This is a genomic window from Stakelama portus (assembly GCF_003171655.1).
Classification (GTDB): domain Bacteria; phylum Pseudomonadota; class Alphaproteobacteria; order Sphingomonadales; family Sphingomonadaceae; genus Sphingomonas; species Sphingomonas portus.
Window position 1 is genome coordinate 57,051 of sequence record NZ_QFZL01000008.1, and the last position, 55,244, is coordinate 112,294.

The 55,244-nt window shown below is 63.7% G+C and carries 55 protein-coding genes and 3 tRNA genes (2 of these 58 cut by a window edge); 31 read left to right on the plus strand and 27 right to left on the minus strand.

The genetic code is table 11. From position 1 onward, the window contains the following. Positions 1-1,291 carry the 5' portion of an energy-dependent translational throttle protein EttA gene (ettA, locus tag DKB74_RS17195; RefSeq protein WP_109809428.1) on the minus strand. It extends 389 nt beyond the left edge of the window, so the window shows 1,291 of its 1,680 coding nt (coding positions 1-1,291); it begins with the start codon at positions 1,289-1,291; its stop codon lies off the left edge, out of view. Positions 1,292-1,430: 139 nt separating this feature from the next. On the opposite strand from ettA, the gene DKB74_RS17200 reads away from it, so the two are divergent. Both DKB74_RS17200 and DKB74_RS17205 read left to right on the plus strand, forming a co-directional pair. After that, entirely contained in the window at positions 1,431-2,822 is a 1,392-nt protein-coding gene (locus tag DKB74_RS17200) for a M20/M25/M40 family metallo-hydrolase (protein WP_109809429.1), read from the plus strand. A gap of 120 nt (positions 2,823-2,942) precedes the next feature. Further along, a complete protein-coding gene (locus tag DKB74_RS17205; RefSeq protein ID WP_239987580.1) occupies positions 2,943-3,266 on the plus strand; it encodes a hypothetical protein in 324 nt (107 codons plus the stop codon). 275 nt (positions 3,267-3,541) lie between these two features. Here the strand turns inward: DKB74_RS17205 and DKB74_RS17210 are convergent, their stop codons facing one another. Then, positions 3,542-6,340: a TonB-dependent receptor gene (locus DKB74_RS17210; protein ID WP_239987581.1), complete on the minus strand. Its 2,799-nt coding sequence runs from the start codon at positions 6,338-6,340 to the stop codon at positions 3,542-3,544. 64 nt (positions 6,341-6,404) lie between these two features. Here DKB74_RS17210 and DKB74_RS17215 point away from each other — a divergent pair, with 64 nt between their 5' ends. Then, entirely contained in the window at positions 6,405-7,460 is a 1,056-nt protein-coding gene (locus DKB74_RS17215; RefSeq protein WP_109809431.1) for a phytase, read from the plus strand. 52 nt (positions 7,461-7,512) lie between these two features. Further along, a complete protein-coding gene (locus tag DKB74_RS17220) occupies positions 7,513-7,749 on the plus strand; it encodes a hypothetical protein (protein WP_109809432.1) in 237 nt (78 codons plus the stop codon). A gap of 98 nt (positions 7,750-7,847) precedes the next feature. Here DKB74_RS17220 and DKB74_RS17225 read toward each other — a convergent pair. The 4 genes from DKB74_RS17225 to DKB74_RS17240 form a co-directional block, all read right to left on the minus strand. Then, positions 7,848-7,924, minus strand: a tRNA-Pro gene (locus tag DKB74_RS17225). 49 nt (positions 7,925-7,973) lie between these two features. After that, positions 7,974-8,050: transfer RNA gene (locus tag DKB74_RS17230), tRNA-Ile, on the minus strand. Positions 8,051-8,076: 26 nt separating this feature from the next. After that, positions 8,077-9,129, minus strand: a complete 1,053-nt coding sequence (locus DKB74_RS17235; protein ID WP_239987582.1) for a polysaccharide deacetylase family protein — start codon at positions 9,127-9,129, stop codon at positions 8,077-8,079. A gap of 17 nt (positions 9,130-9,146) precedes the next feature. Next, the gene (locus DKB74_RS17240) at positions 9,147-11,579 is read right to left on the minus strand and encodes a sensor histidine kinase (protein ID WP_109809433.1); all 2,433 of its coding nucleotides are present in this window, start codon (positions 11,577-11,579) and stop codon (positions 9,147-9,149) included. 182 nt (positions 11,580-11,761) lie between these two features. On the opposite strand from DKB74_RS17240, the gene DKB74_RS17245 reads away from it, so the two are divergent. Further along, positions 11,762-12,229 (plus strand): Lrp/AsnC family transcriptional regulator, encoded by a 468-nt coding sequence (locus DKB74_RS17245; RefSeq protein ID WP_109809434.1) that lies wholly within the window; start codon positions 11,762-11,764, stop codon positions 12,227-12,229. A 96-nt stretch (positions 12,230-12,325) separates the two neighbouring features. On the opposite strand, the gene DKB74_RS17250 is transcribed toward DKB74_RS17245, so the two are convergent. Beyond that, positions 12,326-13,621: a tetratricopeptide repeat protein gene (locus DKB74_RS17250; protein ID WP_109809435.1), complete on the minus strand. Its 1,296-nt coding sequence runs from the start codon at positions 13,619-13,621 to the stop codon at positions 12,326-12,328. Between the two features lie 195 nt (positions 13,622-13,816). On the opposite strand from DKB74_RS17250, the gene yaaA reads away from it, so the two are divergent. From yaaA to gyrA, 3 genes are all read left to right on the plus strand, one after another. Beyond that, positions 13,817-14,575, plus strand: coding sequence for a peroxide stress protein YaaA (yaaA, locus tag DKB74_RS17255; RefSeq protein ID WP_109809436.1), 759 nt, complete (start codon positions 13,817-13,819; stop codon positions 14,573-14,575). Next, positions 14,572-15,273, plus strand: a complete 702-nt coding sequence (locus tag DKB74_RS17260; RefSeq protein WP_109809437.1) for an SDR family NAD(P)-dependent oxidoreductase — start codon at positions 14,572-14,574, stop codon at positions 15,271-15,273. The genes yaaA and DKB74_RS17260 overlap by 4 nt, the downstream gene beginning before the upstream one ends. A gap of 214 nt (positions 15,274-15,487) precedes the next feature. Further along, entirely contained in the window at positions 15,488-18,286 is a 2,799-nt protein-coding gene (gene gyrA / locus DKB74_RS17265) for a DNA gyrase subunit A (protein ID WP_109809438.1), read from the plus strand. A gap of 62 nt (positions 18,287-18,348) precedes the next feature. On the opposite strand, the gene DKB74_RS17270 is transcribed toward gyrA, so the two are convergent. Then, entirely contained in the window at positions 18,349-18,888 is a 540-nt protein-coding gene (locus tag DKB74_RS17270; protein ID WP_109809439.1) for a hypothetical protein, read from the minus strand. A 14-nt stretch (positions 18,889-18,902) separates the two neighbouring features. Then, positions 18,903-20,663 (minus strand): tetratricopeptide repeat protein, encoded by a 1,761-nt coding sequence (locus DKB74_RS17275; RefSeq protein WP_109809440.1) that lies wholly within the window; start codon positions 20,661-20,663, stop codon positions 18,903-18,905. Between the two features lie 99 nt (positions 20,664-20,762). Between DKB74_RS17275 and DKB74_RS17280 the strand changes: the two genes are divergently transcribed. Continuing rightward, positions 20,763-21,107, plus strand: coding sequence for a DUF952 domain-containing protein (locus tag DKB74_RS17280; RefSeq protein WP_109809441.1), 345 nt, complete (start codon positions 20,763-20,765; stop codon positions 21,105-21,107). On the opposite strand, the gene DKB74_RS17285 is transcribed toward DKB74_RS17280, so the two are convergent. Continuing rightward, a complete protein-coding gene (locus DKB74_RS17285; protein WP_161956904.1) occupies positions 21,086-22,048 on the minus strand; it encodes an alpha/beta hydrolase in 963 nt (320 codons plus the stop codon). The two genes, DKB74_RS17280 and DKB74_RS17285, sit on opposite strands and share 22 nt — an antisense overlap. 160 nt (positions 22,049-22,208) lie before the next feature. Here DKB74_RS17285 and DKB74_RS17290 point away from each other — a divergent pair, with 160 nt between their 5' ends. The 5 genes from DKB74_RS17290 (at position 22,209) to trmFO (ending at position 25,931) form a co-directional block, all read left to right on the plus strand. Then, positions 22,209-22,757, plus strand: coding sequence for a GbsR/MarR family transcriptional regulator (locus tag DKB74_RS17290; protein ID WP_109809443.1), 549 nt, complete (start codon positions 22,209-22,211; stop codon positions 22,755-22,757). Between the two features lie 87 nt (positions 22,758-22,844). Further along, a complete protein-coding gene (locus DKB74_RS17295; RefSeq protein WP_205007900.1) occupies positions 22,845-23,708 on the plus strand; it encodes a fatty acid desaturase in 864 nt (287 codons plus the stop codon). A 23-nt stretch (positions 23,709-23,731) separates the two neighbouring features. Beyond that, positions 23,732-24,109, plus strand: coding sequence for a hypothetical protein (locus DKB74_RS17300; RefSeq protein WP_109809444.1), 378 nt, complete (start codon positions 23,732-23,734; stop codon positions 24,107-24,109). Between the two features lie 3 nt (positions 24,110-24,112). Then, complete coding sequence (locus DKB74_RS17305) at positions 24,113-24,568, plus strand: hypothetical protein (protein ID WP_145961040.1); 456 nt, start codon at positions 24,113-24,115, stop codon at positions 24,566-24,568. Between the two features lie 10 nt (positions 24,569-24,578). Then, positions 24,579-25,931 (plus strand): methylenetetrahydrofolate--tRNA-(uracil(54)-C(5))-methyltransferase (FADH(2)-oxidizing) TrmFO, encoded by a 1,353-nt coding sequence (gene trmFO / locus DKB74_RS17310; RefSeq protein ID WP_109809446.1) that lies wholly within the window; start codon positions 24,579-24,581, stop codon positions 25,929-25,931. Positions 25,932-25,936: 5 nt separating this feature from the next. Here trmFO and DKB74_RS17315 read toward each other — a convergent pair whose 3' ends face one another. After that, on the minus strand, positions 25,937-26,401 hold the full coding sequence (locus DKB74_RS17315) for an EF-hand domain-containing protein (protein ID WP_109809447.1): 465 nt from the start codon (positions 26,399-26,401) through the stop codon (positions 25,937-25,939). 59 nt (positions 26,402-26,460) lie between these two features. Next, positions 26,461-27,129 carry a squalene/phytoene synthase family protein gene (locus tag DKB74_RS17320; RefSeq protein ID WP_109809448.1) on the minus strand — a complete coding sequence of 223 codons (669 nt, stop codon included), beginning with the start codon at positions 27,127-27,129 and terminating at the stop codon, positions 26,461-26,463. A gap of 114 nt (positions 27,130-27,243) precedes the next feature. Between DKB74_RS17320 and DKB74_RS17325 the strand changes: the two genes are divergently transcribed. The 4 genes from DKB74_RS17325 to dcd all read left to right on the plus strand — a co-directional run bounded on the left by DKB74_RS17325 (position 27,244) and on the right by dcd (position 31,238). Next, complete coding sequence (locus tag DKB74_RS17325; protein ID WP_109809449.1) at positions 27,244-29,271, plus strand: Tad domain-containing protein; 2,028 nt, start codon at positions 27,244-27,246, stop codon at positions 29,269-29,271. Between the two features lie 40 nt (positions 29,272-29,311). Further along, positions 29,312-29,941: a TadE/TadG family type IV pilus assembly protein gene (locus DKB74_RS17330; RefSeq protein ID WP_109809450.1), complete on the plus strand. Its 630-nt coding sequence runs from the start codon at positions 29,312-29,314 to the stop codon at positions 29,939-29,941. After that, positions 29,938-30,588, plus strand: coding sequence for a TadE/TadG family type IV pilus assembly protein (locus DKB74_RS17335; protein WP_109809451.1), 651 nt, complete (start codon positions 29,938-29,940; stop codon positions 30,586-30,588). The genes DKB74_RS17330 and DKB74_RS17335 overlap by 4 nt, the downstream gene beginning before the upstream one ends. Positions 30,589-30,683: 95 nt before the next feature. Then, complete coding sequence (gene dcd / locus DKB74_RS17340; RefSeq protein ID WP_109809452.1) at positions 30,684-31,238, plus strand: dCTP deaminase; 555 nt, start codon at positions 30,684-30,686, stop codon at positions 31,236-31,238. Positions 31,239-31,551: 313 nt separating this feature from the next. On the opposite strand, the gene DKB74_RS17345 is transcribed toward dcd, so the two are convergent. The 4 genes from DKB74_RS17345 to DKB74_RS17360 all read right to left on the minus strand — a co-directional run bounded on the left by DKB74_RS17345 (position 31,552) and on the right by DKB74_RS17360 (position 34,077). Then, positions 31,552-31,980 carry an ExbD/TolR family protein gene (locus DKB74_RS17345; protein ID WP_109809453.1) on the minus strand — a complete coding sequence of 143 codons (429 nt, stop codon included), beginning with the start codon at positions 31,978-31,980 and terminating at the stop codon, positions 31,552-31,554. Positions 31,981-32,008: 28 nt separating this feature from the next. Beyond that, positions 32,009-32,485, minus strand: a complete 477-nt coding sequence (locus tag DKB74_RS17350) for an ExbD/TolR family protein (RefSeq protein WP_109809454.1) — start codon at positions 32,483-32,485, stop codon at positions 32,009-32,011. A gap of 101 nt (positions 32,486-32,586) precedes the next feature. Further along, positions 32,587-33,348, minus strand: coding sequence for a MotA/TolQ/ExbB proton channel family protein (locus DKB74_RS17355; protein ID WP_109809455.1), 762 nt, complete (start codon positions 33,346-33,348; stop codon positions 32,587-32,589). An 87-nt stretch (positions 33,349-33,435) separates the two neighbouring features. Continuing rightward, a complete protein-coding gene (locus DKB74_RS17360; RefSeq protein WP_239987583.1) occupies positions 33,436-34,077 on the minus strand; it encodes an energy transducer TonB in 642 nt (213 codons plus the stop codon). A 262-nt stretch (positions 34,078-34,339) separates the two neighbouring features. Here DKB74_RS17360 and DKB74_RS17365 point away from each other — a divergent pair, with 262 nt between their 5' ends. Next, complete coding sequence (locus DKB74_RS17365; RefSeq protein WP_193504497.1) at positions 34,340-35,176, plus strand: hypothetical protein; 837 nt, start codon at positions 34,340-34,342, stop codon at positions 35,174-35,176. 8 nt (positions 35,177-35,184) lie between these two features. Here the strand turns inward: DKB74_RS17365 and DKB74_RS17370 are convergent, their stop codons facing one another. Together DKB74_RS17370 and DKB74_RS17375 are read right to left on the minus strand one after the other, a co-directional pair. Next, entirely contained in the window at positions 35,185-35,556 is a 372-nt protein-coding gene (locus DKB74_RS17370; protein WP_109809457.1) for a dihydroneopterin aldolase, read from the minus strand. A gap of 178 nt (positions 35,557-35,734) precedes the next feature. Further along, on the minus strand, positions 35,735-36,367 hold the full coding sequence (locus DKB74_RS17375) for a glutathione S-transferase family protein (protein ID WP_109809458.1): 633 nt from the start codon (positions 36,365-36,367) through the stop codon (positions 35,735-35,737). Positions 36,368-36,461: 94 nt separating this feature from the next. On the opposite strand from DKB74_RS17375, the gene DKB74_RS17380 reads away from it, so the two are divergent. The 4 genes from DKB74_RS17380 to DKB74_RS17395 are packed head-to-tail and all read left to right on the plus strand — an operon-like array spanning position 36,462 to position 39,394. Next, a complete protein-coding gene (locus tag DKB74_RS17380; RefSeq protein ID WP_109809459.1) occupies positions 36,462-36,974 on the plus strand; it encodes a GNAT family N-acetyltransferase in 513 nt (170 codons plus the stop codon). A 55-nt stretch (positions 36,975-37,029) separates the two neighbouring features. Further along, a complete protein-coding gene (locus DKB74_RS17385) occupies positions 37,030-37,593 on the plus strand; it encodes a DUF1285 domain-containing protein (RefSeq protein ID WP_109809460.1) in 564 nt (187 codons plus the stop codon). Further along, on the plus strand, positions 37,590-38,183 hold the full coding sequence (locus tag DKB74_RS17390; RefSeq protein WP_109809461.1) for a CoA pyrophosphatase: 594 nt from the start codon (positions 37,590-37,592) through the stop codon (positions 38,181-38,183). The genes DKB74_RS17385 and DKB74_RS17390 overlap by 4 nt, the downstream gene beginning before the upstream one ends. Continuing rightward, positions 38,171-39,394, plus strand: coding sequence for a CCA tRNA nucleotidyltransferase (locus tag DKB74_RS17395; RefSeq protein ID WP_109809462.1), 1,224 nt, complete (start codon positions 38,171-38,173; stop codon positions 39,392-39,394). The genes DKB74_RS17390 and DKB74_RS17395 overlap by 13 nt, the downstream gene beginning before the upstream one ends. On the opposite strand, the gene DKB74_RS17400 is transcribed toward DKB74_RS17395, so the two are convergent. Both DKB74_RS17400 and parC read right to left on the minus strand, forming a co-directional pair. Further along, positions 39,364-41,004 carry a putative bifunctional diguanylate cyclase/phosphodiesterase gene (locus DKB74_RS17400; protein WP_109809514.1) on the minus strand — a complete coding sequence of 547 codons (1,641 nt, stop codon included), beginning with the start codon at positions 41,002-41,004 and terminating at the stop codon, positions 39,364-39,366. The two genes, DKB74_RS17395 and DKB74_RS17400, sit on opposite strands and share 31 nt — an antisense overlap. A 142-nt stretch (positions 41,005-41,146) precedes the next feature. Further along, positions 41,147-43,387, minus strand: coding sequence for a DNA topoisomerase IV subunit A (parC, locus tag DKB74_RS17405; protein ID WP_109809463.1), 2,241 nt, complete (start codon positions 43,385-43,387; stop codon positions 41,147-41,149). Between the two features lie 94 nt (positions 43,388-43,481). On the opposite strand from parC, the gene DKB74_RS17410 reads away from it, so the two are divergent. From DKB74_RS17410 to purC, 3 genes are all read left to right on the plus strand, one after another. Then, complete coding sequence (locus DKB74_RS17410; RefSeq protein WP_145961041.1) at positions 43,482-44,300, plus strand: hypothetical protein; 819 nt, start codon at positions 43,482-43,484, stop codon at positions 44,298-44,300. A gap of 112 nt (positions 44,301-44,412) precedes the next feature. Further along, entirely contained in the window at positions 44,413-45,318 is a 906-nt protein-coding gene (locus tag DKB74_RS17415; RefSeq protein ID WP_109809465.1) for a hypothetical protein, read from the plus strand. 145 nt (positions 45,319-45,463) lie between these two features. Further along, entirely contained in the window at positions 45,464-46,243 is a 780-nt protein-coding gene (purC, locus tag DKB74_RS17420) for a phosphoribosylaminoimidazolesuccinocarboxamide synthase (RefSeq protein WP_109809466.1), read from the plus strand. A gap of 18 nt (positions 46,244-46,261) precedes the next feature. Here purC and DKB74_RS17425 read toward each other — a convergent pair whose 3' ends face one another. Then, positions 46,262-46,933: a hypothetical protein gene (locus DKB74_RS17425; protein ID WP_109809467.1), complete on the minus strand. Its 672-nt coding sequence runs from the start codon at positions 46,931-46,933 to the stop codon at positions 46,262-46,264. 124 nt (positions 46,934-47,057) lie between these two features. On the opposite strand from DKB74_RS17425, the gene purS reads away from it, so the two are divergent. Both purS and purQ read left to right on the plus strand, forming a co-directional pair. Beyond that, complete coding sequence (purS, locus tag DKB74_RS17430; RefSeq protein WP_109809468.1) at positions 47,058-47,288, plus strand: phosphoribosylformylglycinamidine synthase subunit PurS; 231 nt, start codon at positions 47,058-47,060, stop codon at positions 47,286-47,288. Continuing rightward, positions 47,285-47,950 carry a phosphoribosylformylglycinamidine synthase subunit PurQ gene (gene purQ, locus DKB74_RS17435; protein ID WP_109809469.1) on the plus strand — a complete coding sequence of 222 codons (666 nt, stop codon included), beginning with the start codon at positions 47,285-47,287 and terminating at the stop codon, positions 47,948-47,950. Before purS ends, purQ begins: the two co-directional genes overlap by 4 nt. A gap of 103 nt (positions 47,951-48,053) precedes the next feature. Here purQ and DKB74_RS17440 read toward each other — a convergent pair whose 3' ends face one another. After that, positions 48,054-48,797, minus strand: coding sequence for a queuosine precursor transporter (locus tag DKB74_RS17440; protein ID WP_109809470.1), 744 nt, complete (start codon positions 48,795-48,797; stop codon positions 48,054-48,056). Between the two features lie 58 nt (positions 48,798-48,855). Here DKB74_RS17440 and DKB74_RS17445 point away from each other — a divergent pair. Both DKB74_RS17445 and DKB74_RS17450 read left to right on the plus strand, forming a co-directional pair. After that, positions 48,856-48,932: transfer RNA gene (locus DKB74_RS17445), tRNA-Arg, on the plus strand. Between the two features lie 341 nt (positions 48,933-49,273). After that, positions 49,274-50,317 (plus strand): serine hydrolase domain-containing protein, encoded by a 1,044-nt coding sequence (locus DKB74_RS17450; RefSeq protein WP_161956902.1) that lies wholly within the window; start codon positions 49,274-49,276, stop codon positions 50,315-50,317. A 162-nt stretch (positions 50,318-50,479) separates the two neighbouring features. Here the strand turns inward: DKB74_RS17450 and DKB74_RS17455 are convergent, their stop codons facing one another. Continuing rightward, positions 50,480-50,695 carry a hypothetical protein gene (locus tag DKB74_RS17455; protein ID WP_109809472.1) on the minus strand — a complete coding sequence of 72 codons (216 nt, stop codon included), beginning with the start codon at positions 50,693-50,695 and terminating at the stop codon, positions 50,480-50,482. A gap of 128 nt (positions 50,696-50,823) precedes the next feature. On the opposite strand from DKB74_RS17455, the gene DKB74_RS17460 reads away from it, so the two are divergent. Beyond that, positions 50,824-51,978: an aminotransferase gene (locus DKB74_RS17460; RefSeq protein WP_109809473.1), complete on the plus strand. Its 1,155-nt coding sequence runs from the start codon at positions 50,824-50,826 to the stop codon at positions 51,976-51,978. Between the two features lie 326 nt (positions 51,979-52,304). On the opposite strand, the gene DKB74_RS17465 is transcribed toward DKB74_RS17460, so the two are convergent. From DKB74_RS17465 to DKB74_RS17480, 4 genes are all read right to left on the minus strand, one after another. Continuing rightward, entirely contained in the window at positions 52,305-53,132 is an 828-nt protein-coding gene (locus DKB74_RS17465) for a hypothetical protein (protein ID WP_109809474.1), read from the minus strand. Between the two features lie 115 nt (positions 53,133-53,247). Continuing rightward, complete coding sequence (gene mtnA / locus DKB74_RS17470; protein ID WP_109809475.1) at positions 53,248-54,300, minus strand: S-methyl-5-thioribose-1-phosphate isomerase; 1,053 nt, start codon at positions 54,298-54,300, stop codon at positions 53,248-53,250. Continuing rightward, positions 54,297-54,932 carry an acireductone synthase gene (mtnC, locus tag DKB74_RS17475; RefSeq protein ID WP_109809476.1) on the minus strand — a complete coding sequence of 212 codons (636 nt, stop codon included), beginning with the start codon at positions 54,930-54,932 and terminating at the stop codon, positions 54,297-54,299. Before mtnC ends, mtnA begins: the two co-directional genes overlap by 4 nt. A gap of 164 nt (positions 54,933-55,096) precedes the next feature. Then, positions 55,097-55,244 carry the final stretch of a 1,2-dihydroxy-3-keto-5-methylthiopentene dioxygenase gene (locus DKB74_RS17480; protein ID WP_109809477.1) on the minus strand. It continues 404 nt past the right edge of the window, so only the last 148 of its 552 coding nucleotides appear in the window; its start codon lies off the right edge, out of view — the gene reads right to left on this strand; the stop codon is at positions 55,097-55,099.

A 55,244-nucleotide genomic window follows, 5' to 3' on the forward strand; every position in this document is an offset into this window, starting at 1 on the left:
AGGCGCGCGTCGACATGTCGTGGCCGTTGACCTTCACATAATCGAGGCCGTCCGAAATCTCTTCCCAGACATTATGCTTGGGATTCAGATCGTCGCGGCTCTGATCGACATAGCCGAGATGGACCGTGGGGCCGATGTCGATTTCACCGCTGTCGGGGGTTTCCTGACCGGTGATGATCTTGAACAGCGTCGATTTACCCGCGCCGTTGGGGCCGATCACGCCGACGATGCCACCCGGAGGCAGCATGAAGGACAGATCCTCGAACAACAGCTTGTCGCCATAGGCTTTGCTGATGTTCTTCGCCTCGATCACCTTGCCGCCCAGACGCTCGGGCACCTGAATGACGATCGCGGCCTTGCCCGGCGCGCGATCCTTTTGCGCGTCCTGCAGCTGTTCGAACTTGGCGATACGCGCCTTGGACTTGGTCTGGCGGCCCTTGGCGCCCTGACGAATCCATTCGAGTTCGTCCTTGATCGCCTTTTGACGACCCGATTCCTCGCGCGATTCCTGTTCGAGGCGTTTGGCCTTCTTTTCCAGATAGGTCGAATAATTGCCTTCGTACGGGAAGTATTTTCCGCGATCGAGCTCGAGGATCCAGTCGACCACGTGATCGAGGAAATAGCGATCGTGGGTGATCATCAGCACCGCACCGGCATATTCCTTGAGGTGGTTTTCGAGCCATTCGACGCTTTCGGCATCGAGATGGTTGGTCGGTTCGTCGAGCAGCAGGATCGACGGCTTCTGGATCAGCAGCCGGGTGAGCGCGATGCGGCGCTTTTCACCGCCCGACAGGCTTTCGACCGGCCAGTCGCCCGGCGGGCAGCGCAGCGCTTCCATCGCGATTTCGAGCTGGTTGTCGAGCGTCCAGCCATCGACGGCGTCGATCTTTTCCTGAAGGACGCCCATTTCCTCCATCAGCGCATCGAAATCGGTATCGTCCTTGGGATCACCCATTTCGGCCGAGATGGCGTTGAAGCGATCGACCATGTCGGCGATGTCGCGGGCGCCGTCCTTAACGTTTTCCAGCACCGTCTTGCTGGCGTCGAGATGCGGTTCCTGCGGCAGATAGCCGACAGTGATGTTCTCACCCGGCCATGCCTCGCCCGAAAATTCGGTGTCGATGCCCGCCATGATCTTCATCAGCGTGGATTTACCGGCGCCGTTCGGGCCGACGATGCCGATCTTGGCGCCCTGATAGAATTGCAGGTTGATGTTGGCGAGCACGGGCTTTGGCGCGCCGGGGAAGGTCTTGGTCATGTCCTTCATGACGAAGGCGTATTGGGCGGACACGGGCGTGTTCTCCGATCGAAAATGCAAGTGCAGGAAAGTCAGGCGCGCATGTAGCGCCCCGCCCCAACTTGTGCAACGCGGTGAAGAAGCCCGGGCAAGGCGATTGGCAAAGCCGGCAGCGGCGGTTAGCAATCGCATTATGAACAGGCACCTCCTCCTCGCGGCCGCGGCCGCCCTCGCCCTTCCCGCCACCCTGCATGCGCAGACAATGCCGATCGTGCCCGATGCGGATGTTTCCGCACTGCGCGACGCGGCGTTGCAGGACGAATATGCATGGGATCTGGTCGAGGGGCTGACCACCGAAGTCGGCCCGCGGCTTGCCGGAACCGAGGCCGAGGCGCGCGCACGCAGCTGGGCGGAGGCGCATCTGAAGGGCATGGGCTTTGCCAATGTCCATATCGAAACCTATCAGATGCCGGTATGGGAACGCGGCGTCGAAACCGCGCATATCGTCTCCCCCTTCCCCCAGGCGCTGACGCTGACCGCGCTGGGCCGCTCGGCCGCGACGCCGCCCGAGGGAATCGAAGCCGAAGTCGTCTATTTCCCGACCTTTGCCGAAATGATGGCGGCACCGGCCGAGGCGATCCGCGGCAAGATCGTCTTTGTCAGCAACGACATGGTGCCGACTCAGGACGGCTCGGGCTATGGCGCCAATGGCGCGGCGCGCTTTGTCGGCCCCAGCTTCGCCTCGCAAAAGGGCGCGGTGGCGATGATCATCAAGTCGATCGGTACCGACAGCCATCGCACGCCGCACACCGGCGGCACCAATTTCGCCGAGGGCGTGGCGCCGATCCCCGCCGCGGCGCTTTCGGTGCCCGATGCCGAGCAGCTGGAACGCGTGTTCGAACGCGGCCAGCCGGTGCGGCTGCATCTGACGCTGACGCCGCGCGACAGCGGGATGCAGGAATCGGGCAATGTCATCGCCGAAGTGCCCGGCAGCGATCCCGATGCGGGCATCGTGCTGATCGCATGCCATCTCGACAGCTGGGATCTTGGCACCGGCGCGATCGATGATGCCGCCGGTTGCGGCATCGTGGCCGCGGCGGCCAGGCACATCATGGAGGCCGGGCAGCCGCGCCGTACGATCCGCATCCTGTTTGCCGGGGCCGAGGAAGTCGGCGTGTTCGGCGGCGATGCCTATTATGAGGCGCACAAGAGCGATCCGGTGGTGCTGGTCAGCGAATCGGATTTCGGCGCCGACCGGGTGTGGCGCGTGACGACGAACCTTCCCGGCGACGCCGATGCGGTCGGCAAGCGCGTCGCGGCGGCGCTCGCCCCGCTGGGCATCGTCGCCGGGTCGGGCAAGGCAGGCGGCGGCGCCGATGTCGGCGAATTCGCGCGCAACGGCACGGCGGTGATCGATCTGGATCAGGACGGCACCCGCTATTTCGACCTGCACCACACGCCCGACGACACGCTCGACAAGATCGATCCCGAACAGCTTCGCCAGAATGTCGCGGCATGGACGGCAATGCTGGCGGTCGTCGCCAACGCGCCCGAAGCGATCGGCCCCGTCGCGGACGCCGAGTGATTCGCAAGCGCAACGATCCGCCACCTGTCCCAGAGCGGAGCGATATTTTCTGGTGCAACGCGAAATGATCAGAATCGGCGGAAATCTGCGGTCGAAGCTTACTGTAAGATGAATTTACGATTGACGCGACCGCAGTGCACGCTATTGGGCGAGTTTCGCGACGGCATTCGGGCCGGGTGCGAAATAGAAGTTCAAATGGGAGCAAACCAGATGAAGAAGGTCCTCACTGTCGCTGCTGCCGCCGGCCTGATGATGCTTGGCGCATGCCAGCCGGCTGCGGAAAACACGACTGCCGAAAACATGATCGACAGCCAGGAAGCCAACGCTGCGATGTATGAAAACATGGCGGACGAAGCGACCAACGAATCGACCGAAGCCATGTTCGAGAACGCTGCGGACGCTTCGGAAGCAGCTGCTGACGCGGTTGCAGACAACGCCATGTAATTGGCGCCCCGACCCCGCAAGGGATCGGGACCGAGATAGCGAAGGGCGCTTCCCATATCGGGGGGCGCCCTTTTGCTTTGCCGGGCATCCGGCTTTTCCGGGGACGCGTGCCCCTGCCCCGCTTTTTTCGACGCATGGCGGCGCCGTACCGCGCGCAGGGACGCGCCCCGCCCGCAGAGCATCGCTTGCAAACGCAAGGAGGCGCCCCTTGCGGAGCGCCTCCCCAATAACCGGCAGCCCTTGCCCCGCCGCGCATGGCGGCGGAGCAGTCGCGATCAGAATTTGATCCGCGTACCGAACTTCACGGTCGAGCCATATTCCTCATACTGAAGGAGGCGCTGGCGGCCATTATAGTTCTGATAGGCGAAATAGTTCGCATTGTTGATGTTGATCCAGTCAGCATAGATCTGGATGTTGCGCGTCACCTTGAACTTGGCGGTCAGATCCAGCTGGAAATGATCGTCGACATAGCGGTCTTCCGCCGCTTCGGCGCCGACTTCGTCCAGATATTTGTCGCGATAGGTGCCGGCGAGACGCAGGCTCAGCGGACCGTTTTCATAGCCGACAACCGCGTTGAACGTGTTGCGCGATGAAGAGGGCAGCATGATTTCGCGCGGATCGGTGGGCTCGCCATCGGTCAGCACATCGCCCTTGGCGTCGGTGAAGGTATAGTTGAACTGGAAGAGCAGGCCGTCGAGCGGGCCCGGCAGGAAATCCATCACCTGGCTGAAGCTGAATTCGACACCGGTGACGTTCGCGGTTTCGCCGTTGATCGGGAATTTGTCGATCGAGTCATAGGCCATGCCGTTATAGATGCCGCCCTGTGACGAGGTGGAATCGACGATGAAGTCCTTGATCGACTTGTAAAAGAAATTGACCGAGATCGCGCCGTTGGCGGCATAATAATATTCGACCGCAGCGTCGAAATTCCACGCATGATAGGGCTTGAGATCGGGATTGCCCAGCTCGGCTTCATTATCGTCATTGATCAGGAAGCGCGGCGCCATGTCCGACAGGTTCGGACGCATCAGGCTGCGATAGCCCGCTGCGCGCAGCACCAGCCCCGAACGCGGTTCGAAACGCAGCGTCAGGCTGGGCAGCCAGTCGGTATAGCTGCGCGTGAACTGGACCGGATCGACGCAGACTTCCTGCGCGCAATTGTCGTTTTCGAGCTGGACGAAATTGCCGTTGAGGCGGTTGAAGGTCCGTTCCATGCGAACGCCGCCGATCGCGCGCAGCGTGCTGCTGTCCCAGCGGCCGAGCAAATAGCCGGCGAGCACGTCTTCCTTGGCGCGATAGTCGCTTTCGGCCGAGCCAAAGCCCGATTCCTCGGTATCCAGTTCGAAATCGCCCGGATTGTCGTAATAGAAATCGTGCGTCTTGCCCCAGTCGAACGCGGGATAGATGTCCGCCAGGCCATAAGAGGGATTGCCGACCAGATCGGCGAAGCCGAGCGGGCCGTTATAATCGCCATAATATTCGAGGTTGAAGTCATAGCGCTTCACCCGCCAGCGCGACTTGACGCCGCCCTGCACCGTGAATTCGCCGCCATCCATCGCAAAGCTGCGCGCCAGATCGCCGCGGAGCGACCATTCCTGATCGACCGAATCCGACAGCGCCGTGCGTTCGATGCGATTGAAGCTGTAATTGTCGGGATCGGTGAACCGGTCGGCACCGTTGACGAGCGCAAACGCCGGAACATGCGGGTTCGAATAGTCGAAATTGATGTCGACGCCGCTGTTGAACCGGGCGCGGAAGCGCGTGGGATCGAGCGAGCCATGCTCGCTTTCGCTCGAGCGCGCCCAGCCGGCCTGATAGGTGGCGTGCCAGCCATTGGTCTGGGTTTCGCCGCCAAAGGTGATCGTGCGCACCTTCTGGCTTTCGAACCGGTCCTTGAGGTCGCGGCGCACTTCGATCCGCGAGCTCGAACCGCTCGGCTGGAACAGCGCGCTGTCATCGGTTCCCGAAACCGGGTCGCCGTTCGAAATGATCGTCAGCCGGTTGCGATATTCGTGATCGTCAAACTGGGTGTAGATGCCGCGCAGATACAGCGTCGTCGTGCTGCTGGGGCGCCAGTCGAGCGACAGCGTGCCGCCGATGCGCTTCCGTTCGACATCATAATCGCGATACTGGACCTCTTCGTTGAAATCGACGCCGTTCGCCGTGTCCCACGTGCCGCCGGTTTCGACATTGTCGGTCGAGAATTTGCGCTGATAATAGGAAAAGCCGCCGGCGATGCCGAAATTGTCGGTGAGGCGCGTGGCGAAATCGATGCTGCCCTTGGGCGTCAGCGTGTCGCGCAGCTCGTTATAGCTGCCTTCGACCTTTACCGTATACAGGTCGCTTTCGCGATCGAACGCACTGGTGGTGTGGATTTCCACCGAAGCGCCGATCGTGTCGCCGTCCATGTCGGGGGTCAGCGACTTCTTCACTTCGATCGATTCGATCAGATCGCTCGAAACCGTGTCGAGCGCGACTTCGCGCACGTCGGATTCGGGCGACGGCAGGCGCAGGCCGTTGACCGACGAGCTGTTGAGATTGGGATCGAGACCCCGCACCGACACGAAACGCCCCTCGCCCTGATCGTCGAGGATGTTGACGCCGGGCAGACGGCGCAGCGATTCGGCGACATTCTGATCGGGGAACTGGCCGATCGCGTCGCGCGTCACCACGCTGGAAACACCATCGGCGGCGCGTTCGCGCTGCAGCGCGCTGAACAGATTGGCGCGCTGGCCGACGACGAGAATCTCGCTGTCGGTGCCGAGCACGATGTCCGCGGTCAGTTCGCCGGTTTCGGGAACCACGATCCGCGTTTCGAACAGCGGCGCGCCCTGATAGCGCGCGCGCAGCGTATAGGTGCCGGGCGCGACATCGGAAAAGCTGTAATAGCCGTGCGAATCGGCCTGGGTGGTGCGTCCCAGTTCGACGATCGTGACTTCGGCGCCCTGAAGCGACGCGGTCCCCGACGCGTCGGTGACGATGCCGGTAACGTCGCTTGCCCAGGCCGTCGCAGGTAGCGCCAGCAGCATCGCCCCGGCCATGAGCCGCGAGCGCATTCCGAATCTAGTGATCATTGGATTCCCCCTGTATGTGTGGCGCGCGCTTCGCAGCCGTGCGTTTCGGGGGGATGAAACTAATATGACACTAGCGTTACGAAGCGGCCTGGTTGCCGCATTGGGTACGATCATGCTCGGCGGATGCGCCGCCGGCGAGCGACCGGCGGCGATGCTTCCGGCAGTCGCGGTTTCCGCCGCCGCCGAAACCACGCCGGTGGGGTCTTCGGTGGGTCAGGATGCCGCCGACGATCCGGCGATCTGGGCCGCGCCCGTCGGAACCACGGCCAGCTTTCAGGGCAAACCGGTCGAGGCACTGATCCTGGGCACCGACAAGAAAGCCGGCCTCTATGTCTATGGCATGGATGGCGCCGCGCTGCAGTTTCTGCCCGACGGGCGACTCAACAATGTCGATCTGCTGCCCGACGGCAACGGCTTCCTTGCCGCCGCGTCGGATCGCGGGCGGATGGGCGTTGCGCTCTATCGTTATGCCGGTTCGGGCGAGCTGGTTCCGGCAGGCTTTATCCGGTCCGACGTCGCCGAGCCCTATGGCTTTTGCATGGGACGCTGGAACGGGCGGATGCTGGCGGTGCTCGTCGCCAAGGATGGCGGCGTGCGCATCTATGCCGTCAGCGGGAGCGGCACGGCGATGACCGGTGCGGAAGTCGACCGGTTCGCAGTCGGATCGCAGTCCGAAGGCTGTGCGATCGATGAAGCGTCGGGCGACCTCTATATCGGCGAAGAGAATGTCGGCCTGTGGCGCTATCGGCTGGGCGATACCGGCGCGCGCACGCTGGTCGAGCCGGTCGGCGCGGACAAGCTGGTCGCCGATGTCGAGGGAGTCACGGTGCTTGTCGACGGCGATGCGCGCTATCTGCTGGTATCGAGCCAGGGGGACAGTGGCTTTGCGGTGTGGCGGCTGGACGGCGGCACGCCGGCCTATCTCAACCGGTTCCGGGTGGTTGCGGCGAACGGCGTCGACGGGGTCAGCGGCACCGACGGCATCGACGCGCTGGGGGGACGTGTCGGCCCCTATCCGCGCGGACTGGTGGTGACGCAGGACGACGATAATGACGGCGAGCCGCAGAATTTCAAACTGATCGACTGGCGCACGATCCTGGCCGCGGTGGAACCGCGATAGAGCCAAGGCGTTGGCCCCGAAACAATTTCACGACGAAACGGAGGGAAAAGCCATGAAACGCACGATGATGATTCCGCTTGCCGCGGCGCTTTCGCTGACCGGCCTCGCGGCCTGCAGCGAAAATGCCCAGGACAAGACCGGCCAGGCAGCCGACGCGATCGGCGAGGATATCGAAGCCACCGCCGACAACGCCGCCGACGCAGTGGGCGAAGCGTTCGACGAAACCGGCCAGGCGATCGACAATGGCGTCGACGCGACCGAAAACGAAATCGACGAAGAAACCCGCTGATCGCGGTTCGATCGTAATCCGAAAGGGCCGTGGAGCACGCTCCGCGGCCCTTTTGCATGGCCTCGCGGCAGCGATGGAGACGAAGACACGCGGCGGAATGGTCGGGGAGACAGGATTCGAACCTGCGACATCCTGCTCCCAAAGCAGGCGCGCTACCAGACTGCGCTACTCCCCGACATTCGCCCGCTTAGGCGCTGATGTGCGCTGCGGCAATCCGCTGCGGCTGGTGGGCCCGGCAGGACTCGAACCCGCAACCTAGCCGTTATGAGCGGCCAGCTCTAACCAATTGAGCTACAGGCCCCCAGCGCCGCTCCGATAGCGGAGGAATTATGCCGTGGGCAAGCCGGATTGCGGTGCCGGTTCGGCGGCGGTGACGAGATCGTCGATCGAGGCCGGGCGTACCGACAGCCGGTCGAGCAGGTCGAGCACGCAATCCCACCAGCGATGGAATTCGGCGAGATCGCTCTCGTCGCGCACATAGGGCGTGTGGCCGGGCACCAGCGAGGGCGAATGATAGGAGAAGTTGAGGACGCGAACCCCCTCGCCCAGCGCGACGCGAATCGCTTCCATCACTTCGTCGAGCGGCATGTCTTCGGGCGTCAGCGCGATGCGCGACAACATGCCCAGCCGCGCAAGCGCGCCGCCGAACGGCATACGCTGTGCCAGCGGATGGAGCCATCGCCCGGCACCGCGCGCGTGCCCGGTAAAGACAGTCGTGAGCGGCAATTCGATCAGCGAGCCAGACGGTCCTGTGCGGAATGCGTCATTGCCCACCGCGCTGTAATCAGGCCCCTGAATATGGCGGAAATCATAGGCGGCGCGCATCGAGCTGTCGATGCGATAGCCCAACGCCTCGAGCATGCCGAGCGTATGCGGGCCAAGCCCGTAGCGACCGGCGCGATAGATGATCGGCCGGATGCCGAATGTCTGCTCGATCGTCTCGGTCAGATTGGTCAGCTTGGCCGCTTCGAGCGATTGGGGCAGATTGCCGGCGAAGCTGTTGCGTTCGCTTACCGGCTCCTCGAACGGCGGATTGACCCAGGGATGCAGCTGGGTTCCGACAGTCGAGCGCGGATCGCTTTCCAGCAGCGCGCGCATCGCGTCGATCGCGGCGGGGTCGGTCGCGATCGGGTGATCGATCAGATAGGCGACCGGGATTTCCCGTTCGAAGAATCGCTGGTGAAATTCCGGCAGCGCCGCCGCCGCCGTCGTGTCGCGCGCGCTGCGGCGAAACGGTCCTGACCAGTCGAATTCCTCTTCGGTATCGACGAACAGAGTAAATCGTGTTCCGAAGCTTTCCGGCCAGTCAATCGTTGCGGACGCACAAGGCGCTGCAAACCGATACTGACTTGCTTCTTCTTCGAAAGACGACACCGTCATTTGCTGTGCCGTCGCCATTAGCTGAGATGTGCCTGCCCCATGGCTTCATTATCTGCAGCAGGAAGTCTTAAGGTCAGGTTATCCGCCTCAATGACAAGCGATCCGCCCAGCTCGCGGGCAAGATTGCGGGCAAGGCGCAGCGCGAATCCGGTGCCCAGCAACGCCGCGTCGCTGCCTTCATCATCGATGCCCAGCACCGATTCGCCCTGATAGTCGGCCAGTGCGGCGGGGCGTTCGAACGTCACCAGCACATCGTCGCCGTCGACGCTGCTGCGAACGCCGACGCGCTCGCCTTCGCCGCTTGCCGAAACCAGCGTCGCCATCAGCCGCGCGAACAGCCGTTCGACTGCGCGGCGATCCCCGGTCACCGCCAGATCGTCGATCGGAAGCGCGATGCACGCGCCGCGCAGTTCGGCAAGTTGCGACAGATCGTCGGCGATACCCGCCAGCAGGGGGCGCAGCGCCACCTTGCCCGGCGCGAGCGACAGCGCCTGGCTTTCGATTCGTGCCGCCAGGTCGAGATCGTCGATCGCGCCCAGCAATTCCTTTGCCTGGGTCCGCACCACGCCCGCGCGATCGCGATAGGGTTCGGCGACCGGACCGAGAATCTGGGTCTCGATCATTTCGGCAAAGCCGGCGATCGCGTTGGTCGGCGTGCGCAATTCATGCACCAGCTGGCGCAGCGAATCGGCGGGGCTCGATGGCGGGACCGCAGGCTCGGCGCGCTCGTCCGGGCGCGGCCGACGCGCCGTGCCGCGATAGCCCGAAAAGCGCCCGCTCGACGAATCGAACACCGGAATCGCCGAAATCAGCCAGTCGCCGGCGGCGTCGCTGTCACCGTCGATGACAAGGCGCGAATTGGCAAAGCCCGCGCGGCGGCGGAACGCCCCCGCGGCAATGGCGTCGATCCGCGCCGCGCCGGGAATCCCCTGTTGATCGAGCGAGAGTCCGACCAGCGGCGCGCGCGAAACGCCGTCGACCCAACGGATCACGCCCTTGGCATCGGTTTCGAACCGGAAGCCGGTCGGACGCGGCACCGGACGCGGTTCGCGCACTTCGTCCTGCTGCCGGCGCCAGAAGGCATCGATCCGCGCAACGACTTCGGAAATCTGGAACGGCCCCTCGCCCGCTTCGGCATCCGGCGCGGAATCGGCAGGGGCTGCTTCGACGACCCGCTCTTCGACCAGAAGATCTTCGCTCATGGCGACGTCCTCCGCTTCCGCCGCTTGCTCCGCAACCGGCTCGCTGAGGACGGGCGTCGCCATTGTCCCGCTTTGATGCGCCGGGCCATCCTCGCGATCGGGCGATTGGGGCTTGTCAAAGGCCGCGGCCTCACGCTCCGGCACCGCGAGCGAGGTCGCGAAACCGGCCAGCGCCACGAAGGAAAGATCCTCTTCCGCCGCCGCAGGCGAAAGATCGGCTGCGACTGCCGCTTCGACAAGCGTCGCCGGGGCCGGGAGCCCCGCATCTTCGGGATAGACCGGCGGCGCGATCGCCGACGGCGCAGGCAGCGGATCGAAATGCATGTCCGACGTCGGATAGGCGTCGCGTACCGGCGGCACATGCTCGATGAATTCGCTCTCGGCAGGTTCGGCAGCTGCTTCGGCAGCCACCGCTTCGGTGTCCGGCGCTACCGTCGCGACGGTGCTGTCGGCGATCGGCGCGGGTTCAGGCGCTTCCGCTTCCGCTTCCGCCTGCTGCTCGGCAGGCGGCGAATCGGTCACGCCTTCCGCTGCGTCCTCCGCCTCGGGCGAAGCAAGGGGCTTTGCGCTCTCGGTCAGCGGGGTGAGCGAGCGCAACGCGATCACATCTTCCTCCGGCCACGGATCCGCAACGCCCGCTTCGGGCTGAGCCTGAAGAATATCGGGATAGGGCGCCGGATCCATTACCGGTTGCGATACGGAAGGTTCGGGCGCGTTGGCAACCGCATCCTCGTCCAACAGTGTATCATTCTCGCCCGTCTCGAACATCGGTTCGGCAAGATCGGGTTCCGGCTGTGCCGGTGCGGCGGCAGCCGGTGTCCCGTCGGCGAGCACGAAATCGGCCGGACCGAAGGCTTCGAGCGCGCGCTTTACCGGCGGTCCCAGGTCGCGGCGGTTGCGCAGCACCGATCGCGCGGCCGACGACATTTCGGGCAACAGACTGATCCATTCCGAAGAGGAAAGCCGTGCCGCGCGCAGCACCGGGGCCGCCACCGAGATTTCGTCGACGCAAAAAATGCTGACCAGCGCAAAGGGCGGTTCGGCATATTCGAGTCCCCGCGCCGATGCCGCACGGATATTGGCGGGGACTTCGTTGCGAATCGCATTGAGGACGGTCAGTGCGCGCGAATCCGGCGGCACCCGCCGACGTCCAATAAGATCAACCAGTTGGCGCCATGCGGAATGCCTGCCATAGGGCGTCGTCAAGTCTCCGGCGAGTACCGTCTCCAGAGTATCGTCGAAGCGCACGCATTCATCCCCTTTGGCCGCCAGGAACGCGCGACCGGTAAGTTTTTCTTAACCCCGTGGTGGAGAGGGCGGAACAGCCCATTTCGGCACGTAGCAATGTGGGACAATTGCGTTCGCGGGTAATATTATTAGGATCGCCCCCGCGCTGCGGAACGATCCGTGCGTATCAGGGAGTTTTATGAATGCGATTCGACGAAATTGACATGCGCATTCTCGCTTTGTTGCAGGAAAACGGCCGCATGACGAATGTCGAATTGGCGGAACGCGTGGGGCTTACCGCCCCGCCCTGCCTGCGACGCGTGCGCGCGCTGGAACAGGAAGGTGTGATTCGCGGCTATCACGCAGCGCTCGAATCGGAAGCATTGGGCTATGGCCTGACCGTCTTCGCGATGGTCAGCCTGCGCAGCCAGGCGGAAAGCGATCTGCGGGCGTTCGAACAGCTCGTCGCCGATATCCCCGAAGTGCGCGAATGCCATATGCTGAACGGCGAGATCGACTTCATCCTGAAGATCGTCGCCCCCGATCTGCAGAGTTTTCAGCGCATCCTGACGACGCGGCTTACCACCGCGCCCAATGTCGAAAGCGTGAAGACGTCGCTGACGATCCGCACGTCGAAGGAAATGCCGGGCGTTCCCGTCCAGATCGACTGATCCGCCGATCGCCGGATCGCTCCACGGTCCGGCAAAGCAAAGGGGCGGAGCGGCCAATGCCGCCCCGCCCCGATATCGTTCGGATATGCCGCCCGCTTATTGCGCGGGAGCGGGCTCCGCCGGAGCGGCAGCCGCCGGCGCGGCATTGCCCTGGGTATCGAGCCAGACGGTCCAGAACTTCGCCAGATCGCCGATCGGACCGCCGCCGGTGACGGCGTCGAAGCTCGTCCGCGCGCTGGCGAGATCGCCCGCCTTGGCATGCGCGACGCCGAGATGCAGGTTGACTTCGTTGGCGTCGACGCCGCCCTTTTGCAGCGCCATCTGATACAGCGCCACGGCCTTGGCATAATCGCCCGAGGCGAGATAGGCGTCACCCGTCTGTGCGGCTGCCTGGCCATCGGCGGCACTTGCCGCTTCGCTTTCATAGGCCGAAAGCGCGCGTTCGTTGCGGATCGCGGTATTGGCGCGCGTATAAAGCTCGTTGAATTCGGCGGTGCTGGCCTGAATGGTGCCCGCCGCGCGGCCCGCATCGATCGCAGCCTTGGTTTCCCAGGGCAGGCCCGAATTGAACGCCGCGTCGCCATAGCTCAGATATTCGCTCTCGTCGGCGAGCGCGCCCGCAGCGCCGAGCAGGCGATACAGGTCGAGCTTCTGGCGATTGGTCAGCTGATTCTTCTCGCGGAAGATCAACAGCGTGCGGCGCCAGTTCTCAACCGTCGGATAGGATTGGAGCTCCATCATCAGCCACTTGGATGTGCCGGCCGTATCGCCGGAATTATAGAGCTTGGAAATTGCGAGCCGATACCAGTCGGCCGGGGGCACGTTACCTGCGGCCTTTTCCGCGACAACCGCGCGCTCGAGCGCAGCCGCGCCTTCGTCCACCTTGTCCAGCTGGAAATAGCAGCTGGCGATCAGCAGCGGCAAAGAGGCCTGATTATAGCCCAGTTCCTGCGCCTTCAGCAGATAGGGCAGCGCCGTGGCATAATCCTTGGCCAGCACGGCGCGGCGCCCGCGCTCATAATTCAGCACGGGGGCATTTGCCGCCGGAAGCTTCGGGCTGGCGAGCAGGCGATCGAGCGCGGGCACTACGCCGGCATCGTTGCCGCGACCCAGTTCGAGCTGGAAACGCATCCAGTTGGCATAATATTTTTCGTCATCGCTCTGCGCGACTGCTTCGGCCTGCGACAGCGGCGCTTCCGCTTCGTCGAACTTCTTGGCGGCGATCAGCTCCTGCGCCTTGGCGGCAGGTTCGCGGAATTCGCGGCTGAGTTCGAGCTGCGGTTGTTCCTGTTCGCCGCCGCGATTGCGCTGCGCATTGGCTGGCGAAACGCTGATGGCAGCGACGCTCACGCCGAGTGCTGCGGCGACCGCGAACCTGGAAACAAAATTCATACTGAAACTCTCCTCATCCGGCTTTGGGGGCCATAGCGGGGCACGCTGTATCCACCAGCGCGGCGCCGTTCAAGCGCAACCGCCCAGACACGTGTATCGCATCGCCGGGCTGAACCTCATTTGAACCGCCTCATTTGAACCACAAGCCATCAAGGCTTTTGACTCCTCCCCGCGCGCGACGCTAGGCGGCAGGCGATGCTTGCCCTCCTGTCGCCCGCTAAGACGCTCGATTATGAAACCGGGTTCCCTCAGGTCACCCCGTCGCAGCCGCATTTCGCCGAAGAAGCGCTGACGCTGGCGCGCGGCGCAGCGCGGCTGTCGCGCCGGAAGCTGAGTGAGCTGATGCATATTTCGGACAAGCTGGCCGATCTGAACGCCCGCAGATACGCCGATTTTGCCGATCAGGACGAACGGCCCGCGCTCTATGCCTTTGCCGGAGACGTCTATACCGGTTTCGAAGCGCGCACGCTGGACGAACCCGCCATCGCCTTTGCGCAGGATCATGTCCGCATCCTTTCCGGGCTGTACGGGCTGCTGCGCCCGCTCGACGCGATGCGCCCCTATCGTCTCGAAATGGGTACGCGCTGGGCGCCGGGCCGGGCGAAGACACTCTATGACTGGTGGCAGGACCGGATCGCCGACCGCATTGCCGAGGAATTGCGCGAGGAAGGATCGGATATCGTCCTCAATCTCGCCAGCCAGGAATATTGGAAGGCAGCGCAGGGCAGGCTGCCCGAATCGATTCGCGTCATCGATGTCGATTTCCGCGAGCCCGGCCCCAACGGGCCGCGCTTTGTCAGCTTCCACGCCAAAAAGGCTCGCGGGCTGATGGCGCGATGGATGTGCGAGCATATGATCACCGATATCGAAGCGATGAAGGGCTTCGATACCGACGGCTATCGGTTCGATCCCGAGGAAAGCAGCGACACCAGCTGGCGGTTCAGTCGCGCATGAGCCAGGGCGCGGCAGTCGTCATCGGCGCATCGGGCGGCATCGGCGCGGCACTGGCCGATGCGATCGAGCAGGAAGACACTTTCGCCGCCGTGCACCGTTTCGCGCGCAGCCTTTCGGGCGAGCGCCATATCGACCTGACCGACGAAGCCAGCATCGCCGCCGCGGCGGAACGGGTGGGACGTGGCCCCGCGCCGACGCTGATACTGGTCGCCACCGGGCTGCTCCATGATGCGGACCAAGGCCCCGAAAAGGCGATGCAGGATCTGGACGCCGAATGGATGCTGCGCAATTTCGCCGTGAACAGCGTCGGCCCGGCTTTGGTCGCCAAGCATTTCGTGCCGTTGATGCCGCGAACCGGGACGCCGGTGCTGGCGGCGCTGTCTGCGCGCGTGGGCAGCATCACCGACAATCGGCTGGGCGGATGGTACAGCTATCGCGCGTCGAAAGCCGCGCTCAACATGCTCCTGCGCAATATCGCGATCGAGGCGAAGCGCCACAGCGACCGCGCGATCGTCGTCGGCCTGCATCCCGGCACGGTCGATACTGCGCTGTCGAAGCCGTTTCAGGCCAATGTTCCGGCGGGGCAGCTGTTCGACACCGAACGCGCGGCGCTGCAACTGCTCGATGTCATCGAAGCGCTGAAGCCAAAGGACAGCGGGCGCATCTTTGCCTGGGACGGCGCCGAAATCGATCCGTGACCCCCGGCGCGATCACGGAACCCGTATATCAGGCAGGTATCGCGGACATCGCCCGCGCCAGTTCCGATCGCTGCACGCCGACCAATCGGCCGATCGCGCGGGTGACTGTGTTTCCTCGCGCGCACGCGTGCGCGTACGCGCGGGGCTTGGCATCCCCTGCCCCAGTCGCTAGTGCGTTTCACACGAACGAAACACTTCCAGAAAGTCCTGTCTTTTGACCGACGAGACCGTCCTCGCGGACCCCTCCGACATTACTCCGATCTCCATCGTTGATGAGATGAAGACCAGCTATCTCGATTACGCGATGAGCGTGATCGTGAGCCGCGCGCTTCCCGATGTGCGCGACGGGCTGAAGCCGGTGCATCGCCGTATCCTCTATGCGGCGCAGGAAGGTGGCTATGTCGCCGGGCGGCCCTATCGCAAATCGGCGAAGATCGTCGGCGACGTGATGGGTAATTACCATCCGCACGGCGACAGCGCGATTTACGACGCGTTGGCGCGCATGGTGCAGGACTGGTCGATGCGCGTCCCGCTGATCGACGGCCAGGGCAATTTCGGTTCGATGGACCCCGATCCGCCCGCCGCGATGCGCTATACCGAATCGCGGCTGGCCAGGGTGGCGAATTCGCTGCTCGACGATCTCGACAAGGACACGGTCGATTTTCAGGCGAACTATGACGGTTCGCGCGAGGAGCCGTCGGTGCTGCCGGCGCGATTCCCCAATCTGCTGGTCAATGGCGCGGGCGGCATCGCCGTCGGCATGGCGACGAATATTCCGCCGCACAATCTGGGCGAAGTGATCGACGCGTGCCTTGCCTATATGGAAAATGGCGCGATCACTGCCGAAGAATTGATGGAAATCGTTCCCGGCCCGGATTTCCCCACCGGCGCGATGATCCTGGGGCGTTCGGGCTGCCGCTCGGCCTATGCCTCGGGCCGCGGCTCGATCATGGTGCGCAGCCGCTATGACATCGAACAGCGCGGCGACCGTCGGTCGATCGTGCTGACCGAAATCCCCTACCAGCAGGGCAAGAACGCGCTGGTCGAGAAGATCGCCGAAGCGTCGAAGGAAAAGCGGATCGAGGGCATCAGCGATATTCGCGATGAATCGAACCGTGAAGGCGTGCGCATCGTCATCGACCTGCGCCGCGACGCGACACCCGAAGTGGTGCTCAACCAGCTGTGGCGCCACACGCCCGCGCAGTCGAGTTTCGCCGCCAATATGCTGGCGGTGCGCGGCGGCCGTCCCGAGCTGTTGAACCTGCGCGAAATCATCGAAGCTTTTGTGAAGTTTCGCGAGCAAGTCATTACAAGGCGGTCGAAATATGAGCTGATGAAGGCGCGCGAACGCGCCCATTTGTTGCTCGGCCTGGTGATCGCCGTCACCAATCTGGACGAAGTCGTCCGCATCATTCGCGGCTCCTCCAGCCCCGCCGCCGCGCGTGAGGCATTGCTGGCACGCGAATGGCCGATCGCCGAAATCGCAGGCTATATCCGGCTGGTCGAAGCGGTCGAGACCGAGATCGAAGGCGACACCTATCGCCTGAGCGACCTGCAGGTCCGCGCGATCCTGGATCTGCGCCTCCACCGCCTGACCGCGCTGGGCCGCGACGAGATCGGCGACGAGCTGGCGAAGCTCGCCGAAAGCATCGCCGAGCTGCTGGCGATCCTGGCCGACCGCGTGAAGCTGTATCAAGTGATGCGCGAGGAACTGGTCGCGGTGCGCGATCAGTTCGCGACGCCGCGCCGCACCGAAATCGCCGCCGCCGCCGACGGAATCGACGATGAGGATTTGATCGAGCGCGAAGACATGGTCGTCACCGTGACCATGCAGGGCTATATCAAGCGCACCCCGCTCGACACGTTCCGCGCGCAGAAGCGCGGCGGCAAGGGCCGCGCGGGCATGACGACGAAGGACGAGGACGCGATCTCGAACCTGTTCGTCACGTCCACTCACACGCCGGTGCTGTTCTTCTCCACTGCGGGCAAGGTCTATCGCCTGAAAGTGTGGCGGCTGCCCGAAGGCGGACCCGCCACGCGCGGGCGGCCGATGGTCAACCTGCTGCCGCTGGCGGCGGGCGAGACCATCTCCACCGTGCTGCCGCTGCCCGAGGACGAAGCCGAATGGGGCAAGCTGCACGTGATGTTCGCGACGCAGCGCGGCACCGTGCGCCGCAATTCGATGGATGCGTTCACCAACGTGCCGTCGAACGGCAAGATCGCGATGAAGTTCGACGAGGATAGCGACGACCGCCTGATCGGCGTCGCGCTGCTCGACGAATCGGACGATGTGCTGCTCGCCACGCGCAACGGCAAGGCGATCCGCTTTTCCGCCACCGACGTGCGCGAATTCCAGAGCCGCAGCTCGACCGGCGTTCGCGGCATTTCGCTGGGCGAAGGCGACGAAGTCATCTCGCTGTCGGTGCTTGCCGGCTTCACCGCCAGCACCGAAGAGCGCGACGCGTATCTGAAGGCTGCGCCGTGGAAGGAAGGCGACCGCGAAGTGACGCTCGACGCCGAACGGATGCGCGAGTTCGAGGAAGCCGAGGAGTTCCTGCTGACCGTCACTGCGAACGGCTATGGCAAGCGCACCAGCGCCTATGAATATCGCCGCACCAATCGCGGCGGTCAGGGCATTACCAATATCGTGATGTCCGACCGCAACGGGCCGGTCGTGGCCAGCTTCCCCGCACATAATGGCGAGCAGCTGATGCTGGTCACCGATCAGGCGAAGCTGATCCGCACCACCGTGGGCGATATCCGCATCGCCGGACGCAATACCCAGGGCGTCACCATCTTCCGCGTCGGGAACGGCGAACATGTCGTTTCGGCCGCCAAGATCGACGAAGAGGAAGAGCCCGAAAACGCCGCCGAAGAAGCAGTGGCCGAGGAACGCACCGAAAATGCCGGGGACGAACCGCGCGATCGCCTGACGGTCGATGACGGCACCGGCCCCGAAACGCTGGGCGAGCAGGTCGACGAAAGCGGCGAGGACGAAGACGACGCCGAGTGACGGCATTGAGGGCAGCGGTCAGGGAACCCCGCTGCCCTCCTCACCCTCGGCCGGCAGGGGATTCAGGAAGCGCCGTTCAGCCGGTCGCGGCATCGGGTGAGCCAGTTATAGGCAAAGCCCGCATTGCCCTGAAGATCGACTCGCCCATAATCGACGCCGTCGAAGCGGATGCGCACATATTGCGCGCGTTGCATGAGCGCCAGCGCCGCGTCGGAGGACGCGCCCGCGCCCCAGCCCGCCCAGGCGCGATCCCAGAATCCGCTGTCATACCCGCCCGAGCGTGAAGTCGTAGAACCCGCGCCTTCGAAATCGAGCGTCATCGGGAAATTCTCGTCCGGGTCGGCCGCCTGTGCCTTGTCCCAGCCATTCACCAGCATCGTCACGCCCAGATTGGAATCGCGCGCGCGCAGGCTGAGCTCGAGCTTGAATGGCGTGTCGGTGCCGGGCAGCACCCCGCCCGCCACGGTGAAATAGCAGACTCCGTTGCGGTCGTTGCTTTCGAAACTGATCGAACGGGTTTGCTGGGCCGAAGCGGTGCCGCTGAAAAACAGGGCGGCAAGCGCCGCGCCGATCGCATATCCGGTGCCCGAAACGGCTTTCATCCCCCTGACCTTCCTCAACAATATGGATTGGAGCTGGAACAGACACTGGTGCCGCCCGAATAGTATCGAATGGCATTGTCCCAATTGTGCTGATCGATGATCTGGCCGACGGTTCGGCCGGTATAAGCAGGCGTCGTACCGACCGAGGAAAAGCTGGGGCTCCAACTGGTCCAGGCACTGGTCCAGGCGGCGCGGCGGCGTTGCCGCTCCCATTCGATTTCGGCCTGTTGGCGGCGACGTTCGTTTTCGACGCGGATCGGTTCGGCGCGCATCGAGCGATAGATGGCGGCGGCCATTTCGCTGCCGCGTTCGGCGGCGATACGCATATAGGATTCGCCCTTGCTGCGATTTTCGGCGACTCCGTCGCCATACCAATAGGCCATGCCCATCCAGATCGCCGCATCGACATGCCCCACCCGCGCGGCATTTTCGATCAGGATCACGCCATTTTGGGGATCGGGCGCGTCGACCAACCCAGGCAGACCGTAATAGAGCCAGCCGCCGAGCAGCCATTCGGCATCCTCGTTCCATTCGCGCATCAGCCGCACCACGGCGTCGAATCCAGCCTTTGCCTGTGCCCCGCCGCGCTCGACAGCGGCCTTTGCGTCCGCGATCTGGTTTGCTGCGGGCTGCGCCGGATCGATGGCCGGGATACGATTGCGCAGGCCCGGTTCGGCATTGGCGAGCCGCGCTGCATCGCTACAGGCGGCGCGCGCGCCGAGACGACATGCCTTGTCGGCCAGCGCCACCGCGACGGCAGTGTCGCGATCGACTTCGATGCCGCGTGCATAAATATCGGCAAGGCTGCGGCACCCGGCGGCGAAATCGAAATCGCAGGCGCGGCGCCAGTAATAGACCGCTTCCCCCTGAGTCGAGCGGGCGCCGGCGGGGTGCGCCATGCCGAGCTGGCCAAGCCGGAAACATGCTTCGGGCGAACCGCCCCGGCACGAAGTGACGAGAAACTGTTCGCCGCGCCGCACCGTATCCGCCGCCGAGGCGCGCGAAAGCGTGTCGCCATGGATCGCACAGAGGCGCAGCCGATCGCCCCGCCCCCGGGTACAGCCGGTCGCGGCGGCGCTGGCGGCTTCGCGCGGATCGGCGGCGACGCCGGTTCCGCTGGTATAGGCATCGACCAGCCCGAGGCACCCCCAGGCGAGATTGCCGGTGCAGGCATTGCGAAACATCGATACCGCCTGCGCTTTCCCGGCGGCGTCGTTCCCCGAAAACAGGCGGCGCGCCTGAAGCCGGCAGCCCTCGTCCGACCCCGAAGCGCAGGCGCGATCGGCGATCGCCGCCGATTGCGTGTCCTGACCCGGGTCGCCCGATGACGCCATGGCCGCGGCCATCCCCGCGCAACTATCCTGATCGCGCAGCGCGTTGCAGCCGCGTTCGGCCAGTTCCCCGGCAAGCTGGGGATTGGTGAAACCCGCATCGCCGTTGCGCAGCATTGCCGAAGCACGCGCACAGCCGGGGCCCGAACCCTTCTGGCAGGCGAGGATATAATAGCCGATCGACACGCGCATATCGGCGGTCAGATCCCCCGCCCCGCTGTCATAGGCACGCGCAAGCCGAAGGCAGCGTTCGGCGCGTCCACGGCGGCAATCGCGGTCCCAGCGGATCGCGACGCCGTACAATGTGAACGGCATCATCTGCTTGCCGTTGTACACCGCACCATCGGCATGACCGTCATAGGCCGAAGGCGCGTCCTGCGCCTGTGCCGCACTCGCCAGTAACAGCGCCGCGAGCAACAAAGTCCAAGAACCGATAACGCGCATAACAGCCTCTCCCGGCCCTGTTTGCGACGATGCGGAATAAGGCCTAGCGACGATGGGAACGCGCTGTAAACGGCGAACGGAAAGCTAACGGAGTTTGTAATGGAAACAGTCGCCTACAAGGTTCTGACCAGCGATCAGATGGGACAATTGGAGCGCGATGGCAGTTTCGCGGGTGCACCGATCGACCTGGCCGATGGCTATGTCCATCTTTCCACTGCCGCGCAGCTGACCGAGACCGTCGACAAGCATTTTGCCGGCCAGAGCGACCTGTGGGTCGCGGCGGTGGACCTTGCCGCCCATGGCGACGCGATCCGATGGGAGGAAAGCCGCGGCGGCGCGCTGTTCCCGCATCTCTATAGCGTCATGGTGCTCGACACGGTGCTGGCCTATGGCCCGCTGGAGCGCGCCGGCGACGGCTCGGTTCAGTTGCCCGTCGCCGGTTGACTAGGTCGTACCTGCGGCGGCATGTCGGCGAGCGAGTCGGCGGGATAAAGGTGCCGGATTCCGGTGGAAAAGGCGCAGGGAAAGATGCTGGCATGCGTCTCGTCGCCGAACACCTTGTGCTCGACCGTAAGTAACGGATCGCGGCGCGCTTCGAGCAGATCGGCGAAACGTGCCAGCTGCGACACCATCGGATGGCCGGTCAGCTCTTCCCAGGCGCCGACCCCCATCCACACCCGCGTCGCACGCGGCAGCGCCGTCACCGCACCTGCCGTTTCGCGATCGATCAGCCATTGGTCGCGATACCACAGCGATGGGCTGACGATCAGATAGCGGTCGAACAGATCGGGCCGCGCCTGGAGCGCCCAGGACGCGAACAGTCCGCCAAAGCTGTGCCCGGTAAGCGTCCGCTGCGCCGGATCCACGCGAAAGCGCGCGGCAATCAGCGGCATCGCCTCGGTTTCGATCATCTTCAGGAAATCCGGACCGCCGCCCGACCGCGCCTGAAACTGCGCGCCATAGCCACCGTCTTCGGAGAAGATCGGCGTATAGTCGCGGCTGCGATGGGTCCGATAGGCGACGGGATCGGGATAGCCGCCGGCATAGGCGATACCGATGACGATCTGGTCCGGGATGTGATTGCGGTCGGCAAGATGTTCGATATGCGATGTCGCCAGCGCGAAGCTGTAATCGGCGTCGAGCAGCCAGATCGTCGGATAGGACTTGTCCGGACTGGCATCATAGGTCGCCGGAACGCGGACATAGAGCAGATAGTCGACGCCATTCACCGCCGAACGGAATGGAAGGACGCTGGAAAAGGGAATGCGCAAGCCGCCCTCGCCCGTTGCGGTGTCGGAGCATGCAAATGCCGGCACACCGGCAAGTGCGCCCCCGCCCCCGATCGCTGCGCCTTTCAAAAATCCGCGTCGCGTATTGTCGGTCATATCGTCCCTCCCGGCCCCCGGGGTTCCATCGGACCTGGTGGCGAGCAACCACAATGTGCCAGACGGCGGCGCCCGCGCGATCAACGCCGTTGCGCAGCCGTTTCGAAGCCGGTTGACTCTTCGCCATATATTTCTGTAATTACAGAAATAGGAGTTACCCATGAGTCTGACCGATCATCCCGATGCCAAGGCGTTCATCCTCCATTGGGGGGAAATGGGCACCCAATGGGGCGTCAACCGGTCGGTCGCGCAGATCCATGCGCTGCTCTATCTGTCCGCCGATCCGCTGACGGCCGAGGATATCTGCGATTCGCTCGGGCTTGCCCGGTCGAACGTGTCGAACGGGTTGAAGGAGCTTCAGGGCTATTCGATCGTGCGCCGCGTCCATGTCGAGGGTGACCGCCGCGACCATTTTGTCGCCGAAAGCGACCTGTGGGAAATGCTGATGCGGATCGTTGCCGAGCGCAAGAAGCGCGAGATCGATCCGACGATCCAGTTGCTCGGCGAACTCGCCGAGCGGCTGGCGAAGGACGAGACTGCGCCCAAGCATCTGCGCGAGCGTGTGACGCGGATGCACGAGTTCATCTCGACGCTTACCAACTGGTATGAGCAGGTGCGCAGCCTGCCCAAATCGACTCTCGTCACGCTGATGAAGCTGGGCGCCCGCGTCGCGCGCTTCATCCCCGGCGGTACCAAGACCGGGGACTGATTCCGACAAGCCGAAACGACAGGAACATCGCATCATCACGCCAATCAATTTCTGAACTTACAGAAATATTCGAAAAGGAGAAACGTCATGGCAAAAGCGCCCGACCCGCAAGCTCCGATGGCCGCGATGCGAAAACTGCCCTGGCGTGATCTGACCCCGATGACGCAGCGCGAAGGGCTGATCGAGTGCCTCCACCCGCTGCCATGGCTTGGCGCAAGCTGGGTGGCGGCGAGCTATGGCTGGTGGCTGGTCGCCCTGCCCGCCTCGTTCCTGTTCTTCCTCACTGCGCTGCGGCTCAACCATGAAGCCGTGCACGGCAATCTGGGCTTTTCCCCGCGCGGGCACCGGCGCGTGCTCCATGGGCTGAGCCTGTTGATGCTCGGGTCGAACCATTCGGTGGCGTATAACCATCTGAAACATCACAGCCGCATCGGCACGCCCGAGGATATTGAAGGCAAATGCGGGCGGATGTCCGCGTTGCGGGTGCTCGCCTATGGTCCCGCTTTCCCGATCGAAACGCATGCCAATGCCTGGCGGCATGGCGGGTCTGCGGTGCGGCGGCGGATGGCAGTCGATGCCGGGCTGAACGTCGCAATGGTCGCGGTCGCCGTGGCGAGCGGCGCGGCGTTTCTGCTCTATCACCTCGCCGCGATGCTGGTCGCGCAATGCCTGACCGGATTTTTCGCGGTGTGGATCACCCATCATGACGTCGAGGACAGCGGGTTGGACGCCCGCACCCAGCGGTCGGCGCTGATCAATTGCCTCAGCTACAACATGTTCCTGCATCTCGAGCACCATCTGTTCCCGGCAGTGCCGGTGAAGCGGCTCGGCATGCTGGCGGCGCGGATCGATGCGGAATTCGTCGCCGCCATTCCTCCCGTTTCGATGGTGCTCCCTCTTCCTTGGGCGAAGGCGAGAAACATCGACAATATCCAATCCAGCGGCTGCTGAACTTCCAAGTAAGGAGACATTGAATGCCCGAAGCTGTCTACGGCCTCTATCTGGCCATAACGATCGCTATCACCATCTGGGTGGCGCGCACGCTTTCTCGCAATGGCGTGGTCTTCCTCGTCCAGTGTTTCGGCCACAATGAGACCTTGGCACGCTCGACCAATCACCTCCTTGTCGTGGGGTTCTACCTCATCAACATCGGTTTCATTTGCCTGACGCTGAGCTTGGGCAGCGAACCCACCACGCTGAGCAGCGCGATCCGTTTTCTGAGCGCTAAGGTTGGGTTGGCCGTGATTGTCGTGGGCGCCATGCACTTCTTCAATATGGGTGCCATCGCCCATTTCGGACGTACCGTCGAAGGCTGGTTTGCGGCGCAAAACGCCGCGCGAGCGGTCGGTTGACCCATGGCACCGCAGCTAAGATCGGAAATTCGGATTGCGGCGTATGCGATTCCGGCAATTGCAGCCGGACCGTGTTTCCTCCTGTCGTTCGGGCTATGGGCTCTGGTGACCCTGACCGATCCGATCCCTGTCGCTGTGGCAGGCGAGTATGGACTGATCGCCGAAATTTTTCGGCTGTTACCCTTCTTTGCTGTGGCCGGCATCGTGGGATTTATTCCCGCGGTGCTGGTTCTGGCGATTGGAGTCCGATTGGCGAGCTACGTCGGTCAGATACTTTTCTCCGCTCAATTTTACGCTGTTTGGGGAATGTTGGGTGGTGGAATCGCGGCGCTGATCCTGCTGCCTTTTAACCACGGTGACTGTTCCGATCCCGGCAGCTTCGCCTTCCTCGCCACCGGCACCCTATGCGCGCTGCTCGCGCGGCGTTATGTGCGCTGGCTTCCCGAAGAGAGCGAGTAACAAGGCGCGCATGACGCACGACATTCATATCATCGGCGGCGGTTTGGCCGGATCGGAGGCCGCGTGGCAGCTGGCGCAGGCGGGGCACAAGGTGCGGCTTTCGGAGATGCGCGGCAGCGGCGACATGACGCCGGCGCATCAGACCGACGGGCTGGCAGAACTCGTCTGTTCGAACAGTTTCCGCTCCGATGATGCCGAGCGCAATGCGGTCGGCCTCCTCCATCAGGAGATGCGCGATCTGGGTTCGCTGATCATGGGCAAGGGCGACGAACATAAAGTCCCCGCCGGGTCCGCGCTCGCGGTTGATCGCGAGGGATTTTCGCAGGGCGTAACGGCTGCGCTGGAGTCGCATCCCAATATAAGCATCGTTCGCGAACGCATTGATTCCATTCCCGAAAGCGGCATGACGATTATCGCCACCGGGCCGCTGACTGCCGAGAGCCTGGCAGGCAGCATCGCGGGCGTGACCGGCAAGGATCAGCTCGCTTTCTTCGACGCGATCGCGCCGATCGTCCATCACGACAGCATCGATATGTCGATCGCGTGGAAGCAATCGCGTTGGAACAAGGGATCCGAAGGATCCGAAGACGGCGATTACATCAACTGCCCGATGAACAAGGAGCAGTACATCGCCTTTGTTCAGGGGCTGCTCGACGGCGAAAAGACCGAATTTCGCGAGTGGGAGAACGTCCCCTATTTCGACGGCTGCATGCCGATCGAAGTGATGGCCGAACGCGGCATCGACACGCTGCGCCATGGCCCGATGAAGCCGGTGGGGCTCGACAATCCGCATGATCCGACGCCCGAATATCCGCAGGGCCGCTGGCCCTATGCCGCGGTGCAGCTGCGCCAGGACAATGCCAGCGGCACCTTATGGAACATTGTCGGGTTTCAGACGAAACTGAAATATGCGGCGCAAGTTGCTCTTTTCCGGACGATTCCCGGCCTTGAAAATGCCGAGTTCGCGCGACTGGGCGGGCTGCATCGCAACACTTTTATCAAGTCGCCCGAACTGCTCGATCCGACACTGCGGCTGAAATCGGCACCGCATGTCCGGTTCGCGGGGCAGATCACCGGTTGCGAAGGCTATGTCGAAAGCGCGGCGATCGGCCTGATGGCGGGGCGCTTTGCCGCCGCCGAACTGGCGGGCGAAACGCTCAGCCCTCCGCCGGTCGAAACCGCGCTCGGCGCGCTGCTTCACCACATTACCGGTGGCGCGGAGGCCGCGACCTATCAGCCGATGAACGTCAATTTCGGGCTGTTCCCCCCGGTGACGGGCAAGGGTCGCACGCGCAAAGCGGATCGCAAATTGCTCTATACGGGCCGCGCGCGCGAAGCCTTTGCGGAGTGGATGCCGGCCTGAACCGCTCAGTCTTCGTCCGACGCGCATCGGCACGATGGCGTCGGGCGCGGGCGCGAGGAACGCGTGCGCGTCGCGGCGAATTCGGCGCGAGTCAGCGTGCCGTTGCGATCCTTGTCCGCGCCCGCATAGCGCGTGGTGGTGGTGATCGCCCATTCCTCGAACGACAATTTACCGTCGCGATTGGTGTCGAGCCGGGCAAAGGAGGTCCGGCGCGAGCGCAGATATTCCTCTCGCGTGACGATCTCGTCATGATCGCGGTCATAGCGGTCGAACCGTTTTTCCTCGAGCGTCTTCTCGGTCGCTTGCGGCACGATTTCGGGCAAGGGGGTTGGCGACGGCGCGGCGCTGTGCGTCGCCACGGGCGGGCGGGGTATCGCCGCCTCTTCGGGTGCGGCGAGGCCGCGATAGAGGAACATGCCGGCCAGTGCCATGCACAGCGCCCCGGCGGCACCCACGAAATAGCGCCACATGCCCCCAACCTCCCCTATGGTCGGCAAAGGCTAATGCGGCGGCGCATCGTCGCGCAAGCCTATCGTCCCGAGATCCGGTGCCAGAGCAGGCGCGCAAGCCGGGCGGGCGATCCGACCGGTGGCTGGCCGCCGCGCGGCAGTGCAAGGTCGCGGCGTGCGAGCAGCGTCATGCCGCCAAGCGCGCGCATGGCGCCGCTCCATCGTGCGCGCTTCGCCGCTTCCAGATGGCGTGCCGCCATTTCCCGCGCCCTTTCTGCTTCGTCGGCGCGGTCGAGATGGCGCGAAAGATCCGCCAGCGCCCATCCCCGCCCTGCTTCGGCCAGAGGATCGCCAGCACGCGCGCCCAGCGCCGTACCGGCAAGCGCGAACAGGGTTTCGCCCCGCCCCTTCGCGAACCGCTCCAGCGCTTCCGCATCGAGCTGCTCGCTTTCGATCAACACGTCCCAGCCTTCGACAATCTCGGCAAGGGCAGCACCCGAAACCCCGGCAGGCAGTACCGACTCCGCCAGCGCGACCAGTACCGGCTCCGCAGGCGGCGGCGCGCTGTCGAGCCGCTGCAGCGCATCGCGCCACCATTGCAGCCGGATCTGCCCCAGCGCCGGCTCGCTGGTCGTCGCCAGCAAGCGCGCGAGCGCATCGTCGAGCGCCAGCAACGCCGCTAGCGCGTCACGCCGACGCGCGGGCGCATAGGTCAGGATCAACTGACGTTCCGCTTCCTCTGGCGTCATGCCATCACCATCCTGTGTTGCCAGCGTAAGCGGGAAATTAACCTTGGGCGTTGAAAACCCCTTATCCGCTCGCCGGCCATAGTCCGGCGTTCTTGGGGGAATGTCGACACCGCCATGGCGCAGGAAGAACATCGAAGGACTACGGCACGCGGATTCCTCACCGCGCTGGGCCGCGACGTGCGTGCGAACACGATGGCGATCATGGCTATTGCCCTGATCCCACTGGCAGGCATGGTCGGCGGAGGTATCGACATCAGCCGCATGTACATCGTCAAGACGCGTCTGCAACATGCCTGCGATGCCGGCGCGCTCGCCGGACGCAAGACGATGGGCGCAGGCGTCTGGCGATATAATAATTATGCGGCCCGGACGGCGGCAGAGAATTTCTTCGACGCCAATATTCAGGCGTCGCCCTATGGCGCGACCAGCCTGACCCGCACCTTTACCGAAAGCGGCGGCAAGGTGACCGGCACCGCATCGGCGACGCTGCCGATGACGTTGATGCGCATTTTCGGCAAGACCAACGAGACGCTGACTGTCACCTGCGACGCGGAAATGCGTTTGCCCAATACCGATGTGATGTTCGTTCTCGACGTCACCGGATCGATGGGCAGCAAGGCGGTGAACACGGATACGCAGACCAAGATCCAGAGCCTGCGCAGCGCCGTGAAATGCTTCTACGAAGTCGTGGCACGCTATGACACGACCGAAAATTGTTCGGGCGGCAATCAGACCGGCGGCACCGGACAGGTGCAGGTCCGCTTCGGATTCATGCCGTACAACACCAATGTGAATGTCGGAAAGCTGTTGCCGACGGCCTATTTCGCAAACAGCTGGGCCTATCAGTCGCGCGAGCCCGACTGGTCTACGTCAACATCGTACCAATGGGTCGATCAGCCGAACAGCACCGGCCCGACCGGAAACGATTCCGGAACCTGGAGCGATTGGGAAAATTACGGCGGCGCCCAGTATTTCAGCTGTCCCTATTACCCCTCGAACGGGACGACCGGGCCGACCACCAGCACGTACGACACCGAGGTCACCACCAACGGCAACACGCGATATTGGGATACGCGCACCGTCACCGGCTATGTCGATACCGAATATCAGACCGTCTCGGCGGGCTTCGGGGGCTGGGCCTGTCAGCCGCAAGTGCGCACGCGGCTGCGCGGCAGCTATACCAGCGTTCGCCATACCCAGATCAACATGCCGACCACGACGCAGACATTCCATGGCTGGCATTATGGCAAGGTCACTCAGGATATTTCCGGCCTGAAGGACGGCACCAACTGGAACAACTCCGTCACCCTGCCCATCGGCAGCAATGGCACCGGACGCGCGGTCCAGTGGGACGGGTGCATCGAGGAACGGACGACGCAGAAAACAAGCAATTCGAATAGCGCGCCGACCAACGCCAACGACCTAAACATCGATATGGTGCCGTCGCAAAGCAACGCCGACAGCCTGTGGGGTCCGGCGCTGCCCGGCGCGATCTATATGCGCAAGGCATGGCCGGGCAATTCGTCGACCGACACCAGTTCGTGGCAATATGATCCGCAGGATTATGACGGCGATTACAACAACAATCCGAACTATTTCTGCCCGACCGAGGCGCGCAAGCTGACGACGTGGAATAATGCGACCAGTTTCGAATCCTATGTCAACGGCCTGACCGCGAACGGCAACACCTATCACGATATCGGTCTGTTGTGGGGCGCGCGCTTCATTTCGCCCGACGGGATCTTCGCGTCGGAAAACGCCACTACGCCGACCGGCGGATCGATCGTGCGGCACGTGATATTCATGACCGACGGCGACACCGTCGCCAACAATACCGACTATGCCGCCTATGGCCTGCCCTGGTTCGACCGGCGTCAGAATTCGAGCGGCGGAGTGCCGAGCAGCAGCGAAATGAACAATCGCGTCAATGCGCGATTCCTCGACATCTGCACCAAGATCAAGAACAAGAATATCACGCTGTGGGTGATTTCGTTCGGCAACGGATCGAACAGCACGACCGAGTCGCGGCTCGAACAATGCGCATCCGAAGGGCGGTATCGCACCGCACGCGATTCGGCGGCGCTGCAACAGACATTCAGCGCGATCGCGGGCGAGATTTCGCAGCTGAGGCTGACACGATGAGCGCGATCGCGGGCGAGATTTCGCAGCTGAGGCTGACACGATGAGCGCGATCCGCCGCCTTGCCGCCCTCGCCCGCCGTCTGCACGCCGAATCACGCGGTGCGACGCTGGTCGAATTCGCGATCGTCGCGCCGACGCTGTGCCTGTTGCTGGTGGGGGCATTCGATGTCGCGCACACGCTGTACATGCGGTCGGTGCTGCAGGGCATCGTGCAGAAGACGGCGCGCGATTCGACGCTCGAAACGGGCAGCGCCACATCGCAACAGAGCGCATTGGACAATGAAGTCCGCGCACAGGTCAAAGCGCTCGCCAACAATGCGACGGTGCGCTTCAACCGACGCTATTATCGCACCTTTACCGAAGCTTCGAACGCGACTCCCGAAAGCTGGACCGATACCAACCACAACGGACGATGCGACGCCGGCGAACCCTATGAAGACGCCAACGCCAATCACATCTGGGATGCCGATGGCGGCAATTCGGGTCAGGGCGGCGCAAAGGACGCCACGCTCTACACCGTGACGGTCAGCTATCCGCAGATGTTCCCGCTCTATCGGTTCATCAACGGATCGGATGCGGTCACGCTGACTGCGTCCACGGTGCTGCGCAACCAGCCCTATGCCGACCAGGACAGCTATGCGACGAATGTCGTCGTCAGGAACTGCACATGATCGGCCGCTTCAATCGCCTGTTCGGCCGCATCCGCGACTTCCACCGGGATAATTCGGGGCTGGCGCTGCTCGAATTCGCACTGACGCTGCCGGTGTTGCTGGTGATGAGCCTGACCGGGGCGGAGCTGACCAACTTCATCACCACGCGGATGCGGATCAGCCAGCTGGCGCTGCATATCGCGGATAACGGCGCGCGTATCGGTTCGGGCGGGCAGCTGATTGCCAAGACGATCAGCGAGACCGACATCAACGACCTGCTGACCGGCGCCGGGCTGCAGGCGGGAGAGCTCGATCTCTATACGCATGGCCGCGTCATCATTTCGAGCCTGGAACCCGACCCGGACCATGCCGGGAAATACAAGATCAGCTGGCAGCGGTGCCGCGGCGCGATCACCAGTCATGCCTCCAGCTATGGCCGCGCGGGCGACACCAATCTGACCGGCATGGGCCCCAGCGGGCGCCAGGCGATCGCACCGGCGGACGGCGGCACGATCTTCGTCGAGGTCTATTATGATTATCAGCCGCTGATCAAAACGTCGCTGGCGCCCGAAAGCGGGATCACCGAAATCGCGTCGATGATGGTCCGCGACGCGCGCGATTATTCCCGGATCTACAATAGCGAGGGGGCAACGCCCTCCACCTGCTGACCGCGGATGCGCGACGGCGCGCGGCCGACGCGCATTTACCGCTTGCAGCGAATGCTCCGGACCGCGAAACGGGCGACAGCAATCCGGGAGCTTCCATGGCCATTTTGTCCGACCGCTGGATTCGCGAGCAGGCGCTCGCAAACGGCATGATCGAACCCTTTGTCGAGGCACAGCGCCGCGAGGGCTGTATCAGCTATGGCCTCAGCTCCTATGGCTATGACGCCCGCGTCGCCGACGAATTCAAGATCTTCACCAATGTCGATAGTGCGATCGTCGATCCGAAGAATTTCGCGGCGAACAGCTTCGTCGACCGTCAGACCGATGTCTGCGTCATTCCGCCCAACAGCTTCGCGCTGGCGCGGACCGTGGAATATTTCCGCATCCCCCGCGACGTGCTGGTGATCTGTCTTGGCAAATCCACCTATGCGCGGTGCGGGATCATCGTGAACGTGACGCCGCTCGAGCCCGAATGGGAGGGGCATGTCACGCTCGAATTTTCGAACACCACGCCGCTACCCGCACGCGTCTATGCCAATGAAGGCGCGTGCCAGTTCCTGTTTCTGAAGGGGAACGAGCCGTGCGAGACGAGCTATGCCGATCGCGCGGGCAAATATATGGGGCAGCGCGGCGTTACCCTGCCCCGGCTCTGATCGCCGGTCCCGGCGACTGACATAAGGGTCGGCGGGCGTATAGCGTGGGGTTCGCGCGAAGCGGCTCCGGGAGCACGTGTAAAGCGGCGTCTTTGTCGCGGCCTAGTCTGCAAGCTCGCGATGCCTGCCTTCGCTACTAGGTCGTGGGCGGCAAACGGACGACGGTTTCATCAGCGGCGGCCGCCGCGCCTTGCTGCACCGACGATCCTTCGCGGCGGTCGCGCCTAGGCGAGCCTTGCGCGGCAGCCCTTCCGGAAACAAAAAAAGGCAGCCCCGAAAGGCTGCCTTTTCCGTGTTCGCTCGATCGCTTCGATCAGAAATCGTTGCGATACTGTTCGTTGCCCACGAAACCGAGCTTGGTGACGTTAGCGCGCTTGATGATCGCAAGCACCTTGTCGACCGTGTCGTACCGAGCCTGCGGATCAGGCTGGAAGTGCAGCTCGGGCTGCGGATCCATCTGCACCGTGGTGTCGAGATACTGACGCAGCGTCACGTCGTCGATCTGTGCGCCGTTCCAGAACAGGCGGCCATCGGGGTCGATGTACAGCTTGTTCTTTTCCGGCTCCACCAGCGGCGGCGTCTGCGGCTGGCTGTTCTGCGGCAGATCCACCTTAACGGCGTGCGTCTGAATCGGAATGGTGATGATGAACATGATGAGGAGCACGAGCATGACGTCGATCAACGGCGTCGTGTTCATTTCCATCATCGGTTCGCCGTCGTCGCGGCCACCGCTCATTGCCATCTAGAGTACTCCTTCGAAACGCGCCGGATCACAATGCGGGGGCGGGGCCAGGTTCGGGTTCGGAAATGAACCCGACCTTGGCGAAGCCGGCCTGCTGCATCGTGAAGATCGTACCGCCAATGCAGCGATAGGGCGTATTGATGTCGCCGCGGATATGCACTTCGGGCAGTTCGAGCCCGACAGCATTCACGCCGCCCTGACGCTCGATTTCATCTTCGAGCTTCTTCACTGCCCGTTCGAGCAGTTCACCCGATGCGATGCGGGTCGTGCCCCAATATACTTCGCATCCTTCCGGACCGGCCTTCACCGAGAGAAGAACGTTTTCCGGTTTCGTCGTCGTCACCTCATACTTCACCTTGGGAAGTTCGAGATCAACGGTCTGGATCACGACGGGAACCGCAATCAGGAAGATGATGAGGAGCACCAGCATGACGTCCACGAGAGGCGTCGTGTTGATGTCCGACATCGGGGTGTCATCACCACCGCCGCCTGTGCTCACTGCCATTACGCGTTATCCTATCCTTCGCATGTCGCGGGACACGTGCGTCGGTCCCGCCGCAAGGTTCGCCCCGACCCGAAGCCGGGCCGAACCCTGCCAGTCGTTACTTACGCACCCGCGGGCTTGGCAGCCGGCTTGGCGACCGGAGCGGCCTTCACATTGACTTCCGGACGGACGGCGCCGTTCGAAGCCAGATAGCCGAGCACGTCGTTGGTGAAGGCGTTCATCTGCTCCGCAATCGCCTTGTTGCGGCGCTGCAGGAAGTTGTAGGCGAGCACCGCCGGAACGGCGACGACGAGACCGAGGGCGGTCATGATCAGCGCTTCACCGACCGGGCCGGCAACGGCGTCGATCGAAGCCTGACCGGCAGCGCCGATCTTGATGAGGGCGCGATAGATGCCGACCACCGTACCGAACAAGCCGATGAACGGTGCAGTCGCACCGACGGTGGCGAGGAAGGCCAGGCCGCCGTTGAGGTCGGAATTGATGATCGCTTCCGAACGGGCGAGCGAACCGTGCAGCCAGTCATGCGCTTCGACCGGATCGGTCAGCTTCGAATGCTGGTTCTGGGCTTCCAGACCGTCTTCGACGAGCTGGCGATAGGCCGAGTTCTTTTCGAGCTTGGCAGCGCCTTCACGCAGGCTGTTCGAATTCCAGAAGCTCTTACGGACGCGGCGGCCCTGGTTCAGGATCTTCTGCTGCTCGAACAGCTTCGTGAAGAAGATGTAGAGCGAGAAGAAGAGCATCGTCACGAGGATGATGAAGACGGACCAGGCGATGACACCGCCCTGTTCCAACGCTTCCCAAAGGCCGTAGGGGTTATCTCCGGCCGGTGCAGCAGCGCCTGCAGCGAGAATGGTCGTGAGCATGTTGCGTTCTTTCCTCTAGATATATGTGTTGGTCGTTCCAGACTGCGACGCCCCGAGACGGCCCGATGCGCCGACCATATTACTTATCTACCGCTCAATCTGCCAGCGCACCGCCTGGGTGCGGGTTTCCTCGATCTTGTTGCCGTTCTGATCCTCCGCAGGGCGGAAGCGGAAACGACGCTCGATAAGGCTGCAGGTTGTGCTGTCGAGCAGCGATGAACCGCTCGAACGAACCGTCGAACAACTCGTCACGCGGCCATTGGTACCGATCGTGTAACGAACAGTCGTCACACCCTCGTCCCCGGCACGACGCGCTGCCGACGGATAGTCGTCACGACTGATCCCACCGCTACGCAGATCAGCCTTCTGCGCCACCCGCGGAGGCGGAGGCGGAGGCGGCGGAGGCGGCGGAGCCGGCGGACGCGGAGGCGTCGGCGGCGTCAGCGGCGGCGGGGGGATGTTAATGTCATTGGAGACATTGAACGGCGGCGGTGGCGAGGGAACCTGCACGCGCGCAGGCGGCACGACCACCTGAGTGGGCGGCGGCGGGACCGGCTGGTCCGGCGGCGGCGGCGGCGGTGGCACTTCCTCTGGCGGGGGCGGCGGCTCTTCAATATCGAAGACGTCCAGATTTTCCTGGGCCTTCTTGATATATTGATACGCCAGGCCAGTGACGAAGGCATATCCCAAGCCGGCAACGATAACCGCGACCATTATGATCGCGACCATTCTGCTGCCACTTACATTCCGGTCAGCATAAGCCATTCGGCGTCGACACTCCTCATATTCCGACCCAGTAGGTCCCGGTAGCGTGGCAGGGGCACCACGCGTGAACCCACCCGCCGTGCGCTCTTGCGTCCGGCGGCAGAGCGCGAGTTTCTATCGTGGCGTCCTGAACGACGCAAACGCTTTGTCGGACGAAGCCCACGTAATAGCGATTGGTGACAGATTTATTTTCCTGTTTTCGTCCGATGGGGTAACGCTGGAAACCATGATCCGTATCCCTCTCCTGACGCTCAGCGGAGCGCTTTTGATCGCTTCCGCATCGCCCGCAGCCGCGCAAAACCGCGAAATTTCCAGCGAAGCGGTTCCCGCGCCCAATTATGGCGACATCGCCTCGCATGTGCTGGAAGCGCCGCTGGTGATCGACGCGACGATTCGTTCAACGGTCGAAATTCGTGGTGCCGAAGCCGTGAATCTGGCGCCAGGATATGCTCGATTCTATGCCGAGGCGGATGTTTCGGCGCTGATCCGGGGTTCGTCAGCGATCCCGCCAAGGGTCGGTTTCGTCACCGATGTCCCGACCGATTCGCGGGGGCGTCCGCCCCGGCTGAAGCGGTTGCGGGTAATCCTGTTCGCCCGTCCCGTTCCGGGACGCCCGACGATGGTTCAGCTGACTCGAACCGATTCGTTTCGCGCGTGGAGCCCGGCGCTTGACGCGATGGTGCGCCAGATCGCGCGCGACGTGGTCGATCCGGCCGCCCCGCCCGCGATCACCGGCGTCGGCAATGCCTTTCACGTACCGGGAACGCTTCCCGGCGAAGGCGAAACCCAGATTTTCCTGATGACCGAGACCGGAGCACCGGTATCGCTCCAGATTCTCCGGCGGCCGGGCCAGCAGCCGCGCTGGGCAGTCTCGCTGGGCGATATCGTCGACGATTCGGCCGGGCCGCCCGCGCCGGACACGCTGCTATGGTATCGCCTCGCCTGCGGTCTGCCCGCCGAACTGCCGGCTTCGAGCCTGAGCAGCGAGACGGCTGCCAACGCCCAGACGGCGCGGATGGACTATCGATTCGTCCTCAACCAGCTGGGGCCGTGCAGCCAGTAGCGATTCGATCAGCGGCGGTGACGAACGAGCGTGATGCCGATCGATTCGTCGCGCTCGGCGATCGCAAGCTTGATGATCCGCACCTCGACGCGGCGCACACGCGAATCGCTGATGAACAGCGTGTCGGCGATATGATCGGCGACACCTTCGATCAGCGTGAAGTGCACGTCCTTGGGCAGGCCGTCGGTCGCGGCATGCTTGAGGTCGATATAGCTTTTCGACGCGCTCAGCGGCGTATCGGGCGCGAAGCGTTCGGGAATGTCGATATCCGCCGTCACCGAAATACGCAGCGGCTGCGGCAGATGGGTTTCCTCGGAATAGATACCGGTCAGAATCTCGACTTCGAGGTCATGGACCTGAAGCTGCAGCAAATCGGGCAATCGAACGCCTTTCACGGGAAAACTGGCTGGCGCTCTAAGCCCTGCCCCGCAAAACGGCAATGCCGCGGAAGCCACTGCCGCATCAGGCCTGATCGCGGCGGCGGCTTTCGCGCAACGCATGGGCGTAGCCGAAATATCTGCGCGTTCGCGCAATCGTCGATCGGCTTGCCCTGCGCTATCAGGCGCCGGCGCTGGGCCGCGCCGACGCTTCCTCGTGCCAGCGCCAGAGATTGGTGAGACGCTGCGGCACCTCGAGCTTCACACCGCGCGCAAAGTCGAGCGTGACCAGCGCAGTGATGTCGGCAAAGCTGTAGCTCTCGCCCGTAACCCAGTGGTGCGTCGCAAGATGGCGGTCGAACGCCTCCAGAAAGCAGCGCCACATCGCAACGCCGCGCGTCGCCAGCTCCGGAATCTGCGGCACCGCGCCGAAATTGCCGACAATCGCACGGTCTTTGAACACCGGCCGGGTGTTGCGATAGGCATAGACGACGGCGACATAGCCGTCCCCTTCGATCCGGCGAGTCCAGCTGGCGATTCGGCCAATCTCGCGCGGCGTGGTGCCGAACAGCGGCGGATCGGGGTACTCGGCCTCGAAATAGCGACAGATCGCAGCCGATTCGCACAACACTTCGCCATCGTCGAACGCCAGCGCAGGCACTGCGCCGCGCGGATTGATCGCAAGATATTCGTCGCCCAGTTGTTCGGACGATTTCAGGTCGATCTCCTCGCGAGGCACCTCGATGCCTTTTTCCGCCAGAAATATCCGCACCCGTCGCGGACTCGGCGCCCATGCCGCATCATAAAGCTTCATCGCTACACCCTCGGTTCAGCCTTGCTTCACACGCGAAACACGCTAAACGCCGCCGCCCCCGGCGTCCATGCCGGCGCAGTGGAAGGAATGCGCGGTGATCGAGCTCGTGCCGCTGGACGCGATCCCTGAAGCCATGGTCGAGGCATTGCTCGACCGTGCGTTCGGTCGCGACCGCCATGGCCGCACCGCCTATCGGATTCGCGAGGGCGTGGATGCCATCCCGGCGCTGAGTTTTGCCGCGCGATTCGCCGACGGCCGGCTTGCCGGCACGATCCAGTGCTGGCCGGTGGCGCTTGCCTGCGACGGCAGCGGGACCGTGCCGATGGTCATGGTCGGCCCGGTCGCCGTCGATCCCGAATGGCAGCAGGAAGGAATCGGCCGGATGCTGATGGCCGAAATGCTGCGCAGTGCGGATGCCGCGGGCATGCCGGCGCTGATGCTGATCGGCGATCCGGAATATTATGGCCGATTCTTCGGCTTTACCGCCGATCGCACCGCGCGCTGGCGACTTCCGGGACCGGTCGAACGCCATCGCCTGCTCGCCCGTGGCGCGTCGGTGCCCGATTGCGCGGGCATGCTGGGGCCCGATCTGCGCAAGGCCGCCTGAGCCCCGCATCGGATCAGCCTTTGCGATTGACTGCGCGAGTGCCTAATTCGTGGCAATGCCTGCACCCCCTCCCCCCGACTTCGCCACGCTGTCGCTCGCCGAAATCGCACGCCTTGCCGAGGAGCAGCGACTTCCGCCGGTCGAGAAATGGAATCCGCAGCATTGCGGCCATAGCGACATGCGGATCGCGCGCGACGGCACCTGGTTTCATCAGGGGTCGCCGATCGGACGTATCGCGATGGTGCGGTTGTTTGCCACCATTTTGCGCCGCGAACCCGATGGTCGACATGTTCTGGTAACACCGGTCGAAAAGCTCGACATCGATGTCGAGGATGCACCGTTCGTCGCGGTCGAGCTCAAGCGCGAAGGCGAAGGCGCGGCGATGAACCTGGCGTTCCGCCTGAATACCGACGAACTCGTCAGCGCCGATGCCGAGCACGGACTGCGGTTCGAACAGCGCGAGGACGGCCCTCGCCCCTATCTGCACGTGCGCGGCGGGATGGAGGCGCTGATCGGCCGCAGCGTCTATAACGAACTCGCCGAAATCGCGCTGAGCAACGACAGCGACCCGCCCGGCGTGTGGAGCCGAGGCGCCTTTTTCGCGATGGAGCCGGCATGACTCTGGCCGAACGGCTGAAGATCGCTCTGGCGGCAAGCGACCGGGATCAGCCGGTGCTGCTGACCGGCGATTATCGCGATAACGATCCGGCGATGGCAACCTATCCGGCAGCGGTACTGGTCGCGATTTCGGACGCGCGCGACCCGATGGTGATCCTGACCCAGCGCCCCGAAACGATGCGCCAGCACGCCGGGCAGATCGCCTTTCCCGGCGGAAAGGTCGAGCCCGACGAAGACGCGATCGTCGCCGCGCTGCGCGAAGCCGAAGAAGAGATCGCACTGCCGCGCGACCGGGTTCAGGTGATCGGACCCGCCGACCGCTATCGGACCGTTACCGGGTTTGAAGTGACGCCGGTTCTGGGCGTCATTCCGCCCGCGATCACACTGACGCCGAGCGAGGCGGAGGTGGCCGAAGTGTTCGAAGTACCGCTCGCCTATCTGATGGACGATGCCAATCATGTGCAGGGTTCGCTCGAATGGCAGGGGCGAAAACGCCAATATTACGAGATACGCTGGCAGGAACGCCGCATCTGGGGAGCGACAGCGGCGATGATCGTCAATCTTTCGCGACGGCTCAAATGGACGCAGTGACGCAATTGCCCCCGGCGGCCTGGCGCGAGCGCGCCGGCATGGCTCGGCTGATCGCCGCACTGGGCGGCGGCGGCGCGGCGCGGTTCGTCGGCGGCGCGGTGCGCGACACGCTGCTCGCGCTGCCGGTGCAGGATGTCGACATTGCGACGCGCCACGCCCCGGATAAGGTCGTCCGCATGCTCGCCGATGTCGGAATCCGCACGGTTCCGACCGGGATTGCGCATGGCACGATCACGGCGCTGCTGGAAAGCGGGCCGGTCGAAGTCACGACGCTGCGCCACGACGTTTCCACCGATGGCCGGCGCGCGACCGTGGCCTTTACCGACGATTGGCGCGAAGACGCGGCCCGGCGCGACTTTACGATGAACGCGCTCTATGCCGATCCGGAAACCGGGGCGATTTTCGATTATTTCGACGGGCTGGCCGATCTGAAGACGCGGCGGGTGCGGTTCATCGGCGACCCCTATCGCCGCATCGCCGAAGATCATCTGCGCATCCTGCGCTTCTTTCGATTTCTTGCCCGATTCGGCGACGAACCCGAGGCCGAGGGGCTGAAGGCCTGCGCCGATCGCGCCAATGACCTGATGGCGCTTTCGCGCGAACGCATCGCCGACGAACTGCTCAAGCTGCTGGTCGCAAAGGAAGCCGTGCGCGTCGTGACGCTGATGATCGACCAGGGGATTTTCCGCCCGGTATTGCCGGAAATCACCACCGACGGGCTGCCGCGGCTGGAACGGGTCGTGCGTTGCGAACAGATGCTGGGCGAGCAGGCCGATGCGATCCGGCGGCTGGCGGCGCTGCTTCCGGTCGATCCGCGCACCGGCGAAGCAGTCGCCGCGCGGCTCAAACTGTCGAAGGCGCAGCGCAAGCGGCTCACCACGGCGTTGGGCAGCGAATCCTATGATTCGGCGCGCGCCATGGCATATCGGCTGGGTCGCGACGCGGCGGTGGACCGGCTGTTTCTGCAGCGCGGCGACGAAGCGGCACTGCGCGCGGCCTATGCCGAAATCGCCGATTGGGAAATGCCGCGCCTGCCGGTTTCCGGCGGGGCGCTGGTCGAGCGCGGTCTGGAGAAAGGGCCCGAAGTCGCCCGGACGTTGCGGGCGATCGAGGATCGCTGGATCAGCGAGGATTTTCCCGGCGAAGCGCGCGTCGCGCATCTTGCCGATGAAGCAGTGGCTCAGGCGTTGCGCGCGCGCAGCAGCGCATAAGCCTCTTCGTCGGGCAGCGGCCGCGCATACAGAAAGCCCTGCCCATAGTTGCAGCCGAGCGCCGCAAGCGTCTGCGCCAGTTCGTTGGTTTCGATGCCCTCGGCGGTCGTCTGCATGCCCAGCGCATGCGCCAGGCCCAGGATCGCGCGCACGATCGCCACCTTGTCGCGATCGGCCAGCATCCCCGATACGAAGCTGCGGTCGATCTTGAGCAGATCGATCGGCAGCTTCTGAAGATAGGCCAGATTCGAATAACCGGTGCCGAAATCGTCCATGGCGAGCGTGGTGCCCAGATCCTTGAGCGCGAGCATCGTCTGGGCGATGCGATCCGGATCGCTGACGATGGCGCTTTCGGTCAGTTCGAGCGTGAAGCGCGACCCGTCGATATGATGTTTTTCGAGCACGCCGCGCACCATCGGCGCGATCTGGTCGCGCTGAAGCTGGATCGCCGAAAGATTGACGGCCAGTTTGACGCCGCAATCCCCGCCGGCCCGGCGGTCCCATTCGGCAAGCGTTCGCGCCGCTTCGTCCATCGCCCATCGGCCGAGCGGTACGATCAGGCCCGATTCCTCGGCCACCGGAATGAACTCGGTCGGGGACAGCTTTACCCCGTCCTCGGTCGTCCAGCGCGCCAGCGCCTCGAACGATTTGATCCGACCGCTCGCCAGATCGCAGATCGGCTGGAAACTGAGCGTCATCAGCCCGCCGTCGATGGCGCGGCGCAGTGCGGTTTCGATGCTGAACTGTTCGCGTGCCAGATCGAAGGCTCGCGTCTGATAGACTTCGGTTCGCCCGCTTTTCTTGGCGCGTTTCACCGAAAACTGGGCGTGACGGATCAGGTCTTCGGGATCGTCGATATCGTCCGATCCCAGTGCGACGCCGATCGAACAATCGATGCGGACTTCGAAATCGGACAGGCGGAACGGCATCGACAGCGCCGCCTGAACGCGCTTGGCGACATGCAGCGCTTCGTTGGGGCCATCATCCAGCGCCATGATGATGCCGAATTCATCGCCCCCCATCCGCCCCAGCACGTCGCGCCCGCGCAACGCGCCCTTGATGCGCCGCGCCACCGAAATCAGCAGTTCGTCGCCGACCAGACCGCCCATACAGGCGTTGACGCGACTGAACCGGTCGAGATTGAGCGCCAGCACCGCGAATTTGTTGCGATTGTCCGGACCGATCATCGATTCGAGCTGGTCGCCGAATCCCGCGCGATTGGGCAGCCCGGTAAGGCTGTCGGTCGTCATTTCGCGCCGCAGGCTTTGTTCGGTCCGCAATTCGCCCGTCTGATCGACCAGAGTGACCATGCAGCGATGTTTGCGCCGGTTCGAATGGCGCGCGAAAAGGACGCGGAAATAGCGGCAATCGACTTCCTCGCCGAATTGCCAGGCGATTTCGCAGCGCGTGTCGTCCGATGCCAGGAAACGCCGGATTTGCGGCCCCAGCAGACGGATCAGCGGCGATTCGCTCGCCAGGGTGCCCAACCCGGCAAGCCGGAAGGGGCGATTGATGCTTTCGAATAGAAAGCGGTTTTCATGCAATTCGACGATTGCCGCGGGAACCGGCAGCAGATTGAGATCCAGCGCGCTCGTCAGCGGACCGAACATGGCGCTGCGATCCGGAATATCCTCCGGCTGCGTGTCGCTATCGACCGTGTGAATTTTTTGCCCCGCCATCCTCTATGGCGCTACCCACGAATGGTTAAAAGCCACTGAACCTTCTGGGCAAATTCATACGATTTTCGAATTTTCAGAAGCGATTGTCGCGTGGAAAGCCCGTCGGCGGCATGCGACCGGCAGCCCCGCGCGCCGCGCGCCAGGGCGTGAGGTCGGTTTCGCTGCGATACCGCTCCTGCTCTCCGCCCATCCGCCAGCGCAATCCTTCCTCCATCCGGAAGGTGATCATGTCGGACAGGCCGCCGTCGCGATAGCGCTGCAACTGAACGCCCTGCCCGCGCGTCAGCTCGGCGACTTCGGACAGCGGAAACACCAGCAGCTTGCGATTGTCGCCGATCACCGCGACGCCATCGTCTTCGGGCGCGATCGCGCGGACCAGCCTGAGCTTTGCCTGCCCCTTGGGCGTTGCGACCTGTTTCCCCTTGCGCGTTTCGGCGAGCACATCGGCGGCCTTCACCACGAAACCGCGTCCGTCGGTGGCGGCCAGCAACAGCTTTTCCGCCGAGGATGCGGGCAGCAACGCAACGATTTCGCGTTCGCCCTCAAGGTCGATCATCAGCCGCACCGGCTCGCCAAAGCCGCGCCCGCCGGGCAGCTTGTCCGCCGCCAGCGTATAGAAACGGCCATTATCGGCGGCGAGCAGCAGCTTGTCGGTCGTCTGTGCGTGAAAGGCGAAGAGCGGGCCGTCGCCTTCCTTGAATTTGAGCGTTTCGGCGGCGGCAAGATCGACATGCCCCTTCATCGCCCGGATCCAGCCGCGCTGCGACAGGATCACGGTGATCGGCTCTTTCTCGATCATCGCATCGAGCGGGATTTCGCGGGTCGGGCCGGCTTCCTCGATCAGCGTGCGGCGCTTGCCCAGCGTCGTTTCGGCGCCATAGCGATCCATCATCTTCTTGAGGTCGCGTTTCAGCCGCGTGCGCTGGCGGGCGGGCGAATCGAGCAGCAGTTCGAGCTCCGCCTTTTCCTTTTCGAGCGCGTCATGTTCCTTGCGCAGCTCCATTTCCTCAAGCTTGCGCAGGCTGCGCAGCCGCATGTTGAGGATCGCTTCGGCCTGGCGGTCGGTGAGTTCGAACTCGGCGATCATCACCGGCTTGGGCTCATCCTCGTACCGGATGATCTCGATCACGCGATCGAGGTTGAGGAAGGCGATGATATAGCCGGCAACCAGTTCGAGCCGGTCGATGATCTTGTTCAACCGATGCTGCGACCGGCGGATCAGCACTTCGGCCTGATGATCCTTCCATGCCGAAATCGCCTCGCGCAGGCTCATCACCCGCGGCGTCCGGTTCTTGTCGAGCACGTTGAGGTTGAGCGAGAAACGGCTTTCGAGTTCCGAAAGGCGGAACAGGCTTTCCATCAGCGTTTCGGGATCGACGCGACCGGTGCGCGGCTCCAGCACGATGCGAATGTCCTCGGCGCTTTCGTCGCGCACATCGGCGAGGATCGGCAGTTTCTTGTCGTTGATCAGCGTCGCGATCTGTTCGATCAGCTTGCCCTTCTGGACGCCATAGGGGATTTCGGTGACCACCGCGACCCAGGTGCCACGGCCCAGATCCTCGCGATGCCATTTGGCGCGGACGCGGAAACTGCCGCGCCCGGTGCGATAGCTTTCCGCGATCGATGCGGGACTGTCGACCAAAATGCCGCCGGTGGGGAAATCGGGGCCGGAGACGAACTCAAGGATCGCCGCATCGTCCGCCTCGGGCCGATCGACCAGATGGATCGCGGCGGCATAGAGTTCAGCGGCATTGTGCGGCGGAATGCTGGTCGCCATGCCCACCGCGATGCCCGCCGCGCCATTGGCGAGCAGATTGGGGAACATGCCCGGAAACAGCTCGGGCTCGTTATCCTCGCCATTATAAGTCGGGCGGAAATCGGCGGCCTCTTCGTCGAGGCCCTCCATCAGGTCGATCGCGACCTGGGTCAGCCGTGCCTCGGTATAGCGATAGGCGGCGGCATTATCGCCGTCGATATTGCCGAAATTCCCCTGCCCGTCGACCAGCGGGTAGCGCAGCGCGAACGATTGGGCGAGGCGCACCATCGCGTCATAGACCGACGCATCACCGTGCGGGTGATATTTGCCGATCACGTCGCCGACGACGCGCGCGCATTTCTTGTAACCCGAAGCGGGGTCGAGCTTGAGCAGCCGCATCGCCCAGAGCAGGCGACGATGCACCGGCTTCAGCCCGTCGCGAACATCGGGCAGCGAACGCGCGGTGATCGTCGACAGCGCATAGACCAGATACCGCTCGGAAAGCGCGCTATCGAAGGGGACGTCGGTGGGTTCGGGGGTTTCCAGATCGAGAGACATTCCCCTGCCGATAGCAGCGCTGCGCGCCAGTTGCGAGATGGCATGAACGGCGCTAGTGTCATACATCACTAACACAGACTGGTCTGGAGAGGGCATGCGTCGAATCGCAATAATGGCTGCGCTGGCGTTGCTGCCGGGCTGCGCAACCGGGCCCGCCGGGCACATAACCGACGCAAGCCGGTCGGTCGTGGGGCGAAGCTGGCATTATGTCCGGACCAATATTGCCGGTGGTGAGGACGAACAGATCTATGTCCATCGTACCGCCGCCGACCGCATCGACGTGTACAAGATGCGCAACCGCTGCGCGCGCGCAGCGCTGGTGACGGCGACGATCGATCCGCGTACCGGCATCGCCACTGGATTCGAAGCGGCGACCGTAGAGCCCGAGGCTGGCCGCGAGCCCTATGCCTGGCTGACGGTCGAGGGCAATCGGCTGGAAGCGCGACTGGGAACCGGGGCGGACGCGCAACGCAGTTCGGCAACCCTCGAAAAGACGCCCTGGCACGATTACGACTATGATCTCGCGACGCTGTCCGCCGCGCTGCAGCTACGCGCCGGAAGCCGCGCCCCCTTTTCGTTCGGCATGACGATGATGTGGCCCGACGAATCGGGGAATTGGGCAATTCACTGGCTCGGCGAGGCGAATGCGACATTCACTGCCGCCGAACCGCATCTGGGCCATGACAGCCTGCGGTTCGAAGTTCAGGGTACGGCGTTCGGCGACGCGGGCGGCGGTCCGCTGTGGATCGATGCGCGATCCGGCACCATCGTCGATGCGCAATGGGGGCGCCCCAATCACCACGAATATCGCGATTTCCGGCTGCGTCTGATCGCGGAACTGCCGCAAGGCGAAGCCGCCTGGATCGCCTTGCTGCGCAGCCATTACGAAGCCTGCCCCGCCGAAGCCGACTGATCGCGATCGCCGTCCCGGGCCGTCACGTTCCCGAAACGGAACAGCCCGGCATCGGCGGAGTTGGGCATTAACCAAATTTTCGCTATTTGAATCGGCAACAAGGGAGGACGGAATGCGCTTCACGGCTTGTCTGGCTGCGTTCGCTGCGATGGCGATGCTTGCCGGTTGCGATTCGGACAAGGGCGGCAAGAGCAAGGCCGCCGAACCTGACATGGCGATGCGCGAAGCCGCTGCCGCCTTTGCCGCCACGGGAACGCCGTTCGATTATCGCTATGCCTTCCGCCTGCCCGGCGACGCGATCAAGCAGGTTGTCGAACGCAGCGCGGATGATTGCCAGCGGCTCGCGGAAAACCGCCGCTGCGAAGTATTGGCGATGCGGTACAGCGTCGAGGATGCGACCAAGGTGTCGGCGGTCCTGACGGTCAAGATCGACCCGACCATCGCGCGCGGATTCGGCGATGAACTGACTCAGGCGGTTGCCGAAGCCGATGGCGTGCTGCTCGATACGCAGGTGGTGACCGGCGAAGGCGGCATGTCGCGCCAGCCGACGACCACCGAACGGCTGAAACGCGCGCTGGAAGAAGCGCGGGCGAAACCCAATGATCCCGCCGCCCAGGCCGATGCCACGGCGATTCAACAGGCGCTGGCGACGATCGAAAAGGTTCAGGGCGACACCGTCGGCACCTGGGCGACGGCGCCGGTGCTTATCACCTATGAATCGAGCGGGCCGATGACGGTGCTCGGCAACGGCAAGGCGGACCTGAAAAGCGCCGGGCAGACCTTGCAGGATTCGCTTGCGCGGCTCGCCCAGCTTCTGGCCGCCTTTGGCCCGTGGATCGTTGCGCTGTTCATCCTCGTCTTCATCCTGCGCTGGATCATCCACCGCACCGAAGGCGCCGCAGATCCGGCGCCGGTTCGCGATCCGGCGCCCAATGCCGTGCCGGTGAACGAAGATCCCGACGATCGCCGCAACCTGATCCAGCGCTGGTTCGCGCGCGACGACGAGGATGAGGACTGACCCCCGGCAACGACTTTTCGCATCCTTCCGAAGGTTGATTGCGCCCTCCCCGACCATTGAGTATAGGGCCTAGCCTTTCCTATGCCCCGGCTGGCGCAGCCAGAATGCGCTGCCGGGGCGGATCATTTCAGGGGTAACCGCCACGATGGCACGCCGCCGCCAGATCTATGAGGGCAAGGCCAAGATCCTGTACGAGGGTCCCGAGCCGGGCACGCTGATCCAGTATTTCAAGGACGACGCGACGGCGTTCAATGCCCAGAAAAAGGGCACGATCAGCGGCAAGGGCGTGCTGAACAACCGCATCAGCGAGCATGTCTTCACGCTGTTACAGGGCATCGGCGTCCCCACGCACTTCATTCGCCGCCTCAACATGCGCGAGCAGCTGATCCGCCAGGTCGAGATCGTCCCGATCGAAGTGGTGGTGCGCAATGTCGTCGCCGGTTCGCTGTCGAAGCGCCTGGGAATCGAGGAAGGGACCCCCCTGCCCCGCACCATCGTCGAATATTATTTCAAGGACGATGCGCTCGGCGATCCGATGGTCACCGACGAGCATATCCTGTGCTTCGGCTGGGCCAGCCAGGAAGAGCTGCACGACATGGCCGATATGGCGATTCGCGTGAACGACTTTCTGTCGGGCCTGTTCGCCGGAATCGGTATCCGCCTGGTCGACTTCAAGCTCGAATTCGGGCGCATCTGGGACAATGAGTATAGCCGGATCATCCTGGCCGACGAAATCAGCCCCGACGGATGCCGGTTGTGGGACATGGTTTCGGGCGAAAAGCTCGACAAGGACCGGTTCCGCCGCGATCTGGGCGGCGAAGTCGAAGCCTATCAGGAAGTCGCGCGCCGCCTTGGCCTGCTTCCCGAAGGCGCCGATTCGACCGTGCTCGACCTGGAAAAGCATCGCCAGCGCAAAGGCAGCTGAAGCGACCGGAAGCAGGCTCTAGTTCGGGACCTTAACCGGCGGCTCGGGCGGCTTTTCCTCTGCCCGCCCCTCGGCCTTCTTGTCGTTGCCCGACCAGCGGAACAGCGGGATCGCGACAGCGATCAGCGCGATGGCGATCAGAAACCAGTCGCGCGCCACCGGATCCAGCCAGCGATACGCCAGCGCGAGTGCGACCATGCCGACCACCAGACCGGTGACGCTGGCAACGGACGCAGGCTGCGACACGGAAACCATCAGCGGCGCATTGCCTGACCCCGCTGCCGATGCATCGCATCCGTCGCAGCAGATCGGCACGGCGCTCTCCAGCCAGATTTCCCGCTCTTTCGTGCCTAAGCCAAAGCCGAAGGTGCCGGTGCCGACGCCCAGGTTGAAGCCAAGACCGACTGTCTCTCCGAACCGGTATTTGAGCAGAAACCGGAAGCGGCGGGCATCGTCGCAATCCGGCGATTCCTGGTAAATCGGCTCGACCCTGTCGATAAAGAATCGCCCGACGCGATAGCCGTGCGACACCACGAAACCGAGCTGCGGACAACCGAGCAGCCGCGCCGAATCAGGGCCGCCATATAGCTGCGGCCCGGCCGGACAATCGTACACGATGTCGATTTCACAGCGAAACAGGATCGCGCCTTCGGGCCGGAAGGCAAAGGTTTCTATCGCTCGACCATGCATCGCACCACCCTTTCGGCCGGGGATCGGTTTTCAGAGCATAATCCCGCCCGCGTTCGATGCAAATTCGCCGACAGCGCGTTGCGGCACTTGCGATAATGCACCAGCAGAGCCATAGGCTCGCGGCATGAAACTCCGCATCATCGTGACGCTCAAGAACGGCGTGCTCGACCCGCAGGGCAAGGCGATCCAGCACGCGCTGGGTTCGCTCGGCTTCGATGGCGTCAGCGACGTTCGTGCCGGCAAGATCTTCGAACTCGAAGTCGCCGATACGACCACCGACGATCAGATTGACGAGATGTGCCGCAAGCTGCTCGCCAACACCGTGATCGAAAATTATCGCGTGGAAAAACAGTGAAGACCGCCGTCATCGTCTTCCCCGGATCGAATTGCGACCGCGACATCGCAGTGGCGCTGGAGTCGGTGACGGGCACCCGGCCGGCGATGGTGTGGCACGGCGAAAGCGAACTACCCGAAGGGCTGGGCGTGATCGCGCTGCCTGGCGGATTTTCCTATGGCGATTATCTGCGCTGCGGCGCGATTGCGGCGCGCAGCCCGATCGTCCGCGCCGTGATCGACGCCGCCAATCGCGGCACGCCGGTGATCGGCATCTGCAACGGATTTCAGGTGCTGACCGAAACCGGGCTGCTGCCCGGGGCATTGATGCGCAACGAGGGCCTGAACTTCGTCTGCCGCGATGTCGAACTGACCGTCGAGAACAGCCAGTCGATCTTCACCAGCGCCTATTCGGCGGGCGAAACGCTGACCATCCCCGTCGCGCATCATGACGGCAATTATTTCGCCGATGCCGACACGCTCGACCGGATCGAAGGCGAAGGCCGCGTCGCCTTCCGCTACACCGGCAATGTCAACGGATCGGCGCGCGCGATTGCAGGCGTGCTGAACAAGGCCGGCAATGTGCTGGGCATGATGCCGCATCCCGAACGCCGCATCGAAGCCGCGCATGGCGGTACCGACGGCCGACGCCTGTTCGAGGGGCTTCTCGAAGCGGTGAGCTGAACGCGCCTCGCCGGGCGCGTCGCGCAGATGACGCTCGATCCGGGATATCGACAATTGAAATCTGCAAGTTGCTGCAGATATACGTGCCGTTGCAGGGACAGGATCAGACGCGCGCGCGGAACGGCGTGAAATTGGTCCCTTCGTCATAGACGTCGACGCCTTCGCGCCGTTTGAGGAAACCGACGACCAGATAGGTGACCGGCGTCAGCAGCGCTTCCCACGTCACCTTGAGCACCCATTGCGTCACCAGGACCTTCAGCACCAGTTCGTTGGTCCAGCCTTCGGCCCAGAGAAATGCTGCGGGATAGAAGATCAGGCTGTCGACGCCCTGCCCCGCGATCGTCGAGCCGATGGTGCGCATCCACAGATGCCTGCCCTTCGTCCACAACTTCATCTTCGCCATGACATAGCTGTTGACGAATTCGCCGCACCAGAACGCCACCATCGACGCAAGGACGATGCGCGGCACCTGACCGAAAATCACTTCATAGGCGGCCTGATTATCCCAGTCCGGCGCGGGCGGAAGCTGAACCACCACCCAGCTCATCAGCGCCATGAACAACACTGCCGCAAAACCGGCCCAGATCACGCGGCGCGCGCGGGCATAGCCATAAACTTCGGTCAGCACGTCGCCGATCACGTAACTGACCGGAAAGAACAGGATTCCCGCGCCGAACGGCCAGTACCCGATCCCCGGCAACCAGATCTGGGCGACCTTGCCCGCGCCGATCACATTGGAGAGAACCAGGATCACCACGAACGCCGCCATGACGAAATCGAAATAGCGGAAATGACTGCCGGTGATTTCGCGCGCGCGGATATGCGCCGGTCGGGCGGGATCGTTCATGCCGGGACTATGATCCCGGTTCCGCGTTCGTGCAATCCGCGCTAGGAAGCCGCGCAACGCGCCCGTAGCTCAGTTGGATAGAGCACGAGACTTCTAATCTTGAGGCCGCTGGTTCGAATCCAGCCGGGCGCGCCATTTTTCCGGCGATGACAGGTCCGGACCAAATCACCGCATCGGAAATGGCGAAGCAGCCATACTGACTCACGCGGAACAGCGTGGCGGGTCGGACTGTATCCGCACGCCGGCAGCGGGCAGAACCGACACTGGTAAATAAGAGCCAGTCCTATGGGATCGCCCGTTTTTCGCTGCCCCGCGAGCGCTTTCCCCAACGCATGTTGATTATATTGCGTGTTGGTGTATTATACCGATAAATCACCAAGGGGATAAGCGTGAAACTTTTTACCCAAGCCGCTGCCGCTCTCGCTCTTTCTGCCTGCTCCACGATGCCTGCTCCAGACACCACCACACCGCCTCCATTGACCCCACGTGCTGCGCTCGATGCAGCAGCACCTGCCCTGCTCGAAGCCAATAACGTGCCGAGCGTCGCGGTCGGCTGGATCGAGAACGGCCAGGTTGCGTGGACCGCCGTCTATGGCGAACGCGCGCCGGGCGAGCGCGCAGACGACACCACGCTGTACAACATCGCATCGCTGACCAAGCCCATCGTTGCCGAAACCATCCTGCGACTGATCGCTTCGGGCAGGCTCGATCTCGATACGCCGCTCGCGACCCAATTTGTCGATCGCGACCTGACCGACGATCCGCGCGCGCAGAAAATCACGCTGCGCCACGCACTGTCACATCGCACCGGCGTGCCGCAGAACTGGCGCCGTCAGATGGACGACGGCAAGCTGCAACTGGCCTGGGAGCCGGGCACCAAGGCGCATTATTCGGGCGAAAACTACGCCATGGCCGCACGCTTTGCGATGATGGCGACGCAGACGCGGCTCGACCACCTTGCCCAACAGGAGCTGTTTGGCCCGTTCGGGATGACAGACACTTTCTTCACCCCCGACGATTCATGGGATGGCCGGGTTGCGATGGTGCGCGGCGAAGACGGCTCGCTGCGCCTGCCGGACAACAGCCCGCAAGGCAGCGCCGCAGACGATGTGCATACCACGATCGGCGATTACACCCGGTTCGTTGCCGCCGCGATGCGCGGCGATGGCCTGACGCCCGAGCTTATCGAAGCGCGCGGCACGATCTATGACGATCAGACCGAAATGGTCTGCCCGCCCGGGCTGATCCCGCCGGACAAATGCGCGAAAGCCAACGGCTATGGGCTCGGCTGGAACATCTTTGACAGCGGAAGCAACCGCTTCTTCATCCATAGCGGCAAGGATTGGGGCGAACGCACGATTGCGGTGTTCGAGCCCGAAAAGCGCTTCGGTATCGTCATCTTCACCAGCGGCGCCAACGGCCGGCAGGTGATCGCCGATGTGCTGCGCCTGCTGGTGGACGATGTCCCGCTCTATACGCTGGTGCAGGCCGAGGCCGATTTCGAGAAGCGCCAGCGCTGACCGGAGGCCCTCTCTGCGGAGAGACCAGGCAAATCGCAGTGTCGGGAGCGGAGGTTGTACCGCCCCGCCCCGACACCCCAGACATGCTGTCGGAAAAGCCGCGAAAATCCCCCGGCGAGCGGCCCCGTCGCGAGCGGCGCACCGGCAGGGATGGCTCAGGCTTCAGGCCTTGTCCTTCTTGCCCTTGCTGCGGCCATAGAGAAGCGCGCCGACCAATGCGGCCGAACCGATACCGACGGCGGCGCCGGCAGCGACCCATTTGCGCGTCCGGGCGGCCTCTTCCTGCTTTGCCTCGACATCACCGACATCGTCGTGCGGCGGCTCCTCGATCGGATAAGGCGACTGGTTTTCTTCGGGTACGGGTGGTTTCTTCGTCATAAAATTCCCTTGCTGCACAACATCGAACGAGCAGCGCGGGCAAGAGTTGCCCGAACCGGCAGTGAAACGAAACCCCCTGCGCGAAACTCCTTGGCATGCCCCTGCCCTGCGGTGCAGAAGTCGCAACCATGAATCCGATTTACGCCGCGATGGGCACGACCATATTCGAAGCCATGTCGGCGCGCGCGCGCGCCAGCGGCGCGATCAACCTGGGCCAGGGCTTTCCCGACGGCACCGGCCCACAGGCTGTGCTGAAGGCGGCTGCCGACGCGCTGACGCAGCGTTCCAACCAATATCCGCCGATGGCCGGAATCCCCGAATTGCGGCAGGCAGTCGCCAACCATTATGCGCGGCATCAGGGGCTGAACCTGTCGCCGGACGAAGTGGTGGTGACATCGGGCGCGACCGAGGCGCTGGCGGCGGCGCTGCTCGCGCTGATTTCGCCGGGCGACGAAGTCATTTGTTTCCAGCCGCTCTATGACGCTTATGTCCCGCTGATCGAGCGGGCGGGCGGTGTCCCGCGCTTTGTCGCGCTGCAACCGCCCGAATGGCGGATCACTGCCGAGGCGTTGGAGGCCGCGCTGAGCGACCGGACGCGGCTTGTCCTCTTCAACAATCCGTTGAATCCCGCGGCCACGATGGCGAGCGCGGAGGAACTGGCGCTGCTCGCCGATTTCTGCGTCGCCAACGATCTGATCGCAGTGTGCGACGAGGTTTGGGAACATGTAACGTTCGACGGCGCGCGGCATCTGCCGCTGATCGGCTTTCCCGGCATGCGCGAACGCACGGTGAAGATCGGCAGTGCGGGCAAGATCTTCGCGCTGACCGGCTGGAAAGTCGGCTGGATGTGCGCCGCCCCCGAATTGCTGCGCGGGCTGGCCAAGGCGCATCAGTTCCTCACCTTCACCACTCCGCCCAATCTGCAATGGGCAGTGGCCGAAGGATTGAACACGCAGGACGACTGGGTGCAGGCGGCGCGGCACAATTTCCAGCGCTCGCGCGACCGGCTGAAGACCGGGCTGGAAAAACTCGGCCTCGTCACGCTGCCCAGCGCCGCGACCTATTTCCTGTCGATCGACCTGACTGCCAGCGGCATCGCGCAGGACGATGTCGATTTCTGCAATCATTTGCTCGACACCGTCGGCGTCGCGGCGATCCCGGTATCGGCCTTTTACGCGCAGGATGCGGTCACCAATGTCGTGCGGCTGTGTTTCGCGAAAGAGGACGCGACGATCGACGGTGCGCTGGAGCGGATGGCGAAGCTGCGCGAAACCGTTGGCTGAGCAAGGATCGCCGCGCGCTGAGTCGCATACCGGCCGTTCCAAAGATGACGAAACTAGCGGCACGCCCCCCCCTGCCCGTTCCAACACACAGTATTCGAAAATCGAGAAACGCGATCCAGCGCAGGAAATTGCGGGTCATGTGCTGAGCAAAGGCGTGCAAATCCTACATTGCAAGCGCCTAAAGGCTGCCCAATTTAGGAATTACCTTTTCGTTCGCCCTGAGTAGGGCTGAGCCTGGCGAAGACCCGTATCGAAGGGCCCTTCGATACGCCATTTCGACAAGCGCAATGGCTACTCACGACAAACGGTTCATGCTAGGTCGGAGTCTAGCGCCCCGAACCGGACAGCACGGTATCCCGTGTCAGGTCGATCCGGATCCGTACCCAGCTGCCCACCTGTTCGCGCCCGCCCTTGCGCGGCGGGCGCACGCGGAATTCCCACGCCATTGCCAGCACTGCCTGGCCCATCCCCGAACCTTTCGGCCCTTCGGCTTCGAGCTGGCAGTTTTCGACGCGATAGCGCGGTGCGGTCTTGCAGCTGATCAGCGCATAGGCCGGCGCCTGAAGCGTCGAAAGATAGCCGCGCATCATCTGGCGGCTTGGCCGCTCATACCATTCGGCGCCATAGAGCGGCGATCCGTCGGGCGCGGTGCCGACGACTTCGGAATCGGCGCGTGCGCCCGGAACACCCGGATCGACCGGGCCATAGGTGCGCGAGGGCCGCGACGGCGTGGCCGGTTGCTGTGTCGGACGGCGCATCGAATCATCGACCTGCGCCATGTCTTCGGGACTCATCGGAATGAAATTGGGCAGCGGCATTTCGGACGGCGCCTGGCGCACCGGTTGCGGCTGGCTTTGCGGCTGCGGTTGCCGCTCCTCGGTCGGGCGCTGTTGCGGCTGGGGTTTGGGGGGCTGCGGGCGCTCGCTCGATGCCGTTTCGCTCGGCTCGGAGGCGGCAGGCGCCTCACCCTCTGCGCTGACGTCGAACACGCTCAGGGTCTTGTCGTTCAAAGGAACGAAGATCCTGGGCGCAATCGTCAGCAGCAGCAGCGCCAGCAACAGTTCAACCGCCAGCGCGAGCACGAGTCCCGGCGCCCGTCGCTTCAGGCCCGATCGCAGTTGATCCCAATCCACGCGCGGCGCGGCAAATGCCATGAAACCGAAGTCTTCCCTAGTGATCGGCGCGTGCCCCGCCCGCCTGAAGCCTTCTCCCAAATGCCCCGCTAGGGTCGCATTGCGACCAAAGCATGTCGGAGCTGAAATATCGGCGTCACTCGCCGATCCGGTCGAGCACGCCCTTTTCGGTAATATATCCGGTCACCAGCCGCGCCGGCGTGACGTCGAATGCGGGATTTGCCGCCGGCGACTGAGTCAGACGGATGGTGGTGATGGTGCCGTCCGCCGCCGGGCCGGTTGCCTCGGTCAGTTCCTCGCCGGCGCGTTCCTCGATCGGGATGGCGTCGCCGCTCGGCGTGTCGGCATCGAACGTGGTGTAGGGCAAAGCGACATAGAAAGGCACGCCATTGTCGTGCGCCGCCAGCGCCTTCAGATAAGTGCCGATCTTGTTGCACACATCGCCATTGGCAGTGACGCGATCGGTGCCGACGATCACCGCATCGACCTTGCCCTGCATCATCAGCAGGCCACCGGCATTGTCGGCAATCACCGTGTGCGGAACGCCATGATTGCGCAGTTCGAACGCCGTCAGCAGCGCGCCCTGATTGCGCGGGCGAGTCTCATCGACCCAGACATGGACCGGTATGCCCTCGTCATGCGCAAGATAGATCGGCGCCGTCGCAGTGCCGTAATCGACGGTCGCGAGCCAGCCGGCATTGCAATGGGTGAGGATATTGATCGGTCGGTCGGGATGCCTGGCGTGGAGATCGCGGAGCAATTGCAGGCCGCTTTCGCCGATCGCGCGGCACAGATCGACATCCTCGTCGCAAATCGCGTCGGCGCGGGCGAACGCCGCCTGTGCGCGCTGTTCGGGCGGCAGCGGCCCGACCGTTTTGGCGACTTCATCGAGCGCCCAGCGCAGATTCACTGCCGTCGGACGGGTGTGGAACAGATAATCGCGCGCGGCGATCAGGCTTTCGTCCGAAGGATCCTCCGCCAGCGCCATGGCGAGCCCATAGGCCGCCGTCGCCCCCACCATCGGCGCGCCGCGCGTCCACATTTCGCGGATCGCGACGGCGGCGTCCTCCATCGTTCGCAGTTCGACCCAGCGGATTTCCCAGGGAAGCTGGCGCTGGTCGAGAATCCGCGCGCCCCGCCCGTCGGCCGTGCGCATGATCGATCGGGTATGATTGCCTTGCAGGATCACGGGCGCACCTCCGCCAGCGTATGAACGTCGCCGCCCTGCCCCTCGCGGTCGATCAGCAGCGCCTGAAGCCCGGCGGCTTTCGCGGCATCGATTTCCGGCTGCATGTCGGAGACGAACAGGATTTCGCCGGGCGGCAGGCCGAGCGCGTCGGCGATCTTCGCGTAAGACGCCGCTTCGCGCTTGGGGCCGGTGGTGGTGTCGAAATAGCCCGACAGCAACGGCGTCAGGTCGCCCGCTTCGCTGAATCCGAAGATCAGCTTTTGCGCGGCGATCGACCCGGAACTGTAGATATGGACGGGAATGCCCGCTTCGTTCCAGCGGCGCAGCGCCCCGGGCGTGTCGGGATAGACATGGCCCTTCAGCGTGCCGTCGCGATAGCCCGCATCCCAGATCATGCCCTGCAGCGTCTTGAGCGGGGTTTCCTTGGCATCGGCATCGATCCAGCCGATCAGCGTCGCGACCGGATCGTCGCCCGGCACCTGTGCCAGGATCGGCGCGACGGCATCCGGGTTCGCGGCGACATAAGCGGGCAGATGCTCACGCGCATAGGGGAACAGGACATCGGCGACGAACGCGATGCTGCTCGTCGTGCCTTCTATGTCGAGCAGGATGGCTTTGGGCTTTTCAGGCAAGAGACACTCCGACTCCTCTCCTTCCGGGAGAAGATATGAAGGCTTGGCGGTGAAACCGCCTAGCCGGAATTGGTGAGGGCGATGGCGCGACCTGCCCTCACCCAGCTACGACCAGGCAGCAAGCTGCCAGGTCTTCGCATCCCTCTGCCGAAGGGAGAGGGAAATCAGGCCGGGACGCTTTCGTGGCGCGGAAAGCGATCGGCGATGGCATCGCCGGTGAAATTGGCGACCCAGCCATCGGGATTGGTGAACAGCCGGATCGCCGTGAAGCGCGGGCTGGGCCCCATATCGAACCAGTGGCGCATGCCCGCC

What these genes read in the sequence shown, in the direction of transcription:
- DKB74_RS17305 (WP_145961040.1), top strand. Translation starts at nt 24,113, where the DNA reads ATGGCACCGCAGCTAAGATCGGAAATTCGGATTGCGGCGTATGCGATT.
- DKB74_RS17210 (WP_239987581.1), bottom strand. Translation starts at nt 6,340, where the DNA reads ATGATCACTAGATTCGGAATGCGCTCGCGGCTCATGGCCGGGGCGATG.
- DKB74_RS17250 (WP_109809435.1), bottom strand. Translation starts at nt 13,621, where the DNA reads ATGAATTTTGTTTCCAGGTTCGCGGTCGCCGCAGCACTCGGCGTGAGC.
- DKB74_RS17295 (WP_205007900.1), top strand. Translation starts at nt 22,845, where the DNA reads ATGGCAAAAGCGCCCGACCCGCAAGCTCCGATGGCCGCGATGCGAAAA.
- parC (WP_109809463.1), bottom strand. Translation starts at nt 43,387, where the DNA reads ATGTCTCTCGATCTGGAAACCCCCGAACCCACCGACGTCCCCTTCGAT.
- DKB74_RS17200 (WP_109809429.1), top strand. Translation starts at nt 1,431, where the DNA reads ATGAACAGGCACCTCCTCCTCGCGGCCGCGGCCGCCCTCGCCCTTCCC.
- DKB74_RS17440 (WP_109809470.1), bottom strand. Translation starts at nt 48,797, where the DNA reads ATGAACGATCCCGCCCGACCGGCGCATATCCGCGCGCGCGAAATCACC.
- DKB74_RS17345 (WP_109809453.1), bottom strand. Translation starts at nt 31,980, where the DNA reads ATGGCAATGAGCGGTGGCCGCGACGACGGCGAACCGATGATGGAAATG.
- purS (WP_109809468.1), top strand. Translation starts at nt 47,058, where the DNA reads ATGAAACTCCGCATCATCGTGACGCTCAAGAACGGCGTGCTCGACCCG.
- purC (WP_109809466.1), top strand. Translation starts at nt 45,464, where the DNA reads ATGGCACGCCGCCGCCAGATCTATGAGGGCAAGGCCAAGATCCTGTAC.
- DKB74_RS17455 (WP_109809472.1), bottom strand. Translation starts at nt 50,695, where the DNA reads ATGACGAAGAAACCACCCGTACCCGAAGAAAACCAGTCGCCTTATCCG.
- DKB74_RS17275 (WP_109809440.1), bottom strand. Translation starts at nt 20,663, where the DNA reads ATGCGCGTTATCGGTTCTTGGACTTTGTTGCTCGCGGCGCTGTTACTG.
- DKB74_RS17280 (WP_109809441.1), top strand. Translation starts at nt 20,763, where the DNA reads ATGGAAACAGTCGCCTACAAGGTTCTGACCAGCGATCAGATGGGACAA.
- trmFO (WP_109809446.1), top strand. Translation starts at nt 24,579, where the DNA reads ATGACGCACGACATTCATATCATCGGCGGCGGTTTGGCCGGATCGGAG.
- DKB74_RS17375 (WP_109809458.1), bottom strand. Translation starts at nt 36,367, where the DNA reads ATGAAGCTTTATGATGCGGCATGGGCGCCGAGTCCGCGACGGGTGCGG.
- dcd (WP_109809452.1), top strand. Translation starts at nt 30,684, where the DNA reads ATGGCCATTTTGTCCGACCGCTGGATTCGCGAGCAGGCGCTCGCAAAC.
- DKB74_RS17220 (WP_109809432.1), top strand. Translation starts at nt 7,513, where the DNA reads ATGAAACGCACGATGATGATTCCGCTTGCCGCGGCGCTTTCGCTGACC.
- DKB74_RS17400 (WP_109809514.1), bottom strand. Translation starts at nt 41,004, where the DNA reads ATGTTCGGTCCGCTGACGAGCGCGCTGGATCTCAATCTGCTGCCGGTT.
- DKB74_RS17300 (WP_109809444.1), top strand. Translation starts at nt 23,732, where the DNA reads ATGCCCGAAGCTGTCTACGGCCTCTATCTGGCCATAACGATCGCTATC.
- DKB74_RS17325 (WP_109809449.1), top strand. Translation starts at nt 27,244, where the DNA reads ATGGCGCAGGAAGAACATCGAAGGACTACGGCACGCGGATTCCTCACC.
- DKB74_RS17285 (WP_161956904.1), bottom strand. Translation starts at nt 22,048, where the DNA reads ATGACCGACAATACGCGACGCGGATTTTTGAAAGGCGCAGCGATCGGG.
- DKB74_RS17385 (WP_109809460.1), top strand. Translation starts at nt 37,030, where the DNA reads ATGCCTGCACCCCCTCCCCCCGACTTCGCCACGCTGTCGCTCGCCGAA.
- DKB74_RS17245 (WP_109809434.1), top strand. Translation starts at nt 11,762, where the DNA reads ATGCGATTCGACGAAATTGACATGCGCATTCTCGCTTTGTTGCAGGAA.
- DKB74_RS17410 (WP_145961041.1), top strand. Translation starts at nt 43,482, where the DNA reads ATGCGTCGAATCGCAATAATGGCTGCGCTGGCGTTGCTGCCGGGCTGC.
- DKB74_RS17330 (WP_109809450.1), top strand. Translation starts at nt 29,312, where the DNA reads ATGAGCGCGATCCGCCGCCTTGCCGCCCTCGCCCGCCGTCTGCACGCC.
- DKB74_RS17390 (WP_109809461.1), top strand. Translation starts at nt 37,590, where the DNA reads ATGACTCTGGCCGAACGGCTGAAGATCGCTCTGGCGGCAAGCGACCGG.
- DKB74_RS17335 (WP_109809451.1), top strand. Translation starts at nt 29,938, where the DNA reads ATGATCGGCCGCTTCAATCGCCTGTTCGGCCGCATCCGCGACTTCCAC.
- DKB74_RS17415 (WP_109809465.1), top strand. Translation starts at nt 44,413, where the DNA reads ATGCGCTTCACGGCTTGTCTGGCTGCGTTCGCTGCGATGGCGATGCTT.
- yaaA (WP_109809436.1), top strand. Translation starts at nt 13,817, where the DNA reads ATGCTTGCCCTCCTGTCGCCCGCTAAGACGCTCGATTATGAAACCGGG.
- DKB74_RS17350 (WP_109809454.1), bottom strand. Translation starts at nt 32,485, where the DNA reads ATGGCAGTGAGCACAGGCGGCGGTGGTGATGACACCCCGATGTCGGAC.
- DKB74_RS17355 (WP_109809455.1), bottom strand. Translation starts at nt 33,348, where the DNA reads ATGCTCACGACCATTCTCGCTGCAGGCGCTGCTGCACCGGCCGGAGAT.
- DKB74_RS17460 (WP_109809473.1), top strand. Translation starts at nt 50,824, where the DNA reads ATGAATCCGATTTACGCCGCGATGGGCACGACCATATTCGAAGCCATG.
- DKB74_RS17270 (WP_109809439.1), bottom strand. Translation starts at nt 18,888, where the DNA reads ATGAAAGCCGTTTCGGGCACCGGATATGCGATCGGCGCGGCGCTTGCC.
- DKB74_RS17425 (WP_109809467.1), bottom strand. Translation starts at nt 46,933, where the DNA reads ATGCATGGTCGAGCGATAGAAACCTTTGCCTTCCGGCCCGAAGGCGCG.
- DKB74_RS17320 (WP_109809448.1), bottom strand. Translation starts at nt 27,129, where the DNA reads ATGACGCCAGAGGAAGCGGAACGTCAGTTGATCCTGACCTATGCGCCC.
- DKB74_RS17315 (WP_109809447.1), bottom strand. Translation starts at nt 26,401, where the DNA reads ATGTGGCGCTATTTCGTGGGTGCCGCCGGGGCGCTGTGCATGGCACTG.
- DKB74_RS17360 (WP_239987583.1), bottom strand. Translation starts at nt 34,077, where the DNA reads ATGGTCGCGATCATAATGGTCGCGGTTATCGTTGCCGGCTTGGGATAT.
- DKB74_RS17465 (WP_109809474.1), bottom strand. Translation starts at nt 53,132, where the DNA reads ATGGCATTTGCCGCGCCGCGCGTGGATTGGGATCAACTGCGATCGGGC.
- DKB74_RS17215 (WP_109809431.1), top strand. Translation starts at nt 6,405, where the DNA reads ATGACACTAGCGTTACGAAGCGGCCTGGTTGCCGCATTGGGTACGATC.
- DKB74_RS17290 (WP_109809443.1), top strand. Translation starts at nt 22,209, where the DNA reads ATGAGTCTGACCGATCATCCCGATGCCAAGGCGTTCATCCTCCATTGG.
- DKB74_RS17395 (WP_109809462.1), top strand. Translation starts at nt 38,171, where the DNA reads ATGGACGCAGTGACGCAATTGCCCCCGGCGGCCTGGCGCGAGCGCGCC.
- DKB74_RS17365 (WP_193504497.1), top strand. Translation starts at nt 34,340, where the DNA reads ATGATCCGTATCCCTCTCCTGACGCTCAGCGGAGCGCTTTTGATCGCT.
- DKB74_RS17260 (WP_109809437.1), top strand. Translation starts at nt 14,572, where the DNA reads ATGAGCCAGGGCGCGGCAGTCGTCATCGGCGCATCGGGCGGCATCGGC.
- DKB74_RS17235 (WP_239987582.1), bottom strand. Translation starts at nt 9,129, where the DNA reads ATGACGGTGTCGTCTTTCGAAGAAGAAGCAAGTCAGTATCGGTTTGCA.